The organism is Nonomuraea sp. NPDC049625, from assembly GCF_040675285.1.
Taxonomy (GTDB): domain Bacteria; phylum Actinomycetota; class Actinomycetes; order Streptosporangiales; family Streptosporangiaceae; genus Nonomuraea; species Nonomuraea angiospora_A.
In genome coordinates, this window is record NZ_JBFAOQ010000011.1 from 227,850 (window position 1) to 284,364 (window position 56,515).

Annotated in this window: 46 protein-coding genes (1 of these 46 running past the window's edge); 21 read left to right on the forward strand and 25 right to left on the reverse strand. The window is 72.4% G+C overall.

The features are described 5' to 3' along the window. The first annotated feature begins 32 nt into the window (after positions 1-32). From AB0J87_RS39840 to AB0J87_RS39855, 4 genes are read left to right on the forward strand one after another with little or no spacing between them, the layout of a single operon-like run. A complete protein-coding gene (locus AB0J87_RS39840) occupies positions 33-575 on the forward strand; it encodes a hypothetical protein (RefSeq protein WP_363974546.1) in 543 nt (180 codons plus the stop codon). A 51-nt stretch (positions 576-626) separates the two neighbouring features. Then, complete coding sequence (locus AB0J87_RS39845; protein ID WP_363974548.1) at positions 627-1,565, forward strand: ATP-binding cassette domain-containing protein; 939 nt, start codon at positions 627-629, stop codon at positions 1,563-1,565. Beyond that, positions 1,562-2,317: an ABC-2 family transporter protein gene (locus AB0J87_RS39850; protein ID WP_363974551.1), complete on the forward strand. Its 756-nt coding sequence runs from the start codon at positions 1,562-1,564 to the stop codon at positions 2,315-2,317. Before AB0J87_RS39845 ends, AB0J87_RS39850 begins: the two co-directional genes overlap by 4 nt. Then, positions 2,310-3,107: an ABC-2 family transporter protein gene (locus tag AB0J87_RS39855; protein WP_363974554.1), complete on the forward strand. Its 798-nt coding sequence runs from the start codon at positions 2,310-2,312 to the stop codon at positions 3,105-3,107. Before AB0J87_RS39850 ends, AB0J87_RS39855 begins: the two co-directional genes overlap by 8 nt. Before the next feature lie 21 nt (positions 3,108-3,128). Here AB0J87_RS39855 and AB0J87_RS39860 read toward each other — a convergent pair whose 3' ends face one another. Next, a complete protein-coding gene (locus AB0J87_RS39860; RefSeq protein WP_363974557.1) occupies positions 3,129-4,295 on the reverse strand; it encodes a globin domain-containing protein in 1,167 nt (388 codons plus the stop codon). Positions 4,296-4,339: 44 nt separating this feature from the next. Further along, positions 4,340-4,801: an Rrf2 family transcriptional regulator gene (locus tag AB0J87_RS39865; RefSeq protein WP_363974561.1), complete on the reverse strand. Its 462-nt coding sequence runs from the start codon at positions 4,799-4,801 to the stop codon at positions 4,340-4,342. 74 nt (positions 4,802-4,875) lie between these two features. Between AB0J87_RS39865 and AB0J87_RS39870 the strand changes: the two genes are divergently transcribed. Together AB0J87_RS39870 and AB0J87_RS39875 are read left to right on the forward strand one after the other, a co-directional pair. Next, positions 4,876-6,801 (forward strand): hypothetical protein, encoded by a 1,926-nt coding sequence (locus AB0J87_RS39870; RefSeq protein WP_363974564.1) that lies wholly within the window; start codon positions 4,876-4,878, stop codon positions 6,799-6,801. 152 nt (positions 6,802-6,953) lie between these two features. Continuing rightward, positions 6,954-7,820 carry an alpha/beta fold hydrolase gene (locus AB0J87_RS39875; RefSeq protein ID WP_363974567.1) on the forward strand — a complete coding sequence of 289 codons (867 nt, stop codon included), beginning with the start codon at positions 6,954-6,956 and terminating at the stop codon, positions 7,818-7,820. Positions 7,821-8,188: 368 nt separating this feature from the next. On the opposite strand, the gene AB0J87_RS39880 is transcribed toward AB0J87_RS39875, so the two are convergent. Next, a complete protein-coding gene (locus tag AB0J87_RS39880; RefSeq protein ID WP_363974570.1) occupies positions 8,189-8,767 on the reverse strand; it encodes a TetR/AcrR family transcriptional regulator in 579 nt (192 codons plus the stop codon). Between the two features lie 123 nt (positions 8,768-8,890). Here AB0J87_RS39880 and AB0J87_RS39885 point away from each other — a divergent pair, with 123 nt between their 5' ends. Continuing rightward, on the forward strand, positions 8,891-9,469 hold the full coding sequence (locus AB0J87_RS39885; protein WP_363974573.1) for a TIGR03086 family metal-binding protein: 579 nt from the start codon (positions 8,891-8,893) through the stop codon (positions 9,467-9,469). 110 nt (positions 9,470-9,579) lie between these two features. On the opposite strand, the gene AB0J87_RS39890 is transcribed toward AB0J87_RS39885, so the two are convergent. The 4 genes from AB0J87_RS39890 to AB0J87_RS39905 all read right to left on the reverse strand — a co-directional run bounded on the left by AB0J87_RS39890 (position 9,580) and on the right by AB0J87_RS39905 (position 13,759). Then, entirely contained in the window at positions 9,580-10,284 is a 705-nt protein-coding gene (locus tag AB0J87_RS39890; RefSeq protein ID WP_363974576.1) for a crotonase/enoyl-CoA hydratase family protein, read from the reverse strand. A 25-nt stretch (positions 10,285-10,309) separates the two neighbouring features. Beyond that, a complete protein-coding gene (locus AB0J87_RS39895) occupies positions 10,310-11,137 on the reverse strand; it encodes a PIG-L family deacetylase (RefSeq protein ID WP_363974579.1) in 828 nt (275 codons plus the stop codon). 71 nt (positions 11,138-11,208) lie between these two features. Beyond that, entirely contained in the window at positions 11,209-12,609 is a 1,401-nt protein-coding gene (locus AB0J87_RS39900) for a tetratricopeptide repeat protein (protein ID WP_363974582.1), read from the reverse strand. Positions 12,610-12,664: 55 nt separating this feature from the next. Further along, complete coding sequence (locus AB0J87_RS39905) at positions 12,665-13,759, reverse strand: glycerophosphodiester phosphodiesterase (protein ID WP_363974585.1); 1,095 nt, start codon at positions 13,757-13,759, stop codon at positions 12,665-12,667. Between the two features lie 122 nt (positions 13,760-13,881). Here AB0J87_RS39905 and AB0J87_RS39910 point away from each other — a divergent pair, with 122 nt between their 5' ends. Further along, on the forward strand, positions 13,882-14,610 hold the full coding sequence (locus AB0J87_RS39910; protein ID WP_355195771.1) for an SDR family NAD(P)-dependent oxidoreductase: 729 nt from the start codon (positions 13,882-13,884) through the stop codon (positions 14,608-14,610). Here AB0J87_RS39910 and AB0J87_RS39915 read toward each other — a convergent pair whose 3' ends face one another. From AB0J87_RS39915 to AB0J87_RS39930, 4 genes are read right to left on the reverse strand one after another with little or no spacing between them, the layout of a single operon-like run. Next, a complete protein-coding gene (locus tag AB0J87_RS39915; RefSeq protein ID WP_363974588.1) occupies positions 14,611-15,621 on the reverse strand; it encodes a LacI family DNA-binding transcriptional regulator in 1,011 nt (336 codons plus the stop codon). 24 nt (positions 15,622-15,645) lie between these two features. Continuing rightward, positions 15,646-16,458, reverse strand: a complete 813-nt coding sequence (locus tag AB0J87_RS39920; RefSeq protein ID WP_363974591.1) for an ATP-binding cassette domain-containing protein — start codon at positions 16,456-16,458, stop codon at positions 15,646-15,648. After that, on the reverse strand, positions 16,455-17,417 hold the full coding sequence (locus tag AB0J87_RS39925) for an ABC transporter permease (RefSeq protein ID WP_350727766.1): 963 nt from the start codon (positions 17,415-17,417) through the stop codon (positions 16,455-16,457). Before AB0J87_RS39925 ends, AB0J87_RS39920 begins: the two co-directional genes overlap by 4 nt. 10 nt (positions 17,418-17,427) lie before the next feature. Beyond that, positions 17,428-18,420 carry a sugar ABC transporter substrate-binding protein gene (locus AB0J87_RS39930; RefSeq protein WP_350727765.1) on the reverse strand — a complete coding sequence of 331 codons (993 nt, stop codon included), beginning with the start codon at positions 18,418-18,420 and terminating at the stop codon, positions 17,428-17,430. 149 nt (positions 18,421-18,569) lie between these two features. Between AB0J87_RS39930 and AB0J87_RS39935 the strand changes: the two genes are divergently transcribed. Both AB0J87_RS39935 and AB0J87_RS39940 read left to right on the forward strand, forming a co-directional pair. Beyond that, a complete protein-coding gene (locus AB0J87_RS39935) occupies positions 18,570-19,517 on the forward strand; it encodes a carbohydrate kinase (RefSeq protein WP_363974595.1) in 948 nt (315 codons plus the stop codon). A gap of 68 nt (positions 19,518-19,585) precedes the next feature. Then, positions 19,586-22,771, forward strand: coding sequence for an AAA family ATPase (locus tag AB0J87_RS39940; RefSeq protein ID WP_363974598.1), 3,186 nt, complete (start codon positions 19,586-19,588; stop codon positions 22,769-22,771). A gap of 15 nt (positions 22,772-22,786) precedes the next feature. On the opposite strand, the gene AB0J87_RS39945 is transcribed toward AB0J87_RS39940, so the two are convergent. Genes AB0J87_RS39945 through AB0J87_RS39955 form a run of 3 tightly spaced genes read right to left on the reverse strand, consistent with a single transcriptional unit; the run spans position 22,787 to position 29,666 of the window. After that, complete coding sequence (locus AB0J87_RS39945) at positions 22,787-26,863, reverse strand: TIGR02680 family protein (RefSeq protein ID WP_363974601.1); 4,077 nt, start codon at positions 26,861-26,863, stop codon at positions 22,787-22,789. Continuing rightward, positions 26,860-28,068, reverse strand: coding sequence for a TIGR02678 family protein (locus AB0J87_RS39950; RefSeq protein WP_363974604.1), 1,209 nt, complete (start codon positions 28,066-28,068; stop codon positions 26,860-26,862). The genes AB0J87_RS39945 and AB0J87_RS39950 overlap by 4 nt, the downstream gene beginning before the upstream one ends. Next, positions 28,065-29,666, reverse strand: a complete 1,602-nt coding sequence (locus tag AB0J87_RS39955) for a TIGR02677 family protein (RefSeq protein ID WP_363974607.1) — start codon at positions 29,664-29,666, stop codon at positions 28,065-28,067. The genes AB0J87_RS39950 and AB0J87_RS39955 overlap by 4 nt, the downstream gene beginning before the upstream one ends. A gap of 310 nt (positions 29,667-29,976) precedes the next feature. Between AB0J87_RS39955 and AB0J87_RS39960 the strand changes: the two genes are divergently transcribed. The 7 genes from AB0J87_RS39960 to AB0J87_RS39990 all read left to right on the forward strand — a co-directional run bounded on the left by AB0J87_RS39960 (position 29,977) and on the right by AB0J87_RS39990 (position 37,679). Beyond that, positions 29,977-31,383: an alpha/beta hydrolase gene (locus AB0J87_RS39960; protein WP_363974610.1), complete on the forward strand. Its 1,407-nt coding sequence runs from the start codon at positions 29,977-29,979 to the stop codon at positions 31,381-31,383. 137 nt (positions 31,384-31,520) lie between these two features. Continuing rightward, the gene (locus AB0J87_RS39965; protein ID WP_363974613.1) at positions 31,521-34,247 is read left to right on the forward strand and encodes a Na+/H+ antiporter subunit A; all 2,727 of its coding nucleotides are present in this window, start codon (positions 31,521-31,523) and stop codon (positions 34,245-34,247) included. Continuing rightward, positions 34,244-35,053 carry a Na(+)/H(+) antiporter subunit C gene (locus tag AB0J87_RS39970; protein WP_363974616.1) on the forward strand — a complete coding sequence of 270 codons (810 nt, stop codon included), beginning with the start codon at positions 34,244-34,246 and terminating at the stop codon, positions 35,051-35,053. The genes AB0J87_RS39965 and AB0J87_RS39970 overlap by 4 nt, the downstream gene beginning before the upstream one ends. A gap of 4 nt (positions 35,054-35,057) precedes the next feature. Next, a complete protein-coding gene (locus AB0J87_RS39975; protein ID WP_363974619.1) occupies positions 35,058-36,608 on the forward strand; it encodes a Na+/H+ antiporter subunit D in 1,551 nt (516 codons plus the stop codon). Continuing rightward, on the forward strand, positions 36,605-37,108 hold the full coding sequence (locus tag AB0J87_RS39980) for a Na+/H+ antiporter subunit E (protein WP_363974622.1): 504 nt from the start codon (positions 36,605-36,607) through the stop codon (positions 37,106-37,108). The genes AB0J87_RS39975 and AB0J87_RS39980 overlap by 4 nt, the downstream gene beginning before the upstream one ends. Further along, positions 37,105-37,365, forward strand: a complete 261-nt coding sequence (locus AB0J87_RS39985; protein WP_185074016.1) for a monovalent cation/H+ antiporter complex subunit F — start codon at positions 37,105-37,107, stop codon at positions 37,363-37,365. The genes AB0J87_RS39980 and AB0J87_RS39985 overlap by 4 nt, the downstream gene beginning before the upstream one ends. Beyond that, positions 37,362-37,679 (forward strand): monovalent cation/H(+) antiporter subunit G, encoded by a 318-nt coding sequence (locus AB0J87_RS39990; protein ID WP_350727754.1) that lies wholly within the window; start codon positions 37,362-37,364, stop codon positions 37,677-37,679. The genes AB0J87_RS39985 and AB0J87_RS39990 overlap by 4 nt, the downstream gene beginning before the upstream one ends. Here the strand turns inward: AB0J87_RS39990 and AB0J87_RS39995 are convergent. The 4 genes from AB0J87_RS39995 to AB0J87_RS40010 are packed head-to-tail and all read right to left on the reverse strand — an operon-like array spanning position 37,628 to position 41,660. Beyond that, entirely contained in the window at positions 37,628-38,128 is a 501-nt protein-coding gene (locus AB0J87_RS39995; RefSeq protein WP_350727753.1) for a DUF6328 family protein, read from the reverse strand. The two genes, AB0J87_RS39990 and AB0J87_RS39995, sit on opposite strands and share 52 nt — an antisense overlap. A gap of 51 nt (positions 38,129-38,179) precedes the next feature. After that, positions 38,180-40,210: a xanthine dehydrogenase family protein molybdopterin-binding subunit gene (locus AB0J87_RS40000; RefSeq protein WP_363974626.1), complete on the reverse strand. Its 2,031-nt coding sequence runs from the start codon at positions 40,208-40,210 to the stop codon at positions 38,180-38,182. Further along, a complete protein-coding gene (locus AB0J87_RS40005; protein ID WP_363974629.1) occupies positions 40,207-41,175 on the reverse strand; it encodes a xanthine dehydrogenase family protein subunit M in 969 nt (322 codons plus the stop codon). The genes AB0J87_RS40000 and AB0J87_RS40005 overlap by 4 nt, the downstream gene beginning before the upstream one ends. Next, complete coding sequence (locus tag AB0J87_RS40010) at positions 41,172-41,660, reverse strand: 2Fe-2S iron-sulfur cluster-binding protein (protein WP_350727750.1); 489 nt, start codon at positions 41,658-41,660, stop codon at positions 41,172-41,174. The genes AB0J87_RS40005 and AB0J87_RS40010 overlap by 4 nt, the downstream gene beginning before the upstream one ends. Before the next feature lie 96 nt (positions 41,661-41,756). Between AB0J87_RS40010 and AB0J87_RS40015 the strand changes: the two genes are divergently transcribed. Genes AB0J87_RS40015 through AB0J87_RS40025 form a run of 3 tightly spaced genes read left to right on the forward strand, consistent with a single transcriptional unit; the run spans position 41,757 to position 46,338 of the window. Beyond that, entirely contained in the window at positions 41,757-42,902 is a 1,146-nt protein-coding gene (locus tag AB0J87_RS40015; protein WP_363974631.1) for an acetate/propionate family kinase, read from the forward strand. Beyond that, positions 42,899-44,164 (forward strand): erythromycin esterase family protein, encoded by a 1,266-nt coding sequence (locus AB0J87_RS40020; protein WP_363974634.1) that lies wholly within the window; start codon positions 42,899-42,901, stop codon positions 44,162-44,164. Before AB0J87_RS40015 ends, AB0J87_RS40020 begins: the two co-directional genes overlap by 4 nt. 32 nt (positions 44,165-44,196) lie before the next feature. Beyond that, positions 44,197-46,338, forward strand: a complete 2,142-nt coding sequence (locus tag AB0J87_RS40025; protein ID WP_363974637.1) for an ATP-dependent RecD-like DNA helicase — start codon at positions 44,197-44,199, stop codon at positions 46,336-46,338. 72 nt (positions 46,339-46,410) lie between these two features. On the opposite strand, the gene AB0J87_RS40030 is transcribed toward AB0J87_RS40025, so the two are convergent. The 5 genes from AB0J87_RS40030 to AB0J87_RS40050 form a co-directional block, all read right to left on the reverse strand. Next, the gene (locus AB0J87_RS40030) at positions 46,411-46,761 is read right to left on the reverse strand and encodes a hypothetical protein (protein WP_363974640.1); all 351 of its coding nucleotides are present in this window, start codon (positions 46,759-46,761) and stop codon (positions 46,411-46,413) included. Continuing rightward, the gene (locus AB0J87_RS40035; RefSeq protein ID WP_363974643.1) at positions 46,761-50,693 is read right to left on the reverse strand and encodes a hypothetical protein; all 3,933 of its coding nucleotides are present in this window, start codon (positions 50,691-50,693) and stop codon (positions 46,761-46,763) included. Before AB0J87_RS40035 ends, AB0J87_RS40030 begins: the two co-directional genes overlap by 1 nt. Before the next feature lie 38 nt (positions 50,694-50,731). After that, entirely contained in the window at positions 50,732-51,592 is an 861-nt protein-coding gene (locus AB0J87_RS40040; RefSeq protein ID WP_363974646.1) for an FG-GAP-like repeat-containing protein, read from the reverse strand. Between the two features lie 145 nt (positions 51,593-51,737). Further along, on the reverse strand, positions 51,738-54,680 hold the full coding sequence (locus tag AB0J87_RS40045; RefSeq protein ID WP_363974649.1) for an FAD-linked oxidase C-terminal domain-containing protein: 2,943 nt from the start codon (positions 54,678-54,680) through the stop codon (positions 51,738-51,740). Between the two features lie 16 nt (positions 54,681-54,696). Continuing rightward, positions 54,697-55,236 (reverse strand): DUF892 family protein, encoded by a 540-nt coding sequence (locus tag AB0J87_RS40050; RefSeq protein WP_350727741.1) that lies wholly within the window; start codon positions 55,234-55,236, stop codon positions 54,697-54,699. 133 nt (positions 55,237-55,369) lie between these two features. On the opposite strand from AB0J87_RS40050, the gene AB0J87_RS40055 reads away from it, so the two are divergent. Further along, the gene (locus AB0J87_RS40055) at positions 55,370-55,912 is read left to right on the forward strand and encodes an RNA 2'-phosphotransferase (protein WP_363974652.1); all 543 of its coding nucleotides are present in this window, start codon (positions 55,370-55,372) and stop codon (positions 55,910-55,912) included. Here AB0J87_RS40055 and AB0J87_RS40060 read toward each other — a convergent pair. Next, a complete protein-coding gene (locus AB0J87_RS40060) occupies positions 55,891-56,475 on the reverse strand; it encodes an NADAR family protein (RefSeq protein ID WP_363974655.1) in 585 nt (194 codons plus the stop codon). The two genes, AB0J87_RS40055 and AB0J87_RS40060, sit on opposite strands and share 22 nt — an antisense overlap. An 11-nt stretch (positions 56,476-56,486) precedes the next feature. Then, positions 56,487-56,515, reverse strand: partial view of a WYL domain-containing protein gene (locus AB0J87_RS40065; protein WP_363974658.1) — the final stretch only. 934 nt of this gene lie beyond the right edge of the window; the window shows 29 of its 963 coding nt (coding positions 935-963); its start codon lies beyond the right edge, outside the window; the stop codon is at positions 56,487-56,489.

The following is a 56,515-nucleotide window of genomic DNA, read 5'->3' on the forward strand; positions in this document are numbered from 1 at the left end:
CCGTCTTGCCCGGTCCTGCCTACTTTCGAGGCATGAACAAGACATTTCGCGTGACGGCGACCGCCGCGATGATCGTGGCCGGGTCGGCCTTCGTCGCCCAGCCGGCCTCCGCGAGTTCGTGCGAGATCCAGCCGTACGGACTGATCGGCGACTACTGGCGCTCGCTCGGCGGCGAGAGCGCCATCATCGGCTGCGCCACCGACGAGGAGCGGGGCGTGCCGAACCGCAACGGCCGCAGGCAGAACTTCGACGACGGCCAGATCGCCTGGTCTCCGGACCAGGGCCCGAAGATGATCGTCGCGGCCTACTCCGCCAGGATCAACGGCAGGAACGGGCTGGTCTTCCGCTGGGGGCCGAGCACGCCCTTCAACTACGACTACTACCGGGTGACGCTCAGCGGCGGGCTGAAGGGCGAGCTGAAGCTGAAGGACCAGCCGCGTACGCGCGGCCGTCTCGTGGTCTACCCCGGTGCGGGCAAGCGGGTCAGTTTCAGCGTCATGGGCTGCGACAACAAGTTCCCCTCCGACACCTGCCGCCAGGGATGGACCATCTGGGTCTCGGCCACCTCCAGCTAGGGGCCGTGAAAACAAGTTGCAGCGTGCGCGCCCCGAAGAAAGTATTCGTGCATGATCCGGGTCGAGGGATTAACCAAGGTATTCCGCCGGCCACGCACCTTCCCCGGCCCCTTCGGGGCGTTACGCACACTGGTCACCCGGCAGTACGAGCACAAGACCGCCGTCGACGACGTCAGCTTCGCGATCGACGAGGGCGAGGTCATCGGCTACCTCGGACCGAACGGCGCGGGCAAGTCCACCACCATCAAGATCCTCACCGGCATCCTCACCCCGACGAGCGGCACCGTGCGGGTCAACGGCCTGGTGCCCTGGCGCAGCCGCTCGGCCAACGCGCGCAACGTCGGCGTGGTCTTCGGCCAGCGCAGCCAACTGTGGTGGGACCTGCCGCTGATCGAGTCGTTACGGCTGGTGGGCTCGCTCTATGACGTTCCCGCCGCGCGCTTCGAGACGTCGCTGAAGAAGGTGCGCGACCTGCTCGGGCTCGACGAGTTCCTCGACACCCCGGTGCGCCAGCTCAGCCTGGGCCAGCGGATGCGGGGCGACCTGGCCGCGGCCGTGCTGTACGAACCTCCGCTGCTCTATCTCGACGAGCCGACCGTCGGGCTGGACGTGGTGGCCAAGGAGGCCGTACGCGAGTTCATCGTGGAGACCAACCGCGCCGGCCGCACCACCGTCATCCTGACCACGCACGATCTGGCCGACGTCGAGGCGTTGTGCAAGCGGATCCTCCTCATCGACCACGGCCGGGTGCTGTTCGACGGTGCCATCGACGCGCTGGTGAACCAGCCCCGACGACTGGTGGTGCTGCTCGAGTCCGGGCCGGAGGAGGTGCGTGGCGTGCCGCGGGATGCCGAGGGTCGCTACGTCTTCGAGATCCACGACGACCTGCCGGGCATGATCGCCTCGATCTCCGCCGAACACACCATCCGCGACCTGTCGATCGAGGAACCCGACCTGGAGAGCGTGATCAAAGGGATCTACACCCGATGACGCGCGTCGGCTTCCTCCTTGCCCTCGCCTACCGCAGCAACATCATCATGACCTGCGTGACGATGGTCGCCCAGGTGTTCCTGCTGCGCATGATCTGGACCGCCGTGTACGGCTCGCGCCCCGTGGCCGCCGGGCTCACGCTGGAGGCGCTGCTGGCCTACCTCACCTTGGTCAACCTGCAGGCCTTCGCCACCCAGACGCTCGTCTCCCGCACCGTCCACCACCGCATCCGTACCGGGACGGTCTTCTTCGACCTGGCCCGCCCGGCCGGCTACCTCCGGCAGATGGCCGCCTTCCAGGTCGGGAACACCGCCGGCGGGCTGCTGCTGCTCGCCCCGGTCGTCCCCGTGGTCCTGCTGGTCGGCTCGATCACCGTGCCGGTCAACGGCCCGGGCTATGTGATCACGCTGGTGCTCGGGTACGTGATCGCCGTGCAGATGGCGCTGCTGATCAGCCTGATCGGCTTCTGGACCATGGAGACCGGGGCCATCTCGCTGCTCTACCGGCTGGTCAGCCAGTTCTTCGCCGGGACGATGGTGCCGCTCGCCTTCTTCCCCGGCTTCCTGGGCGATCTGGCCGAGGTCCTGCCCTTCAAGTACATGGGCTACGTGCCCGCCGCGATCTACATCGGCCACATTTCCGATATTTCAGGACCTGTGGTGGTTGAGGTCGCCTGGATCGCCGGACTGTGGGGCCTGCTCGAACTGACCTGGTCCAGGGCCCACCGAAGGGTGGTGATCCAGGGTGGCTGAGCTCCTCCGCGGCCTGCGGCTGTACGTCCTGCTCCAGCGCGCCTCCGCCCGCGGCGCCCTGCAGTACCGCATGAACACCGTGATCGGCATCCTCAGCGGCGCGATCTGGCAGGGCACCGGGTTCGCCTTCGTCTGGGTGGTGATGCACACCTTCCCATCGCTGGCGGGCTGGGGCCTGGCGGAGATCGCCTTCCTGTACGGCTTGCGCCTGACCGCCCACGCCCTGGCCATGATCCCCCTGATGAGCGTGAACGACATCCAGGGGCTCGTCCTCAACGGAGAGTTCGACCGCTTCCTGCTGCGCCCCCTCAACCCCCTCGTCCAGCTCATGGGCAACCGAATGGGCATCGCCCAGTTCGGCGACCTGCTCGTGGGCCTGACGCTGTTCGCCGTGGCCGGCCAGAACGCGCAGGTCCGGTGGAACGCCTGGCTGATCGCCTTCTGCCTGATGGCGATCGTCGGCGGCGCCCTCATCGAGGCCGCCTTCTTCCTCGCGCTCTGCTCCCTGTCGCTGCGCATGATCGACACCTTCGCGCTGCGGGTCTTCGTGGACGACGTCTTCAGCAAGTTCGGCTCGTACCCGATGAGGATCTTCGGCGGCGTGGTGGAGTGGCTGCTCACGTTCGTGCTGCCGGTCGCGTTCGTGGCGTACGTGCCGGCGAGCGTCGTACTGGGCAAGCTCGGCAACCCCTGGGCGCTGGCCGCCCCGCTGGTGGGAGCGATCCTGATCGTGCTGGCCTACCTCATGTGGCGGCGCCAGCTCGACCACTACCAGAGCGTCGGCCATTGAGCTCCGCCCCGAGAGCCGCTTTCAGGCCGCGCCGAGCCACAGGTCCGGGCCGAACACCTCGTAGTGGATGTCGCGCGGGGCGACCCCGGCCGTGATGAGCTCGCCGCGTGCCGTCCGCATGAACGGCACAGGCCCGCACATGTAGACGACCGCGCCCGCCGGGATGTCCACCTCGTCCAGGGACATCCTCCCGGTACGGGGGTGGCCTTCCTCGTACCAGAAGATCCGCTCCCCGCCGGGCAGGGCGTCGGCCAGGCGTTCCATGTCCGAGCGCAGGGCATGGGCGGCCGGGGAGCGGTCGGCGTGCAGCACCAGGACCCGGCGGGTGTCGCCGGTGAGCGCCAGGTGCTCCAGCATCGCGGTGATCGGGGTGCAGCCGATGCCCGCCGAGACGAGCACGAGCGGGGCTTGGCCGCCGTCGAGCGCCACGTCGCCGAACGGCGCGGACAGGGTCAGTTCGTCCCCCTCCTTGGCGGTGGCGTGCAGGAGGCTCGACACCTCGCCGTCGCCGACCCGCTTGACCGTGATGCGGCGCAGGCCGTCCGCGCCGTTCCCCGAGAGCGTGTACTGGCGGAGCTGGCGGACGCCGTCAGGCATCCGTACCCGTACGCTGACGTACTGGCCGGGCCGGGCGGGCGGGGCCGGTGCGTCGCCGGCCGGCCGCAGCACCAGCGACATGGCGTCCGCGGTCTCCTCGCGCCGCTCGACCACCTGCCACTGCCGCCAGGTGTCACCGTGCCGGGCACCCGCGTCGGCGTACAGGCGGGCCTCGATGGCGATGAGCGCGCCGGCCATCAGCCAGTACACCTCGTCCCAGGCCGCCGCGACCGCGGGCGTGACGGCGTCGCCGAGCACCTCGGCGATCGCGCCGAACAGGTACTTCTGGACGATCACGTACTGGTCGTCGGTCACCCCCACCGCCGCGTGCTTGTGCGCGATGCGCGCCAGCAGCGCGTCGGGGCGCTCGTCCGGGTTCGCGACCAGCGCGGCCGCGAACGCCGCGAAGGCGCCCGCCAGGGCCTGCCGCTGCTCGCCGTTGCGCTGGTTGCCGCGGTTGAACAGCCCGTCGAGCAGTTCGGGGCGGTCGGCGAACATGGACTCGTAGAACCTGGCCGTGATCGTCTCGAGCCGCGCCTTCACGACGGGCAGGGTTTCGCCGACGATCGCCGCGCTCTCAGCGGACAGCATGAGACCTCCCAGAAAGGACCATAAATTGGTATCTGGGATTCATATTATGCAACGGCGGGGTCGGTCCCCTTTCCGGGGGGCGTCAACGACAGCAAAAGCGGCCCGGTCGGCGCGTCCACCAGGGACGCGACGGTGATCGTGTCGAGCGAGGCGTAGAAGGCCTCCTGGGCCTGGCGCAGCGCGGACCGCAGCCGGCAGGCCGCCCGCAACGGGCACGGCGGGTCGTCCTCGCACCCCACCACGTCACCCGCGGATTCGAGGGCGCGAACCAGGCCCCCGACCGTCGCCTCGCGCCCGGCCGCGGTGAGCTGCAACCCGCCGCCCCGCCCGCGCCTGGCCTCCACCACACCCAGCTCGCTCAGCCTCGCGACGGCCTTGGCGGCGTGGGTGTAAGGGACGGCGAGCAGGTCGGCGGCGGCCCGCGTGGTCAGCAGGTCGTCCCGATCCGCCACGGCCAGCCGCATCACGATGCGCAGGGAGATGTCGGTGAAGGCGGTCAGGCGCATGCACCCACGGTAGGCGCTGTCCCGCAGTGGTACGGCAGCCTGCTCGGCTTCGACTTCGTCTATCCTCGCCAGCTATGGATCTTCGAGGCAGAACCGCCGTCGTGGCGGGCAGCTTCCGTACCGAGTCCGTCGCGAAGCTGAAGGCGCGGCTCGAGGCGGCCGGGGCCAACGTCGTGGACGAGGTGTCGCGTTCGGTGGACGTCGTGTTCGACGGGTACGACGGCGGTTACCCGAACGAGCACGTCCGTGCGGCGGAGCGGCTGGGCGTGCCGGTGTTGCCGGTGACGGAACTGCTGGCGCCGGCCCCGCGTACGGGGTCCGGGGAGTTCCCCGACCTGGAAGCGGTGCGGGACGATCCCGCGGCCCTGCTCGAACTGCTGGAGGAGGCCGACTGGTCGGCGTTCGAGCCGGAGCGGGACCTGCTCCCGCTGCGTGACCTGCTGGCCGGGATGGAAGAGCGGCACAGCGTCACCGGCGCGCATCTGCTGGCCACCGAGCGCCTGCGCGAGCGGGGGGCGCGGCTGCGGCACCCGTACACCATGTTCGGGGGCGGCTTTCAGGACTACGCGCTCAGCCCGTGCGGCCGCCACCTCGCCACGGGCCGGGGCCTGACGAAGGACAACTACGACGGCACCGGTCCGCTGCAGGTGTGGGAGATGGCCACGGGGCGCCTCGTCAACACCATCGACATCATGTACGGCGTCGGCTGGCCCGGCCGCCGCGACACCGTGCAGTGGTCGGCGGACGGCACCCGGGTCGCGCTGGCGTTCTGCACGAACAACGTCGGAGTGTGGGACCCGTTCGGCGCGCGTACCAATCCGTACGGGAGCGCGGACGTGACGGACGGGTACGACGCCGCGGCGATCTTCACCCTGGCCCCCGACGGCCGCCGCGCCTACGTCTCGATGAGCAGCGAGCACGAGATGATGGGCTGCGTCGCGGCGCTGGACGAGGGCAAGGTCTTCTACAACGACTACCGCCACCACAACACGGGCCCCGAGCCGGCCATGCTGACCGAACCGCTGCCGGAGGAGGCGAAGGAGCGGCTCAAGGACGACTACTTCTCCTTCCGCCGGGTGCGCTGGTCCCGCGACGGCGGGCGGCTGCTCGGGGACAACGACACGTGGGCCGCCGTGGTCGATCTCCCGGGCGGGCGGATGCGCTGGCTGGCGCTGACCGCCGGCCCGGTCGCGTGGAGCCCGGACGACCGGTACGCCGCCGCGCTGACGCCGGGCCGCCCGCGCCGGCTGACCGTCTTCGACGCCGACACCGGGCGGCCGGTGGGCGACCCCGTGGCCCAGGCCGAAGGGTCGCTGCACTGGGGCATGCGCGGGGCCGAGGCCCGGCTGGCGGTCGTGGTGGAGGATAGCGGCGGTGTCGACGTTCACGACGCGCACGGCCGCCACCAGTACCACCTGCCCATCGCCACCACGAGGCGCGTCGGCCGGTACTTCTACGACGGTCAGGAGCGCCCCTGGGCCTGGGAGAGCGCCGGGGACTTCGGCGCCTGCCTGACCGCGGACGGGCGGGTGGAGGTGTGGTCGCTGGGCGACGAACCGACCCGGGTCGGGTCGATCGAGGCGCCGGACGGGACGGAGGCGGTGCTGTGGGGCGCGGACGGGGTGCTCGCGCTGATCGGCGCGCAGACGCTCCGCTTCGTCGGCGCCTTCACGGGTGCCGTGCTGGGCGACTTCGTGTTCGGCCGTTACTTCGACAGCGAACGGAGTCCGCTCGACGACGATTACGCGACCTTGCACGGGATGTTCCGGTCGGACGCCTTTCCCCTGGCGGACTCCTCGTGGTGCGCCATCGCCGACCCCGCCGTCGGCCCTGCCGCGGCCCTGGTGATCGCCGACGAGGACCGCCTGAACTCCCCGGGCGACCTCGACGCCGTCCTGGCCTGGACCGTCGACCGCCGCTTCTCCTGGCCGGCCCGCTGGGGCCGGCTCGACGTCGTCGCGAGCGTCGAGGCGGCGTCCGCGCTCCTTCGCCGGGCCTGAAGAACGGCAGGCAGGCCCCGTGAGCCGGCCGCGCCCACCGCTACGTGCCCTGGTGCGGTTCGCGCGCGGACGCCTGCCCGGCGGGGGCCCGCCGATGCCGGACCGGTGAAGTCGCGGATGCGAGCCGGCGGCGTCCCGGGCAGGATTGCCCGATGCGGCATGACGAGATGGTGTGCACGGTGTCCGGTTCGCTCGTCCGGGCCTACAGAGCGGGCGACGGCCCCGAACTGGTGCTCCTGCACGGCGGCGGGCTGGACAGCGCCCGCCTCACCTGGGAGCCGGTCTGGACGGCGCTCGCCGCGCACGCCCGGGTGACCGCACCCGACCTGCCCGGTTTCGGCGGCACCCCGCTGGGGACGACCGAGCCCACCCTGATCGGGTACGCGGCCTGGCTCCGGGAGTTCCTCGACACGTGCACCACCGGCCCGGTCGCCATCGCCGGGCTGTCCCTCGGCGGGGGGATCGCCCTGCGGGTGGCGCTCGACCAGCCGGACCGGGTCGCCAAGCTGGCGCTCTGCGCGCCGTACGGGGTGAGCCCGTCCGTGGCCGGCGGCCGGGCCGGCTACCTCGCCGTGCACGCCCCGTACGCGCCGGCCGCGTCCAACGCGCTCATGCGACGCAGCGACCGGCTCCTCCGCGCCGGCCTCCGGGCGGTGCTCCACCGCCGGGACGCGGTGACGGCCGACCTTCTGGCCGAGGTACGAGCGGCGTTGTCCGGTCCGGACGCCGGTGTCGCGTGGTCGGCGTTCCAGCGGGACGAGGTGCGCTGGAACGGCCCGCGTACCTGCTTCGGCGACGAGCTGACCCACCTGGCCTGCCCGGCGCTGCTGCTGTGCGGGGAGAAGGACACGCTGGTCCCGCCCGATGACGTACGCGCGGCGGCGGCCCTCATCCCGGACGCCCGCTTCGCCCTGGTCCCCGATGCCGGCCACTGGCTGCCCCGCGACGCGCCGGAGCGGGTCGCGAAGGAGCTGGTGTCCTTCCTGACCTCAACCCCACCGACGCCTCCCACCCCGTGAACCGGATGCGGCAGCTGGTGCACCGCTGCATACGGGAGCTCCGCCTCCGACTCCACCCCGCCGCCCCGCAACACCCGCAGGTCGGACGCCTGCGCGGCGGCGAAGTCGAGCAGTGCCGACTTGCCGATCCCCCCTCACCGCGAATGACCGGCGCCCCGCTGCGGCGCGCCCGCGCGTCGTCCAGCAGCCGCGCGACGAGCCCGCACTCCCGTTCCCGGCCATGCGGCATGAGCCGATCGTACGACCCGGCTCCGGAGCGGGATCCGGGTCAGTGTGCCCGGCGGCGTCCCTCAGGTGCTCCCGCCAGGCGCGCAGCGATCCGGCCGGCCCGGCGCTCATGCCCTCGGCGTCGGCGCATCCGACCGTGGTCACTTGTGGGACAGGAGGCGGTCGACCAGCGTGCCGGCGTAGTCGGGGGTGAGCGGGCCCGCTCCGAACAGGATCCGGATGTACATCGGGGCCAGGATGTGGTCGAGGACGTCCAGGACGTCCGGCGGGTGCTCGCCCCGGTCGCGGGCCCGGTCGAGCATGACCTGGAGTTGGCGGGAACGTTCGGCGAGGAACGCGTCGCGCGCCCGCAGGCCGTCCTGTCCCGCCGTGGACAGGGCGATGACCAGGCGCAGCACCGCCGGCCCGTCGGGGCCGGTGACGTCGCGGGCCACGTTGGCGGCGTAGGCGCGCAGGTCGCCCGCCAGGCTGCCGGTGTCGGGGATCGGCGACTGCGTGGTCAGCCAGGTGATCGCCACGTCCATGAGCAGGGCCTCGAGGTTGCCCCAGCGGCGGTAGACGCTGGTGTCGGCCACGCTGGCGCGGGCCGCGACCTCGCCGACCGTGAAGTTCCCGTAGCCGCGTTCGGCGATGAGGTCGGTGACGGCCTGGTGCACCGCTGCCCGGACGCGGGCGCTGCGACCACCGGGCCGGCGGGCCGCCTGTCGCTCTTCCTCCATGCCGCCACCTTAACGCAGTTACGACTTGCGTTTGCGGCTTCTGCGGCTCTAGATTGCGCTTTAACGCAGTCGCAGCCTGCTTTAGAGCGCGACGGTACGTCCCCGCATCCCCTGGAGAACGACATGAGCAGCGTCATCGAGCAGATCGACCGGGCCATCGACATGACGGCCGCCATCGTCAGGGGAATCGGGCCCGATCGGCTCGGAGCCGTGACGCCGTGCCCGGAGTGGGACGTACGCACCGAGCTCAACCACCTGGTGGGCGGCATGCGGATCTTCGCCGCCGAGCTCACCGGGACCGAGGCTGGGGCCGATCACGAGTCCGACTGGCTGGGCACCGATCCGCAGGGCGCCTTCGCCGTCGCGGCCGACCTCGACCGCGCGGCCTGGCACCGGCCCGGGGTCCTGGAGACGAGCGTGCGCCTGGGGTTCGGCACCGTACCCGGGCCGATGGCGGCGCTCATCCACCTCACCGAGGTGCTCGTCCACGGCGTCGACCTGGCACTCGCCACCCGCCAGGAGCACCTCGTCGACCAGCGCTCCTGCGAGGAACTGCTGGCGGTCATGCGGGGCATGGACTTCGACGCCTTCCGCCGGCCCGGCATGTTCGGCCCCGAACTGCCCGCCCCGGCCGACGCCACCGCCCACCAGCGGCTCCTCGCCTTCCTCGGCCGCGCCGTCACGTCCGAGGCCGCGCGCTGATCACCCCACTGGCCCACCCGCGCCGACAAAGGGCCCGCAGACCGGAGCGCCCCGCTCCAGGCAAAGGATCACGCATGGGCGGGAGGGTCCCCCCGGCCACAGGCGTCCCGTTACGCCGGCGGCCAGCTCGCCCCCGGGCCCAGTTCCTCGGCGATCCCGGCCCGCATCGCCTCCAGCGTCCGCCGCCGCGCCCGCGCCTTCGTAGCCGCGTGCGCCCTCATGTTCAGGCCGGTCAGCGCCTCGGCCGTCTCGCGGGCCACGTCGGACACCCGGGCCGGCTCCACCACCCGGTCCAGGAACCCGGCCGCCACGCCGTCGTCGGGCGAGAACGTCTCGGCCAGCAGCACCGCCCGCGTGAAGCACGCGGGCGTGAGCCGCTGCCGGAGGATCTCGACCGCCGCGTACGGCATCGTGATGCCCAGCGCCACCTCGTTGGCCGCCAGCCGGTACGGCCCGGCCGCGCCCACCCGGTAGTCGGCCGACAGCAGCAGGAACGCACCCATCGCCACCGCGTGCCCCGTGCAGGCGGCCACCACCGGCGTCGGGAACGACAGCAGCCGCTCCGCCAGCTCGAACCCGCCCCGCACCATCGCCAGCGCCCCGTCGCCGCCCGCCGCGAGCACCTTCAGGTCGAAGCCGGCCGAGAAGACCCCCTCCCGGCCCTCCAGCAGCACGACCGCCGAGTCGGCGGCCGCCCGGTCGAGGGCGGCGCCGAGCTCGGTCAGCATCTGGACCGAGACCGCGTTCACTTTGCCGTCGTCCATGGTGATGGTGGCGACGGAGTCCTTGAGTTGATAGCTGACGAGGGTGCCCATAAGGATCAGAATAATGTTCTGGAGGCTAGCCGTCACGCAGTCCTGCGAACAGGTCCTCCTCGTGATCGGGCGCGTCCACCTTGCACAGCTTCCGCTCGAACGCCTCGTGCGAGAACGCCTGCTGCTGCACCTCCTCGGGCATGCGGAGCAGGAAGATGTTCTCGCCCTGGCTCTCGTGCGCCCTGAGCGCCTTGAGCTTGCGCTCGACGAACGGCGCGATGTCGACGACGCTGGTGACCCGCTCGTCGGGGGTGCCGAAGTCGTCGGACGGCCGGAAGTCGCCGAGATCGACCCCGTTGGCCCGCATCATCTCGAACATCTGCTTGATGCCGGACCGAGGCATGGCCGTGTAGTAGAACTTGTCGGGAATGCCGGTCTGCTCGACGGCCGCCACCGTGACGCGGTGGGCCTGGACGTGGTCGGGATGGCCGTAGCCGCCACCGCCGGTCTCGTCATAGGTCACCACTACCTGGGGCCGGTAGTGCTCCATCAACGCGGCCAGCTTGGCGGCGGCCGTCTCGACCGGCACGTTGGCGAACGCGTCGGGGTGGGCGTTGGCGTCCCAGCCCTCCATGCCGGAGTCACGGTAGCCGAGCAGCTCCAGGTGGTCGATGCCCAGGTGGGACACCGACTCGCGCAGCTCGGCCAGCCGCTGCTCGGCCACCGCCGCGTCGTCGTGGCCGTCCTCGCCCGGCTTCACGCCGCCCTGGCCGTCACCCTGCTCACCGTTGGTGCAGGTGACCAGGACCGTGCGGATGCCCTCGTCGGAGTAGCGTGCCAAGATGCCGCCGGTGCTGAGGCACTCGTCGTCGGGGTGTGCGTGTACGACCATCAGGGTGAGTTGGCGTTCCATGGCGGCAAACACTACCCGCCGGCTCCGACAGTTCCCCGGCCAGGAGCCGGCCGCCGTGGCCGGCTCCCCGGCTAGGACCGGCCGCCGTTGCGGGCCAGCTCGCCGGCGCGCAGGCGGGCTGCCGCGGCGGCGCCCCGTTCGCCCAGTTCATCGGCGAGGGCGGCCTGCTTGAGCCAGTTGTACGGGCTGCACGGCCGGACGTTGACGCGCTCGCTCACCAGCACCCGCGCGACATCCCGCCGCCCCGCCCGCAGGGCCGCCTCCAGCAGGGTCTTCTGCACGGCGTCCCGCTGCGCGTGGCTGCCGCCGAACTCGTTCACCCGGTGCCTGATCGGATGGAGCAGGTCCACGACCGCGTCGTAGTCGCCCCGTCCGAAGGCCACCAGCGAGCGGCACACCGGCAGGCCCACCCTGAGCGTCATGTCCCGGTTGGTGACGCCCGGACGCGGCTCCAGCACGTACGCCTCGCGCGTCGCGATCAGCTTCTCCGCCTCCCCGATCCGCCCGGCGCCCACGTACGACATGACCGCGTGCATGTCGTTGAAGGCGTAGAACGGCTCGGCCACCCTGACCGGCCACGCGTCGGCCAGAGCGCGCCAGCGCTCGTGCTGCTCGGAGCCCTCCAGGTGGAGCCGCCAGAGCAGGGCGGCGGCGTCCAGCAGCTCCATGCAGGTCTCCCCGCCCGCGAGCACCGAGTCGTAGATCGCCAGCGCCCGCGCCTCGTCACCGGACTCCAGCGCGAAAAGGCAGTAGTGCCACCAGTTGTGGATGTTGAAGAACGTTCCGGTGGACCAGTCCGGGACCCGCGCGTCGAAGTAACGCAGCCCCTCCCCGAACCGCCCCTGCATCTCGTACGTGTGCACGACCGCGTGAATGCCCCACACGTCGCGCGCGTTCAGCTCGACCGCCCGCAGCCCGGCCTCCTCCGACCGGTCGTAGTGCCCCGCCTCCTCCAGGCCGAAGGCGTACATCCCCAGCACGTGGCCGAAGTGCGGGTCGTCCTCCCGCCAGGCGTTCAGGGCCCCGCCGATCCGGTCGCGCAGCGAGCGCGCGTCGCCGGTGAAGAAGTCGACCTGGTGCCCGGCCGCCAGCGCCAGGGCGTCGCGCGGGTGCTCCACGGTGATCTCGCCGAGCAGCCGCCCGCACGTCAGCCAGTCGCCGTCGAGCAGCGCCTGCACGGCCGCCACGTGGGCGCGCTCGCGGGGCAGCAGCGACGACTCGTCGATCCTGTCCCGGAACGCCCCGAACCGCGCCCGCGCCTTCCGCGCGTCATCGACCTCGGTGGTGAGCAGCCCGAGGTACGCGCTCAGGACGTTGCCCATCGGGAAGCCGGGCGACTCGGCCAGCGCCGCCTTGGTCTCGGTGGCGACCTCCACCCGCAGGTGTAGCAGTTCGTCGATCGCGCGGTCGTAGTGCCGCGCCGCGGCGGCGCCGGCCCCGGTCATCGCCAGGCCGTGCTGGTCGTTCCTCACCGGACCAATGTACCCACTGATCCGGTGGGGAATAGGGCCGACGCCCCACGAGTCCCTACGCCTGCCGTCCGCTCACCACGGCCCTGCCCATGGCGGGGTCGTCGCAGAAGGCGCCGTCGATGCCCAGGTCGATCAGCTTCGACAGCCACCCCATCACGTTCCCGGTGGCCCGGGGGTAGACGGGGCTGGCCGGGTTGCCGAGCCGGTAGTCGGCGGGCAGCTGCGAGTTCTCGTTCCGTACCGTCCAGACGTGCACGTCCAGCCGGCGCCGGTGCGCGTCGGCGACCAGCGTGGTCGGTTCGAGGGTCTTGCCGGAGGCGTCCTGGGGCACCACGCGCCGGGTGTCCACCCCGATCCCGCTCGCGTACGAGGCCACCTCGCGCAGCCCGTCCGGCTTGACCATGTCGTCGTACGTGCGGGTGCTCCCGGAGGCGACCCAGTCGTACGGCGCGCCCCCGAACGTGATCAGCTGGATCAGCGGCAGGCGGGTCTTGCCGCGCAGCTCGCGCAGGTTCGCGGTCTCGAAGGACTGGATGTACGCCTTGCGCACGCGATACCGGTTGAGCACGTCCAGCAGCGGCTCTTCCAGCGACAGGCCGATGGAGTCGAAGTACGTCGGGTGCTTGGTCTCGGGGTAGACGCCGACGCCGTGCTCCTGCGCCAGCTTCACGACCTCCTCGAACGTCGGGATCTCCGGCAGCCCGTCGAACGCGGTGTTGTCCGGCCGCAGGTCGGGGACGCGCTCCTTGGCGCGCAGCGTCTTCAGCTCGGCCAGCGTGAAGTCCTCGGTGAACCAGCCGGTGATCGGCCGGCCGTCCACGGTCTTGGTGGTGCGCCGGTCGGCGAACTCCGGGTGCGCGGACACGTCGGTCGTCCCGGAGATCTCGTTCTCGTGCCTGGCGACCAGCACGTGATCCTTGGTCGAGACGAGGTCGGGCTCGATGTAGTCGGCGCCCATGGCGATGGCGGTCTCGTACGACAGGAGCGTGTGCTCGGGCCGGTGGGCGCTCGCGCCCCGGTGGCCGATCACGATGGGTGCCTGGCCGCGGCGCTCGGCCGTGGCGGGAGTCGTCTGGGTCAGCACGACCGCGACGGTACCGCCCGCGACGACTCCGGCCAGCACACTCGCGAGTAACCTGCGCATTCTCATGCGCGCACCGTAGACCGCCCAGGTGGACCGCGAGTTACGCGTGAGCACACAGTGGAAGACGTACGGAAACGCCCCATTCCAACGTGCCGTCAACGCCTCAGTCACGGGGAAGATTGGGTGACATGACCCAACTCACTGGCCGCGTGGCCCTGCTGACCGGCGCGTCGGGCGGCATCGGGCAGGCGATCGGGCGCCGTCTCATCGCCGCGGGAGTCAGAACCGCCTTCACGTACGGCACCCGCTCCGAGCACGCCGACGACCTGGTGGCGCGGGCGCGGGCCGCCGGCGTGGACGCGATCGCGCTCCCGGGCGACCTGGCCGACCCGCAGGTCCCGGTCGCCCTGCTGCGCGCCACGGCCGACGCGCTCGGCCCCGTCGACCTGCTGATCTCCAACGCGGGCTATGCCATCCAGCAGGAGTACACGGCGGTGGACGCGGTGACGTGGGACCGCACGATGGCGGTCAACCTGCGCGCGCCGTTCCTGCTGGCGCAGCAGTCGCTGCCGGGGATGGCGGCGCGGGGGTTCGGGCGGGTGCTGTTCATGTCGTCGATCGCGGCCTTCACCGGCGGCATCGTCGGCCCGCACTACGCCGCGTCCAAGGCGGCCCTGCACGGCATGCTCCACTTCCTGGCCGCCCGCGTGGCCTCGCACGGCGTGACGGTCAACGCCCTGGCGCCCGCCCTGATCGAGGACACCGCGATGCTCCCGGCCACGGCGAGCCCGAGCCACCTCCCGGTCGGCCGCTTCGGGCGTCCTGAGGAGGTCGCCGACCTGGCCCTGGCCGTCCTCCGCAACGGCTATCTGACCAGCCAGGTCCTCAGCCTGGACGGCGGCGCCTACCCCCGCTAGCTACTTGGGGGCGGGCAGTTCGCCCGAGCCCCGGACGACCAGCCGGGTGGGCACCAGCGTCCTGCGGGCCTTGGAGCGGTCGCCGTCCAGCCGCGCCAGCACCTGCTCGGCCGCCGCGGCCCCCATCCGCGCCGGGTCCTGGGCCACGACCGTCAGCGGCGGGTCCAGGCACTCGGCCAGGGGCAGGTCGTCGAAGCCCACCAGCGCCACGTCCCTGCGGCGGGCTCGTGACAGCGCCACCACCGCGCCCGTGGAGGCGAGGTTGTTGCCCGCGAACAGGGCGGTCGGCGGATCGCCGAGGGCTAACAGCCGCATCGTGGCCCGGGCCGCGGCCTCCTGGTCGTGACCCGTCTCCACCAGGCCCCGGTCGAACGGCAGCCCCGCGCCTTCGAGCGCGTCGCGGTAGCCCTGGAAGCGTTCGCGGCGCGTGTAGAGGGCGGCGGGCACGTCGCCGACGAAGCCGATCCTGCGGTGGCCGTGGGCGATCAGGTGGGCGACGCCGGCCCTGGCGCCCTCCCGGTTGGCGCTGACCACGCTGTCGGCGGTCAGGCCGACCGCCGGCCGGTCGAGGAAGACGATGGGCAGGCCGGCCACGCGTTCGTTGCGCAGGTGGCGGTGGTCGCTGGTGGCCGAGGGGACCACCATGAGCGCGCTCACCCTGCGGGCCAGGAACGTCGCGATCAGCGACTGCTCCAGGTCGGCGGTCTCGCTGGAGTTGCCGACGATGAGGGTGAGGCCGCGGGCGCGGACGGCGCTCTCGATGCCGCCCGCGACCGTGCCGAAGAACGGGTTGCCCATCTCGGGGATGACCAGGCCGATCGCGGCGTCGCGCGCGCCGACCCGCATGTTGCGGGCCATCAGGTTGGGCTGGTAGCCCAGCTTCCTGACGGCCTCCATGACGCGCTCGCGGGTCTCGACGGCGACCGGGCCGTCGTCGTTGAGCACCCGCGAGACCGTCTTCGCCGTGACGCCGACCTCACGCGCCACATCTGTCATCGTCGGACGCCGCATTGCGCCCATGTTAGTGGCCGCTCATCAGGACAACCCGATAGCCTCCGCCGCGCCCTGGTCCGCCACCACCGCCTTGCCTTCCGAGACCTGAAGGGCGCCGGTCATGATGGCCACCACCTCGGCCATGCTGTGGTCGCCCGGCTTGATCTGGGCGACCCGGCGGCCGAGGCGCTGGACGTGGATGCGGTCGGCGATCTCGAACACGTGCGGCATGTTGTGGCTGATCAGCACGACCGGCGTGCCCCCGTCGCGGACCCGTTTGATCATGTCGAGCACCTGGCCGGACTCCTTGACGCCGAGCGCGGCCGTGGGCTCGTCCATGACCACGACGTGCGTGGCCCACGCCACCGCCCTGGCCACGGCCACACCCTGCCGCTGGCCGCCGGACAGCGACTCGACCGGCTGGGTGAGCGAGCGCAGCCCGATCTTGAGCTCGGCCATGTGCCGGGCGGACTCCTCGCGCATGCGCTTCTTGTCGAGCATGCGGAAGACGCTGCCGAGGATGCCGGGCTTGCGGATCTCGCGGCCGAGGAACATGTTCGTGGCGATGTCGAGCGAGGCCGCCACCGCGAGGTCCTGGTAGACGGTCTCGATGCCCTGCCGGCGCGCCTCCAGCGGGTCGCGGAAGCGCACCGGCTTGCCGTCGAGCAGGATCTCGCCGGTGTCGGGCTGGAGCGCGCCCGTGAGCGCCTTGATGAGGCTGGTCTTGCCGGCGCCGTTGTCGCCGATGACGGCGAGCACCTCGCCGGGCATCAGCTCGAAGTCGGCGCCGTCGAGCGCGGTCACGTGGCCGTAGCGCTTCACCAGGCCGCGGGCCTGGAGCACGGGGGTCGTCATCGGTTCCTCCTGCGGGAGAGCTGGTCGACCGCGACGGCGAGGATCACCAGGATGCCGGTGATGAGCGTCTGATAGATCGACGGTACGCCCATCAGCTGCAGCCCGTTGCGGAACACCCCTACGATGAGCGCTCCGACCAGCGTGCCGATCACCAGTCCACGGCCGCCGAACAGGCTCGTCCCGCCCAGGACGACCGCGGTGATGCTGTCCAGGTTGTCGGTCTGGCCGGCCTGCGGGTCGCCCACTCCGGTACGCGAGACCAGCAGCAGGGCGGCGATGCCGTACACGAAGCCGGCCAGCGTGTAGACGCCGATGGTCAGCCGGCTCGTCCTGATGCCGGTCAGGCGGGCCACCTCGGGGCTGTTGCCGAGCGCGTACACGTGGCGGCCCCATGCCGTGGAGCCGAGCAGATACGCGAACAGCAGGAACAGCAGGATCGTCAGCAGCGAGCCGTAGGTGACGTTCGTCTGCCCGACCTGGAACGTCTGGCCGAGGAACGTCAGCACCGGCGGCAGGTCCGTGACCGTCTGCTCGTTGGAGTAGATGTGGGTCAGGGCGAAGACCACGTTCAGCATGCCGAGCGTCACGATGAACGGCGGCAACGAGATCCGTGTCACCAGCAACCCGTTGACCAGCCCGAACAGCGAGCAGACGGCGAGCCCGGCGGCGACCGCGAGGACCGGCGGCAGGCCGCTGTCCACGGCCAGCTTGGTCATCACGATGCCGCCGAACGCCATGATCGCGCCGTTGGACAGGTCGATGCCCGCGGTCAGGATGATCAGTGTCTGGCCGATGGCCAGCGTGCCGACCACCATGACCTGCTGGATGATCAGCGAGAAGTTCGGGCCGGTGAAGAACTGGTCGGTCCTGAGCGCGAAGAACACGCAGGCCAGGACGAGCGCGGCCAGCGGGCCCGCGACGGGTGTGGAGATCAGGCGGCGCGGCAGCGTCGCTTCCATGACGGCCATGTCAGCCCCAGCAGTTGGCCAGGCCGAAGGCCGTGTCCTTGGCCTCGACGCCGGAGACGGACTTGTCGGTGATCAGGGTGACGCCGGTGTCGGTGTAGCCGGAGGCCTTCTTGCCGGTCTTGGCGAACTCCGACACCGCCTTGACGCCGTCCTCCGCCATCTTCAGCGGGTACTGCTGGCTCGTGGCGGCGATCTCGCCCGACTTCACGGCCTTGGTGCCGGTGCAGCCGCCGTCCACGGAGACGATCAGCACGTCCTTCTCCCGGCCCTTGGCCTTCAGCGCCGTGTACGCGCCCAGCGCCGCGGGCTCGTTGATCGTGTAGACGAGGTTGATGTCGGGGGCCTTCTGCAGGCAGTTCTCCATGGCGGTCTGGCCCTTGGCCTGGTCGCCCCTGGTGTCCTGCGAGCAGACGATGGACGGGTCGCCCTCCGCGATCCCGTACCCCTTCAGGAAGCCGTCGTGCCTGAGCTGGCCGACGGTGATGCCGGGGGCCAGGTCGAGGGTGGCGATCTTGGCGGGCTTGCCGGCCATGGCGGCCTTGGCGTACTGGCCGATCAGCTCGCCGGCCTTGAGGTTGTCGGTGGCGAACAGCGCGTCCGTGGCGTCCTGCGGGTCCGTCGGCGTGTCCAGCGCGATGACGAGCACGCCCGCGTCGCGGGCCTTCTTGACGGCGGGCACGATGGCCTTGGTGTCGCTCGGCGTGATGAGGATGCCCTTCACACCGGCGGCGACCATGTTCTCGATGGCCGTGATCTGGGAGGCGTTGTCGCCGTCGAACTTGCCGGCGGCGGTCATCAGCTCCATGCCGTTGGCCTGGGCCGACTTCTGGGCGCCCTCCTTCATCTTCACGAAGAACGGGTTCGTCTCGGTCTTGGTGATGAGGCCGACCTTGGGCGTCGCGGAGGAGCTCTGCCCGGCGCCCCCGCCCCCGCCGCCACATCCGGTGACGAGAAGGGCGGTGACCAGGAGTCCGGCCGAAATCTTTGCATTCATGGGCGGTTCCTATCAGGGGGGGACCCGATGTCATCGTTGACATATGTCAACGTTGACATCCGCTGTGCTGCGATGATGGACTCCCATCCGAGAAACGTCAATGCCCCCATGCCGTAACAAATCGGCAACGTGCCTGAAAGGCAGGCTCGATGATCGCTGTCCTGGGCGAGTGTGTCGCCGACGGCTTCACCACCCGCTCCCCCGGCGACCACCCCCCGGCCGAGCACGGCGGGGAGGCGATGGAGCTGGGGTTGCGGGTGCTGCCGGGCGGCGGGCCCGCGAACACGGCGGTGGCGCTGGCCCGGCTCGGGACCCCCACGCGCTTCCTCGGCCGCGTCTCCGGCGACGTGTTCGGCGAGCTGTTCCGCCGCCACCTCGCCTCCTCTGGCGTGGACCTCTCGGCCTCCGTCGACGCCAAGGAGCCCAGCACGCTCGCCGTCGCCGCCCTCGACGCCGGTGGTCAGGCCGAGTACACCTTCTACGCCGACGGCACCGCCGACTGGCAGTGGACCCCGTACGAGCTGGACCTGGACCGCCTCGGCCCGGTCGCCTGCCTGCACACCGGATCGCTCGCCCTGGCCAGGGAGCCGGGCCGGACGGCGGTGGAGGCCTTCGCGCGGGAGGCCGCCGGGCGCGCCACGATCTCGATCGACCCGAACGTCCGCCCCAGCCTCGCCTCCCTGGCCGACTACCCGGTGTCGCGCTGGTGCGAGTGGACCGACATCCTCAAGCTCAGCGCGGACGACCTCGACTTCCTGCTGCCCGGCGTGCCGGTGGAGCGTGCCTGCGACACCTGGCACGCCGCCGGCGCCCGGCTGATCGTCGTCACGAGGGGCGCGGCGGGCGCGCTGGTGTCCCTGGACGGCGAGCGCGCGTCGGTGCCGGCGCCGGAGGTGAACGTGGTGGACACGGTCGGCGCGGGCGACTCCTTCACGGCGGGCCTCCTGCACAGCCTCGCCGCCAAGGACCTCCTGGGGGGCCGCCTGGACGGCCTGGATCTGGGGACGGCGGTGGAGGCGGCCGAGTTCGCGGTAAGGGTGGCGGCACTGACGTGCTCGGTCGCGGGCGCCAACCCGCCCTGGGCCGATGCTCTCTGACCCGACCGAGAGGCGAGACAGGCGGAGACCGGCCACACTTGGCACATGCACGCAGCAGTGGAGGTGTCATGCGCCGCGACCCGGACCTGACCTATCGCGGCGCGCTGGCGATCCTCGGCCATCATGACCGCCCCCGGATAGACCGACTGAACAAGCTCCTGGGCGGCGCCATCCTGGCCGCCGGAGCCGTGGCTCTCGGCGGGGCGGCGCTGCCGCCGCTGGCGGCGTTCGCGGCGGTCTGGGGCTGGGTGGACCAGAAGAACGAGGCGGTCTCGCTGCTTCGCGCGGCCCTGGACAGCGCCGCCGACCGGCTGCTGAGGCTCTCCGGCTACGAACGGCATCGGCTGATCTGCGCCGCCCACACCACGATCGTCGCGGCGGCGGTCTTCGAGGCGTGGCGCGAGCACCTGAGGGCGCCGCTCGCCACGCGGCCCCGCCTCACGGACGCCGAAAAGCTCCAGCTCATCACGCCTACCGCCCGCGACGCCCACGAGCACCTGATCGACGCCCTTTATGACATCGAGGTGCCCGCGCCCTCTCCCGCCCGGGGATTCGAGGAGAACATCCCAGCACTGCGGGATTGGATGATCGCGCCTCACCTGCGCTTCCTGGGGCTCCTCACCGCGCAGGCCGGCACCTCGCTGCCGGTGAACCTGGAGACGGTCCTCGATGCCGCGATCGAGCGTTACCGGTCCCACTACCTGTCGCTCTGCGCGACCGTGCCGGAGTTCCTCATCTGGGCAAGTCTGGGCGAGCACGCCGCCACGAGGGCCGCGGTCGCCGGGGTCCGCGAGGACGTCAGTACCGCGTTCGACAGCCACTCCGCCGCCCTCTCCCGTCTGGAGCAGGTGCTGGAGTCGATGGCCGGCGACCGCCGGGAGGAGCCCGACCTGTGCGCCATCGTGAGCCGGGCCAACCGGGGCGCGTTACGTGAGCACATCGTCGCGGAGGACGCGGTGCTGGCCACCCCCGAGCTCACCTTCCCCGCGCTCGAGGAGTCCTTCGTCGATCCCCGCTACCGGATCAGTCTGAGCGGCAAGGACCAGAAGCTGGCCGACGAGAACTGGTGGCGTGAGCAGCCGGTGTTCGGTGACCTCGACCTCCGCTTCGCGGCGCACCTCACCTCGCCCCAGGCCACCCGAGCGCCGATGCTGCTGCTCGGGCACCCAGGAGCGGGCAAGAGCTCCCTGACCAAGATGCTCGCCGGACGGCTGCCCGCCTCCGCCTTCACCGCGGTGCGGGTTCCGCTGCGCCGGGTCGGCGCCGGGGCACCGGTGCACGACCAGATCCAGGAAGCGCTCGACCTGGCCACCCATCGCCGGGTCAACTGGTGGGAGCTGGCCGACCAGAGCCGCGCCACCATCCGCGTCGTCCTCCTGGACGGCCTCGACGAGCTGCTCCAGGCGGCCGGTCACCGGGGCGGCTACCTGCAGGAGGTCATGGCGTTCCAGCGTCAGGAGGCCGATCAGGAACGCCCGGTCGTGGTGATCGTGACCTCCCGGACGGTGGTCGCCGACCGGATCACCGTTCCGGAGGGGACGGTGGCCGTCAAGCTTGAGGAGTTCGACGAGGACCAGATCGCGGCCTGGTTGCGGGTGTGGAACTTCGCCAACAGGGGCGGCGCCTCGCGTGCGCTGACCCCCGGGGCGGCCATGCGGCATCCCGAGCTGGCCGGACAGCCGCTCCTGCTGCTCATGCTCGCTCTGTACTGCGCCGATCCCGGGGCGCCCGCGCTCGACGACGGGCTCTCGACCGCCGACCTCTACAGAAGGCTGCTGGACACCTTCGCCCGCCGGGAGATCGAACGCACCAACAAGAAGCTCTCCGGCCATCGGCGTGAGGAGCTCGTCCGCGAACAGCTGTGGAGACTGGCCGTGGCGGCGTTCGCGATGTTCAACCGTGGCAGGCAGAACGTGACGGACGCCGAGCTGGGGGCGGACCTCCTGGCGATGGACGAGCAGGCCTCCTCGTCGAGTCGCACCGACGAGGTCGGCAGCCGGCTGATCGGACAGTTCTTCTTCGTCCACACCGCCGAGGCCCGCGCGCCCGGTGCCGACCCGCGGCAGAGCTACGAGTTCATGCACGCCACCTTCGGCGAGTACCTGATGGCCGCACAGACCATCGAGCTGCTCGGCGAGCTGGCAGCCGAATCCCCGGTCCGGCGCGGAGCCCGCGACCTGAACGACAACCTCCTCTTCGCGCTGCTGTCGCACCAGCCGCTGTCGAACCGGCGGACCATCCTGACGTTCGTGGAGGAGTTGGCCGACGAGTTGCCGGCGGAGCAGCGGGGGCGGATCGCCGGCGCTCTCACGGCGCTCATCGCGGGCCATCGCAGAAGGTTCGGCTCGGAGCGGTACGCCGACTACCGGCCGACCCCGACGGACCGGGTGCGGCAGCTGGCGGCCTACTCGGCCAACCTGGTCACGCTGCTCGTCCTGCTGCGGAATTTCGTGTTGCTCGACGATCTCTGGCCGGAAGGAGAGAACGAGCGGGCCCGGTGGCGATCCATGGTGATGCTGTGGATGTCGGGCCTCGACACGGCCGGAAGGCAGTCGATCCTCAGCACGTTGAGGTTCGACGGCGGCTCGGTCGAGATTTCGGCACAGCCGAATGCGCAGCTGGTAGCCGATGCCCCGGATGTCATGTACGCACGCCTCGTCGGGGATACCGCCCTGGAGAGGCGGCTTCGGTTCGGCCACAGCTCGGTCGGGGGCCTTCAGTACTCCAGTCCCGGCGACTCGTGGGCCGACATCGTCAAGAGCTCCATCAGCGCGCTGCTCACCAGCCCCGGCCGGCAGGGACACCTGGTTCTGGTCGACCCGGGCGACGATGTCGGCGACGAAGAGCTGGAGAAGGTGCTGGATCAGCTGGCGACGCTGCTCAAACAGTGCAGCCGCCTGCTGACGACCGCGTCGGCGGCGGACGTCGTCCGGTGGACGGACCGGGTCGGCCGCGGCAGGAGACCGGACCCGTACGCGATGGCGGCCGTGCTGTGCGCGCATCCGGCGCTTGCCGACGAGATCCCCTGGCTCACCGAATCCGAGACCTATGCGGACGCGCCCGGCGTCGCCTTGCTGTTCAGGCTGGCAGGGCCGGAATCTCCGGCCCTGGCCTCGCTCGGCGCACAGCTCGATCCCGGGGTCGCGGGCGCCGACGACGCGCTCCGGCAGTTGCTCGCGGCCTACCGGTTGGACGGCACGCTCGACGGCTGCGAACTCGGGCAGACCCAGAGCGTGATCATTCAGAACGATTAGCACCGTCGGGAACAGTCATTCCGTCGGGACCGTACGGTAGCCGTTCCAGACGAAGCGGGCGGTCGTCACCGCGTCGTCCCCGTCGCCGGTGATGAGCTGGTGGACGGCGATCCCGTCGAGCTCGCGGTACTCGCACCACTCGTGGTCGGACGTGAGCACCAGGTCCAGCCCCAGGTTCACCAGCAGGTCGAACACCTGCCCCCGGTTCGTCCTGTCCACCCCCACGAACACCTCGTCCAGCAGGATGAACCGGGGACAGCCCGGGTCGCTCTGGTAGTGCGCGGCCACGGCGGCGAACAGCGGCAGGTGCAGCGCGATCGCCTTCTCCCCTCCGGACAGCGCCCCGTGCAGCTTCCTGGTGAGGTCCTGCCAGCCCTGCCCGTCGCCGCGGTCCAGCCTGACCACGAACCGGTGCCAGGCCGTGTAGTCGAGCACCTTCATGAGCTGGTCCTCCCAGCTCGCCGACGAGTTGTCGGCCCGCGCCTCCTCCACCCGGTCCCTGAAGAAGACGTACAGGGCCTCCCTGTCGGCCTCGTCCAGCCCGGCCGGGTCGCGCAGCAGCAGGTCGCGGGCGGCCCGGGTGCCGGGCGACTGCGTGGGGTCGACCTGCCACACCAGGCGGACGGCCACCCGAGAGGCGGTGCGGACGCGTTCGAGGCGCTGGTTCATGCCCTCCACCAGCGCGGTCGCCTGCCGGATCCGGTCGGCGAGGTGCCGCCGCGTGTCGCCGGCCAGCGTCCGGTCGAACAGGTCCCGCTCCGCCTCCGTGATGTCCGAGCGCCGCTCGTCGCGCTCCTTGCGCAGCGCCTCGCTGAGGGCGGCGGCCCCCGCCCGGACGCCGGCGACGGTGGCGGTCAGCAGCTGGACGTCCCCGTCGGGCGTCAGCTCCAGGTCCGCGCGGTCGGCGAGGATCTCCCTGGCGTGGTGGAAGGCGTCCAGCAGCCGCGCCTCCGCCTCCTTGACGTTCTTCTGCTCGTACGGCACCGCCGCGAGCTGCTCGGCGACGTCCCTGGCCGAGACCAGCACGGCCCGCACCCCGGCGTCGCGCGCCAGCTCGACCGTCGCCCGCGCGTCCGCCGCCAGGTGCCCGGCCGTCAGGCCGCGGAAGCGTTCGGACACCTCGTCCCGCACCCGCCCCGCCTCGGCGTGCTTCTCCTCGGCCGTGCCCAGCTCGCCCCTGAGCTCGCCGAGCCGGGCGTGCATGCGGGCCAGGTCGTCGTTGACCGAGCGGATGAGGCGGCGGCAGGTCTGGTACGCGGCCTGCGTCTCCTGGAGCCGCTCCAGCACGCGCAGGTGCTCGGCGCCGACCGTGGACTCGACGGCCGCGAGCTTCTCCGCCAGCGTGACGGCGCCCGCCGCGGCGTCCTCGGCGCGTTCGACGGCCCTGACGGCCAGGTCCTGGTATTCGCCGGCGGTCTCGGCGGCGTGCTGGGCGCGCTCCGCGGCGGCGCGGGCGTCGGCGCGCCGGTCGTGCCAGGCGGTGCCGGTCGTCTCGGCGGTGCGCAGGGCCTCTTCGAGGTTGTCGAGCGCGGGCGGCGCGGTGGGCAGGGCGTGGCCGGCCGCCAGCTCGGTGAGCCGCCGCAGCGTCCTGCCGACCTCCTTCTCCCGGTCGTGCAGGCGCTGCTCGTAGGCCCTGAGCTGGTCCTCGAGCAGCGCGACCTTCTTCACCGCCCCGTCGAGCGCGTCGAGCGCGTCCGCGTACGGCCGCCGGGCGGGCCGGCGCCGCAGTTCGGCGGCCAGCGTGTCGCGGTCGGCGTCGACCACGGCGAGCAGGTGGTCGCACTCGGCGACCGTGCCCGCGAGCTCGCCGAGCCGGTCGTCCAGCTCGGCGACGCGGCGGCGCCTGGCACGCTCGCGGGCGGTGGCGCCGATGTAGGAGGGTTCGGGCTTGACCCAGCGGCCCGCGGCGGGCCCGAGCCGCCAGGTGCCGTCGGCGCCGACGACCGCGGGGTGGTCGACGCCGATCGCGCTGGGCGCGAACGCGATGCCGGCCAGCACCGTGTCGGCCTTGACCGGGGAGTCCGCCTCCGTGAGCAGCACGTGGGCCAGGCTGTAGCCGGGCGCGGGCTTGGCCAGCGCGGCCACCGCGAACGCGTCGTGCTCCCCCGCGTCGAACCCGCCGTCCGGGCGCAGCCACAGGTCCAGCAGGCCCGCCGCCTCCAGCGCCGCCTCCACGCCCGCCTGGGCGACGGGGTCGAGGCCCGACCTGAACGCCACCGCCCGCCACAGCGGGGCCCCCGGGCGTCCCTTCCTGGCGGCCATGTCGCGGGCGTGCGTGGCGCGCGGGTCGAGAACGGTCCGGTCGTTGAGGCGTTCGCGTTCGCGGATCAGCTCGCCGCGCTCGGCCAGCAGCTTGTCGCGCAGGCCGGTCAGGTGCTGCTCCCGGGCGGCCAGCTTCACGGCCGCCGCCGTACGGGCGGCGCCCACCAGCTCGTCGGCCTGCTCGAACCGCTCCGCCAGACCCGCCAGCTCGTCCGCGTCGAGCTTGAGCTGCGCGCAGCCGGCCGCCCATTCGGACAGGGCGGCGGCCAGGTTGGCGGCCCGCTCGTCGCGCAGGCTCTCGGCCGCGTCGTGGGCGGCCTGAGCGGCGGCGAGGTCGTCGCGGGCGCGGTCGCGGTCCTGCTCGGCCGCGGTGCGGCGGTTGATGGCCTCCTGGTGCTCGACGGCTCCGGCGCGTACCTCCCGGATCTGGGCGGCGCGGCTGGTGACGGCGGCCCGCAGCAGCTCCCGGGCCCGGTGCACGGCGCCGGCCCCGTCGGCGGCGCGGACGGCCTGATCACCGTCGTCCGGCTCCGGGCCGGATCCGGCCCGGTCGGACTCCTCGTGGGCGGCCAGCAGCCCGGCGCGTTCGGCCGCGTGGCGGGCCTCCGTCCTGGAACGTTCCGACAGCGCGGCGGCGGTGCGGGCGGCGGCCTCGGCCAGCGCCGACAGCTCCTGCTTGGCGGCGGCCGAGCGGGCCGCCGCACCCGCCTGGTCGCGGAGCAGGGCGGCCGTCTCGTGGGCGGCCTGCGCCTCCATGCGGAGCCGGTGCAGCTCGGAGCCCGCCCGGTACGCCTCGCTCTCCTTGAGCCCGTCGACCTGCGCCGCCAGTGCCAGCTCCTGCGCCTCCTCCTCCCCGAGCCGCACGGTCGTGGCGTTCAGCTCGCCCTCGACCTCCTTGAGCGCCTCGCGCTTGGCCTTGGCCTCGGCCGCCAGCGAGTCGAGGGTGTGGCCTGCGGACGTCACCGCGGCCGCGGCGGCGCGCAGGACCCGCTGCGCGTAACCGCGCTGGCGGCCGGCCAGCCGGTCGGCCTCCTCCACGTCGCGGTCGAGCAGGCGCAGCTCCTCGCGCTGCCGGTCGAGCCGCTCGAACCCCTCGGCGATCTCGTGGATCTCCCCCTCGCCGAGCGGCGGCAGGGCGCTCGACAGCAGGTCGGACAGCAGGCCCGGGTCGAGGCGTTCGGAGAGCTTGGGGGTGCGCAGCTGGCGCAGGGCGGTGAGGAGCGAGTCGTAGCGCTGCTCGTTGAGCGCCCGGTAGAGCGTCTGGCGCACGACGGCGCGGTAGGCGTCGGCGGACTCGTGGACCTGGCCCGACGTGCCGAGCTCCTCGGCGAGCTGGGCCTTGGTCAGGGGCTGACCGCCTTCGCCGGTGAGCCGGATGCCGTCGGGGGCGTCGACGCGGGCCTCGGTCGTGAAGTACGCGGCGGTGACGTTCTTGGTGTGGACGGTGGCCTGGAGCCGGGCGCCGCACGTGAACCAGCGCCCGTCGGCGTGCCGGAACTCCAGCCACACGTAGCCGACCCGGGTGGTGCCGGTGGCGCCGTCGCCCATGAGGTTCCAGTGCATGGTGCGCTCGGTGCCGCCGAACGTGGACAGCCTGCTCGGCTTGAGGCTGGCGTCGAGCACGTACGGGAGCAGCAGCTCCAGCACCTTGGACTTGCCGCTGCCGTTGGGCCCGCGCAGCAGCAGCCTGCCCCGGTGGAACTCGAACACCTCGTCGTAGTAGCGCCACACGTTCAGGATCCCCGCGCGTACGGGCACCCAGCGGGCGTCCATGCCCTGCGCGGCACGCGTGCCGGCGGTGAGTGCGGCGGTGAGCTCCGTGACTGTCATGAATCCTCCTGGACGGCCGTGCCGCGATCGACCCGGTAGCGGGCCGCGGCAGGCAGGGCGGCGACCCGGTCACCCGTACGGCGGGCCAGCCCGAACAGTTCGAGCACCTCCAGCGCGTCGGCGGCCAGCCGCGGCCCGCCGCCGTCGGACTGGTACGCCTTGGCCCACTGCGGGAAGCGGCGCAGCAGCTCCGTGGCCTCGGCGTCGACCCGGGCGGCCCGGACGGGACCGGCGGAGACGAGCAGGTCGAGCAGGAGCAGGGCGGCCACCTTGGCGTGGCTTCCGTCATCGGGGAACTTGGTGTCCGTGGCGGTGGCGTCGGCGTCGATGAGCAGGAAGCCCTCGGCCCGTTCCTCCAGCACGAACCCGGCCTCCTCCGCGGCGCGGCGGATGATCCGGCGGCCGGTGAGCGAGGCGGCGTAGGCCGACTGCTCGGGGGTCAGCTCGTCGCGGTAGACGACGGGCTCGTCGAGGAGGCGGCGCATGAGGGAGTGCCTGGCCCACAGGTTGCGCTGGGTCTCGGTCGGCTCGTCGCCGCCGTAGCGGGGCTCGGTGGTGAGCGTGCCGAGCACCCGGCCCATCGGGTCGTCGCCCTCGGCGGCGATGCGGGACGGGGGCACCGGGGCGGCGAGGAGCCTGATCACGCGGGTGGTGTCGACGCGGTAGAGCACCTTGGCGTCCTCGTCGTCGAGGTAGGAGTCGGTCGCGCCGTCCATGGCCGTGATCGCGCCGTAGTGCTCCAGCTGTTTGAGCGCGTCCACGAACGCGGCCCGCTCCTCGCTCCTGACCGGGTCGAACGCGGGCACCCCCGCCTCCACGGCGGCGGCCTGGACCACGCGCTGGGCGAGCATGCCGATCGTGGTGACCGGCGAGGTGAGCAGCTCGGCGGCGCAGAGGCAGAGCAGCGTGTAGCGGCGGCGGTCGAACGGGGCCCTGGTGGTGCGGCGGCGCCGGGCGGGCCGGGTGGCGCTCGCCTCGGATCTGACCTTGACGAGGCGGGCGTACCCCCGGCGCGGCTCCACCACGAGCCGCCAGCCGCAGAAGTAGTCGAACCACTGGATCAGCGGCTGCCGCCGTTTCCTGATCAGGTCGAAGGCGGCGGCGTCGTCGTGCAGGGACACGAGCGGCCGGCCGAGCAGGGTCCTGATCGCCCGCGCGATCTCCTCCTTCTCGGCTCTGACGAGCTGGTTGGCCAGGCTGCTCATGCGCCCGCCGCCTGCTCGTGGTAGGCGGGGGAGCCGCCCACGCGGGCGAGCCCCAGGGAGCGCACGTCGATGAGGTAGTCAGGGCCGCGGAACCAGCCGTCCGACGTACGCAGCACCGCCACCGCGCCGTCCTCCGGGGCCCGCAGCACGATCTCCACCCGCCCGTCCGAGGTCACGGCCCGCCGGAACCCGGTCGAGTCGGGCCGCTCGGCCAGAGCCCTGCCGAGCAGGTCGAGCAGGCGTCCGAAGGTGTCATGGTCGAGCTCCCCCAGCTGCGACAGCCGGGTCGCCCCGGTGGTGGCCAGCGCCGACCAGGCGGCCTCCAGTTCGGCCCGCTCCTTGCCTGCCAGTTCCTGGCGCTCGGCCCGCAGGGCGATGACGTCGCGCACCTTGCCCGTGCGGCCCATCCGCTCGGTGCGCCCGCGCGAGCGCAGCAGAGCCGACACCTCCACGGGCTCGGCCTCCCGCCACGGCACCCCGGCCGGGATCAGCTCCGCGTCAGCGTGCCCCAGGTGCGCGTGCCGGGCGGGACCCAGCCCGAACGCCGCGTCCCACAGCCGGTGGGCGTCGTCCTCGCTCGGGGCGCCGGCGAACCAGCGGGCCAGCGTACGGAAGTCGGCGGCGGCGCTGGAGGAGCGGCGGCGGGAGTCGGTGATCCGGTCGAGCACCTGGAGCAGCGACACGATGGCCTGCCGCGCCACGTCATGGAGCCGGCGGATCCGCGGCTCCCCCCAGTCGTCCGGCCCGCCGTCCGATCCGTCGGTCGGCCGGTCCTCGGGCGCGAACCACCGGCACAGGCCCTCCCACCTGGCCGCCCGCTCCGCCAGCCACGGCGTGGCGTGATCCGTGCCCGGCGCCTCCGGCAGGTCGGCCCCGTCGAGCGCGCGGGCGTGCAGCACGGCGACCCCGTGCCCGGCCACCCCGCGCAGGGCGGCGGCGATGGTGTCGGCGCGCTGCTCCAGATTGCTCACGAACTCCTGCAGGTAGGCCACGGTGGCCCCCTTGACCTCGTGGAACGTGGTGAGGTCGGTCCCCTCGACGCGCAGCAGCCGCTGCAGCTCGCCGTTGAACTGCCTGGTGTTGTCGCGCAGCCCGTCGAGGTGGCCTTCGAGCTCCCGCAGGCTCGCGAAGATCCGCCGGTTGCGCCCGGGGTCCGGATCGCGCAGCAGCGACTCCAGCTCCCCCAGCCGGTCGGCGATGGCGTCGAGCACCGCGGTCTGCAGCGCGCCGGCGGAGGCCAGCACCGCCATCGCGTGCCGTACGCCGGCGAAGGCCGCCTCGCCGCGCCTGGTCAGCGAGTACTGCAGGTTCTTGCGCTCGTACTCCTCGGCGGTGGCGAAGCTCCCGGCGTGGTTGAAGATGACGTCGAGCAGCCCCCACCCCGCGAGCTGCTTGAGCGTCGCGGTCAGCTCCTGCTCGCCGACCGGCGCGTACCAGCCCACCGCCCGCAGCCGCTCCCGCGCCGCCTCCACGGTGAGCGCCGTCTCCAGCCGCTCGCCGGCCTCGCCGAAGGCGTAGAGGACCGCGGTGTTCAGGTCTGCCCGGTCGGTGGTGGCGAACCGGAACATCTCCGGCGGCACCCGTGGCGGCTCAGCCATCGCCCCGCTCCCCTCGCCGCACGATTTCCACGCGCGCAACCGTAGCGGGAAGCCCTCATGACCCGACCCCGGTTTGCGCGAGGATCACCGAGGGCACGGCGCGCGCATGGGAACGGGGGCCGGGATGGCGGGGTTCGGTACGACACGTCCCCGCGCCTGACGCGGAATCGGCGCGATTCGGCGCCCGAGCACTACCATCCGATTACCTTGTCGAGGGCGGCGCATGGGCGAGCCCCGAATTCGCGCTTGCAGACGATCTATTCCAGCGCCCTTAAAGGCCGCCGCAAGCTTTCACATTCACGTTCTATTCATGCGACGTCTAATCACCATCATTTCGCCCGCCATCGCAGGCTTGATCGCCGCCGCCGGTCTCGCCGGGCCGGCGCGGGCGACCGGGCCCGGCGGGCTCGACGCTTATTACGGTCAGCGGGTGGCCTGGTCCTCCTGTGGCAACGGATATGAATGCGGGAAATTGCGGGTCCCGCTCGACTATTCGAAGCCCGGCGGCAGGCAGATCAAGATCAGCCTGGTCCGGTTGCGCGCCACCGGAAAGAAGATCGGGTCGATCGTGCTCAACTTCGGCGGCCCGGGCATCTCCGGCGTCGATTCGTTGAAGGCCGCCAAAACCATGGTGTCCCCTTCTCTCAGGCAGCGGTTCGACGTGGTCAGCTTCGACCCGCGCGGCGTGGGCGCCTCGGCTCCCGTGCGCTGCCTCGGCACGCTGGGCCTCGACGCGCTCTTCGCCACCGACCCGACGCCCGACAACCGCACCGAGGTCAAGCAGGCCAAGCAGTGGGCCAAGGCGTTCGCCGGCGCCTGCGCGAAGAACGCGGGCAAGCAGCTCCTCGCACACGTCGGCACCGGCGAGGCCGCCAGGGACATGGACGTGATGCGGGCCGCGCTGGGCGAGCGGCGGCTGACGTACCTCGGCTGGTCGTACGGCACCTACCTCGGCGCCAGGTACGCCGACCTGTTCCCCACGAGGATCCGCGCCATGGTGCTCGACGGGGCCGAGAACCCGAACCAGACCGGCATCGAGTTCGCCCGGTCGCAGGCCAAGGGCTTCCAGGTGGCGACCGAGTCGTTCATGCGCGACTGCTTCAGGGCCAAGGACTGCCCGTTCAAGAAGCACTCCGTCAGCGCGGCCTGGAAGCGGCTGGACGCGCTGTACAAGCGGGCCGACCAGGCGCCGCTGCGCAACACCTACGACGGCCGGCAGGTCAGCGAGGCCGTCGCGCGGACCGGCGTCATGAACGCCCTCTACGCGGTGGCCTACTGGCCGACGCTGCGGGTCGCGCTGGCGGACGCGTTCAAGGGCGACGGCACGAAGCTGCTGCTGCTCGCCGACGACTACAACGGCCGGCGGGCCGACGGCAGCTACGACAACCGGTACGAGGCGCTCATGGCGATCAACTGCCTCGACCACCCCGAGTCGCGCTGCCCGTACTGGCCGGTCAAGGGCACCAGGTTCGCCAAGAAGGTGCGGGCCCAGGGCTCGCCGTCGATCGTGGTGGTGGGCACGACCCGCGACCCGGCCACGCCGTACGGCCTGGCGAAGGCGCTGGCGTCCCAGCTGTCGAAGGGCGTGCTGCTGACCAACGACGCCGACGGGCACACCGCGTACAGCGGCGGTTCGAGCTGTGTGGAGAAGCAGATCGACCGCTACCTGATCACGGTCGTCCCGCCGCGGCCCGGAGCCTGCTCCGCCAAGGTGTGAGTCGCGGTTTTCCCAGTCCCACACCACGGTGTGGGACTGGTGTCGTTCGGGTCAACCACGGTCGCGCCTGCGGAGCGCGCGTGCCGTGCCGGGAGAGATTGGCGGACGTAGCCGGAAAAGTCCCTCCCGAGGAGCCCATGGAGTCGCTGCTGGTCCTGCACGCGGTGGCGGCGGTGTGCGCTCCCTGGCTGGTCAGGCGCACGTCCCTGGCCGTGCTCGCCCTTCCCCCGGGCATCGCCTTCCTCGCCGTGCTGCTGTGGCTGCCCCCTCAGGAGAGCGCGGCCTGGGCGCCCGTGCTGGGGCTGGAGCTGTCCTTCCGCGCCGACGCATTGGCCGTGCTGATGATGTCGCTGGTCACCGGCGTGGGCGCACTGGTCATGATCTACAGCTCCCGCTACTTCAGCCGGGACGACAAGGGGCTCGGGCGCTACGGCTGCTTCATGACGGGCTTCGCCGGGTCGATGCTGGGGCTGGTGGCGGCCGACGACCTGCTCCTGCTGTACGTCTTCTGGGAGCTGACCACCGTCTTCTCCTACCTGCTCATCGGGTACGACCCCGAGAGCAGGCTGAGCAGGCAGGCCGCCATGAAGGCGCTGATGGTCACCACGTCCGGCGGCCTGGCCATGCTGGCGGGGTTCGTCCTGCTCGGGCAGGCCGCGGGCACGTACCGCGTCTCGGACATCGTCGCGCACCCGCCCCACGCGGGCCCCGTCGCCGTCGTGCTCATCCTGGCCGGCGCGCTGTCGAAGTCGGCGATCTTCCCGTTCAGCATGTGGCTGCCGGCCGCCATGGCCGCCCCCACCCCCGTCTCGGCCTACCTGCACGCGGCCGCCATGGTGAAGGCCGGCGTGTACCTGCTGGCCAGGCTCGGCCCCGCGCTCGGGGACCTAGCGGTCTGGCGGGCGGTGGCGGTGCCGCTCGGCCTGGTCACGATGGTGCTGGGCGGGTGGCGGGCGCTGCGCGAGACGGATCTCAAGCGGCTGCTCGCCTACGGCACGGTCGGCCAGCTCGGCTTCCTCACGGTGCTGTTCGGCTCGGGCGACGGCGGCGCGGCGCTGGCCGGCGCGGGCATGCTGCTGGCGCACGCGCTGTTCAAGGCCGCGCTGTTCCTGGTGGTGGGCATCGTCGATCACGCGGCGGGCACCCGCGACCTGCGCGAGCTGAGCGGGGTCGGCCGGTCGATGCCGTGGGTGTGCGGGGTCGCGGTGCTGGCGGGGGCGTCGATGGCGGGGCTGCCGCCGCTGGCGGGGTTCGCGGGCAAGGAGGCCGCGCTGGAGGCGCTCATGGGCGCTCCGGTCGTGCTGGCGGGCGTGGTGGCCGGGTCGGCGTTGACGGCGGCGTACACGCTGCGGTTCCTGTGGGGCGCGTTCTGCGACAAGCCGGGGGTGGCGGCGCGGCAGACGCATCGCATGCCCGCGGCCATGACGGGACCTGCCGCGGTGCTGTCGCTGCTCGGGCTGGTCCTGACGCCGTTCGCCGGGTGGTTCGCCTCCGCCTTTTCTGGATATATCGTGACATTTCGCGTTAAGGGGCATGACGTCCATCTGGCGGCGTGGGGCGGCTTCACCCTGCCGCTCCTGCTGTCGGCGGTGTCGGTGGCGGCCGGGGTGGCGCTGTTCCTGGCCAGGGAGCCCGTGGCCAGGGCGGGGGCGGCGCTGCACGTGGTCGATTCCGGGCAGGTCTTCTGGGCGCTCGTGCAGCGGCTCGACCGCTTCGCCATCCAGCTCACCGGCTTCATCCAGCGCGGGTCCGTACCCGACTACCTGACGCTCACCCTGCTGGCCGCGGTCGGCGTCGGCGTGTTCTCCCTCGCCTCCGGCGGCCCGCCCCACCTCGGCGTGCCCGTCGTCCTCTGGCAGCGCCCCGAGCAGCCCGTCGTCGCCGTCCTGACGGTGGCGGCGGCCGTGCTGGCGCTCTTCGCCCGCGCGTTCATCCTGCTGGCCCTGGTCGTCGGCCTCACCGGGTACGGCACGGCGCTGCTGTTCCTGGCGCACGGCTCGCCCGACCTGGCGCTCACCCAGTTCCTGGCCGAGACGGTGAGCCTGGTCATGTTCGCGCTGGTGCTGCGGCGGCTGCCGCTCGGCCCGGTCAGGGGGCGGCTGCCGTTCCCGTTCAGGATGGCGCTCGGGCTGGCCGTGGGGGTGGTGGTCACGGGCGCGGGCATGCTGGCGATGGGCGCGCGGACCGCCGAGCCGGTCGGCGCGCACCTGGAGGCGGCCGCCGGGCAGGCCGGCGCCAGGAACATCGTCAGCGCCCTCATCGTCGACCTGCGCGCCTGGGACACCATGGGCGAGAGCACGGTGCTCGTCGTGCTGACCCTGGGCGTGACGAGCCTGGTGTTCCTGCGGCGCAGGTCGTACCACATCGAGCCGGTCGCGGGGCCGCCCGCCGAGCGGACCCGCTGGCTGTCGGCCACGCTGCCGCGCGGGCAGCGGGCGCTGGCGTTCGAGGTGGTGGCCCGGCTGACGTTCCACACGGTCCTGGTGCTCTCGGTGTTCCTGCTGTTCATCGGGCACAGCGAGGTCGGCGGCGGGTTCGCCGGCGGCATCGTGGCCGGGCTGGCGATCACCGTGCGCTACCTGGCGGGCGGGCGGAACGAGCTGGCCGCCGCTCTCCCGGTGCACGCCGGGGTGCTCATGGGCGCCGGGCTCACGCTGTCGGCGGGCACGGCGCTGATCGGGCTGGTGTTCGGGCGGGCGGCGCTCGACCTGCTGACCGTGGACGTGAGCGTGCCCCTGGCCGGGCACCTGCACGTGTCCACGGGGCTGCTGTTCGACCTCGGCGTGTACGTGTCCGTCGTCGGCATGGTCCAGGACATCCTGCGCTCCCTCGGTGCCGAGCTGGACCGGCAGGAGAGCATGTGACCGTCACCCTGCTGCCCTTCCTGGCCTGCTTCGCGATGGTCGCCACCGGGGTCACGCTCCTGCTGGAGCGGAGCCTGGTACGGGTGCTGGCCGGCGTCGTCCTCCTGGGCAACGGCGTCAACCTGCTGATCGTCACCGCGGGCGGCGACCCGGGCGGCCCGCCCTTCGTGGACGTCCGCGGGCGGGCCGACCCGCTGCCGCAGGCCATGGTGCTCACCGCGATCGTGATCACCCTGGGGGTGACGGCGTTCCTGCTGGCCCTGGCGCACCGGTCGTGGCAGCTGTCCGGGAGCGACGAGGTCCAGGACGACACCGAGGACCGCCGCGTACGGCTGCGCGCCCGGCGCGGCGAGCTGAGCGACGCCGTGCGCGCCCGGCGGGACGCCTACCGGCGGCTGGTCGCCGAGCAGCGCGCCGAGCTGGCCAAGCTCGCGGCCGAGCAGGCCGAGCGCGAGCGGCTGCAGGAGGCCGACCTGGAGCAGCGCATCTCCAGGGTGCACGACGAGCTCGAACGGTGGATGCACGAGCGGCGGCAGGAGGGGCTGACCGAGGAGGAGGTGCACCTGCGCTTCGAGGAGGCGGGGCGGCGCGAGGACGCGGCCGCCCTGGACAACGCCGAGCGCATCGAGCAGCTGCGCGAGCAGCACACGCGGGGGCGGGAGGAGCAGGCGGCCAGGGAGCGGGCGATGCGGAGAAAGCTCAAGGCACGGCAGCGGGAGGCGCGCAGGCAGATGCGGGCGGCCATCAGGGAGGAGCGGGAGCGCCAGGCCCTCGCGCAGGATCCCGAGCTGGAAGGCGAGGACTGACCCCGTGGAGAGGCTGATCTGCGTGCCCGTGCTGCTGCCGCTCCTGGCCGCCGGCGTGAAGCTGGCGATCGGCGGGCGGCTGCGCCGGCTGCAGTCGCTCATCAGCCTGGTCACGCTCGCCATCTCGGTCGTCGTCTCGGCGCTGCTGTTGGTCGCCGCCGACACCCGCGGCCCGCTGGTCACCGAGCTGGGCGGCTGGCCGGCGCCCGTCGGCATCTGCCTGGTGGCCGACCGCCTGTCCACGCTGGTGCTGCTGGTGTCGTCGGCGGTGACGTTCTGCGTCATGGTGTACTCGGTCGCCAACGCCTACGCCGCGCAGGAGCACGACGCCCCCATGGCGATCTTCCATCCGGCGTTCCTGGTCATGGTGGCCGGGGTGGCGGACGCGTTCCTGTCGGGTGACCTGTTCAACCTGTACGTGGCGTTCGAGCTGCTGCTGAGCGGCTCCTACGTGCTGCTCACCTTCGGCGGCACCGAGTCCAGGATCCGGGCGGGCGCCACGTACACGCTGATGGCCCTGGCCTCGTCGATGTTGTTCCTGATCGCGCTGGGAGTCACGTACGCGGCCACCGGGACGCTGTCGATGGCGCAGCTCGCCGAGCGGTTCGCCACGTTGCCCGTGCAGGTGGCGCTGCTGGTGGAGCTGACGCTGCTGCTGGCGTTCGGCATCAAGGCGGCGATCTTCCCCATGTCGGCCTGGCTGCCGGACTCCTATCCCACCGCGCCCGCCCCGGCCACGGCTGTGTTCGCCGGCCTGCTGACCAAGGTCGGCGTCTACTCGATCATCCGTCTGGAGGCGCTGCTGTTCCCGGGCGGGCCGGTGTCGACGCTGCTCATGTGGGTGGCGCTGGCCACGATGCTGACGGGCGTGCTGGGCGCGGTCGCGCAGACCGACCTCAAGCGCATGCTCTCGTTCACGCTGGTCAGCCACATCGGCTACATGGTGTTCGGCGTCGGCCTGTCCACGGCGGCCGGGCTGGCCGGAGCGATCTTCTACGTGGTGCACCACATCACCGTGCAGACGACCCTGTTCCTGGTGACCGGGCTGGTGGAGCGGCGCACCGGCACCACCTCGGTGAACGGGCTCGGCGGCCTGATGACGACCGCGCCGCTGCTGGCCGTGCTGTTCTTCGTGCCCGCCATGAACCTGTCGGGCATCCCGCCCATGTCCGGCTTCCTCGGCAAGCTGATGCTGGTGCAGGCGGGCCTGGCCGACGGCCGCCCGCTGCCCGTCGCCCTCGTGGCCGGGGGCCTGGTGACGAGCCTGCTCACCCTGTACGCCGTGGCCCAGACGTGGAGCAAGGCGTTCTGGCGGGGCCCGCGGGCCGTGCGGGCGGGCACGGTCGTGGAGAGCGAGGAGTACACCGGCGAGGACCCGACCGTCACGACGACGGCCGTCCCGGGGACGCTGACGGCGGCGGTGGCGGCGCTGGTCGCGATGGGGCTGTCGTTCACGGTGCTGGCCGGGCCGCTGTCGGCGTTCACGCACCGGGCCGCCGCCGAGCTGATGGCCCGCGAGCCGTACGTCACGGCCGTGCTCGGAGGGCGGCCGTGAAGCCGCGGCTGGCGCTGATCGCCTGGCTGGCGGTGGTGTGGGTGACGTTGTGGGGCGAGCTTTCGGCCGGCAACGTGCTGGGCGGGCTGGCGGTCGCGCTGGTGGTGACGTGGCTGCTGCCGCTGCCCGTTCTCGACCCGGGCATCAGGGTCCATCCGGTGGCGCTGGTGGACTTCCTGCTCTGGTTCGGCCGGGACCTGGTGGTCTCGACCGTGCGGGTGGTGGTCTGGGTGGTGCGGCCCGGCGTGCCGCCCACCCAGATCGTCCGGGTACGGCTGCGCACGTCGTCGGAGTCCATGACCGTGATGATCATGGTGGCGCTGTCGACCGTGCCCGGCAGCCTCGTCGTGGAGGCCTACCCCGAGGAGCGCGAGCTGGACCTGCACGTGCTGGGGCGTCCGGGAGACATCGCCGAGGCGGTGCGGGCGGACGTGGCCGGGCTGGAGTCGCGCATCGTGGCGGCGTTCGGCACCCGGCGGGACCGGGAGGAGCTGCCGTGACCGTGGTGTACCTCGTGACGCTGGGGCTGCTCGGATGCGCGGCGGCGGCCACGCTCTACCGGGTGGCGCGCGGTCCCACGATGCTGGACCGGGCGGTCGCGGTCGACGTGATGACGTCGCTGTGCATGTGCGGCGTCGGGGCGTTCGCCGTGGTCAGGGACGACTATTCGGACCTGCCGATCCTGCTGGTGCTGTCGTTGCTGGGGTTCGTCGGGTCCGTGTCGCTGGCCCGCTTCTTCTCGGGGAGGTCCCGATGAGCTGGCTCGACATTGCGGCGGCGGCCTGCCTGCTGCTGGGCGCGACGCTGGCGCTGTCGGCCGGGGCCGGGCTCGTCCGGTTCCGCACCACGCTGGACCGCATGCACGCGGGCACCAAACCGCAGGTGCTCGGCGTGCTGCTGGTGCTGCTGGCCATGTGGCTGCACCGGCCCACCTGGGCGAACGCCGGGCCGCTGCTGCTGGCGGGCATCTCCCAGGTGATCACCGTGTCGGTCGCGGCGTACATGGTGGGGCGAGGCGCCTACTCGCGCGAGCGCGCGGACGACGACACCGAGCTCCCATCGGAGGACTGATCGTCCGAGCGGTTGAGCGCCGCCTGGCCGAACCAGGTCCACAGGGCCAGCGCGGCCAGGATCCCTCCGGTGGTCCAGCCCAGCGCGGGGCCGAACAGGTAGTCGATCACGAGCATGGTGGCCGTCGCCATGGACACGGCCAGCGCGAGCGCGCCGACGATGCCGTAGAGGTTGGAGCGCCGTACCAGGGTCTCCTTGCGCCCCTGCCGGAACAGCACGCGGTGCTGGGCGGTCGGCGCGATGTAGCAGATGGACGCGACCGCCGCGCTGACCAGCGCCAGGTAGAACAGCCACCGGTCGGGCTGGTCCAGCTTGCCGAAACCGGCCGAGAAGGGCACGGTGAGCAGGAACGCGAACAGCACCTGCACTCCGGTCACCGCCACGCGCGCGCCCTGTAAGAGCTCCACGAAGTTCCGGTCCGCGCGCTCCTGATCCGACTCGTTCTTCACGCCGCCTCCCGACTCCCGAACGAGAGACTTCTCCTTCCTCGGCGGGGCGCGCTAAAACCTCGCCCGCAGGATCTTGGCCGGGGTGATGGGCAGATCGCGCACGCGGTGGCCGATGGCGTGGTGCACGGCGTTGCCGACGGCGGCGGCCGTGCCGACGATGCCGATCTCGCCGATGCCCTTGCTGCCCATGGGGTTGAGGTCGTCGTCCTCCTCGTCCAGCCAGACCGCCTCGATCCGCTCCACGTCGGCGCAGGCGGGCACGTGGTACTGGGCCAGGTCGCGCCGGAGGAAACCGCCGAACTCCTCGTCGGTGTACGTCTCCTCCATCAACGCCATCCCCATGCCCATCGTCATGCCCCCGATGAACTGCGACCTGGCCAGCTCCGCGTCCAGGATGTGCCCGGCGGCGAAGACGCCGAGCAGGCGCGACACCCGTACCTCGCCCGTCACGGCGTTGACCCGCACCTCGGCGAACTGGGCGCCGAACGCGTGCCTGGCCAGCTCCGCGTCCCGCGCGACCTCCTCGGTGGTGTCGGCGCGGCCCACCGTGCCGTTCACCTTGAGGTGCTCGCAGGCGCGCACGACCGCCGAGCCCCACGAGGCCGTGCCCATGGAGCCGCCCGCGAGCGGGGCGTCCGGCAGGTCGCTGTCGCCCAGCTCGACGTGCACCCGGTCGGGCGCGACGCCCAGCGCGCCGGCCGCGATCCCGGTCAGCGCGGTACGCGCGCCCGTGCCGATGTCGGCGGCGGCCACCTGGACGAGGAAGTCGCCCTCCCGCATGGTGACGACGGCCTTCGACGGGCTGCGCCTGGCCGGATAGGTGGAGGCGGCCACGCCGGTGCCGACCAGCCACTCGCCCTCCCGGTGGCGTTCCGGCTCGGGGTCGCGCCGGTCCCAGCCGAAGCGGCGGGCGCCCTCGCGCAGGCAGGCGACCAGGTTGCGGGAGCTGAACGGCAGGCCGCTGTCCGGCTCCGTCTCCGGCTCGTTGCGGACGCGCAGCTCGATCGGGTCGATGCCGGCGGCGCAGGCCAGCTCGTCCATGGCGGACTCCAGCGCGTACATGCCGGGGCACTCGCCGGGGGCGCGCATCCACGACGGGGTGGCGACGTCCAGCCGGACCAGCCGGTGCGCCGTGCGCAGCGCGGGCGTGGCGTACATGACGCGGGCCGGGGTCGTGGTCTGCTCGGCGAACTCCACCAGCGTCGAGCTCTGCTCGTAGGCCACGTGCTCCAGCGCCGTGAGCCGGCCGTCGGCGTCCGCGCCGAGCCGCAGCCGCTGGATCGTGGGCGTGCGGTAGCCGGTGACGTCGAACATCTGCTGCCTGGTCAGCACGATCTTGACGGGCCGGCCGACGGCCCTGGCGGCCAGGGCGGCCAGCACGGCCTGGGGCCTGGAGGTGCCTTTCGAGCCGAAGCCGCCACCGACGTGCCGGGACACCACCCGCACCTGCTCACTGGACACGCCGAGGGTCCGGGCGAGGAGGTCGCGGCTCGCGGACGCGCCCTGCGTGGTGTCGTACACCAGCAGCCTGCCCTCGCCGTCCCACAGCGCCAGGGCGGCGTGCGGCTCCATCGGGTTGTTGTGCAGGACGGGGGTCGTGTAGGTCACGTCGATGACGGTCTCGGCCGCGTTGAGCCCGGCTTCGACGTCGCCCTTCACGGTGTCGGACGGGAAGCCGGGGTTGACGGTCTCCGGCTGGTACAGGTTGGGGTGGTCGGCGCGCAGGGCCACGTCGTGGATGTCCTGCTCGTACTCGACGACGATCGCGTCGGCGGCGGCGCGGGCGTTCTCGTAGGTGTCGGCCACGGCGGCGGCCACGAACTGGCCGCGGTAGGCGACCTCCCGGCTCTGGAACAGCGCCAGCTCGCCCTCGGCGGCCGGGCCCAGCCGGGGCGGGTCCTCGCTGGACAGCACGGCCAGCACGCCGGGCATGGCGAGCGCGTCGCGGACGTCGATGCGCCGGATGCGGCCCTTGGCGATCCGCGACTGCACGGGATAGGCGTAGGTGACGCCCTCGACCGGGTATTCGGCGGCGTACGTGGCCAGCCCGGCGACTTTGACGCGGCCCTCGACGCGGTTCACGGCGTCAGCTCCTCAAGCGTGCGGACGATCAGATTGCGGGTCAGCGGCACCTTGAAGTCGTTGCGCGGGAGCGGACGGGCCTGTTCCAGCTCGGCCTCGGCGGCGGTGCGGAACGCCTCACCGGTCGCCGGGCCGCCGACGAGGACCTGCTCGGCGCGTTCGGCCCGCCACGGCGCGTGGGCCACGCCGCCGAGCGCGATGCGGCAGCCGGTGACGGTGCCGTCGCGGACGTCGAGCACGGCGGCGATGGACACGAGGGCGAAGGCGAACGACGCCCGCTCGCGTACCTTGCGGTAGAGCGAGGCGCCCGGCGGCGGCGCGGGCAGCTCCACGGCGGTGATCAGGTCACCCGGCTCCAGCACGGTGTCCCGCTCGGGCGCATCGCCCGGCAGCCGGTGCAGCCCCGGCATCGGGACGACCTTGTCACCGCCCTGGCCGGTGACGTGCACCTCGGCCTCCAGCGCGGCCAGCGCGACCGCCATGTCCGACGGATGGGTGGCCACGCAGGCGTGCGAGGTGCCGAGGATCGCCAGGTTCGTGTGGTCGCCCTCGATGGCCGGGCAACCGGAGCCGGGCTGGCGCTTGTTGCACGGCCGGGTCACATCCTGGAAGTACGGGCAGCGGGTGCGCTGCAGCAGGTTGCCGGCCACCGTGGCCATGTTGCGCACCTGGCCGGAGGCGCCGGACAGCACCGCCCGGGCCAGCATCGGGTAGCGGGAGCGCACCAGAGGGTGGAGCGCCAGATCGCTGTTGCGCACGGCGGCGCCGACCCGGAGCCGGTCGCCGGTCTGCTCGATGGCGTCGAGCGGCAGCTTGCCGACGTCCACCAGGCGGTCCGGCTCGGCCACGCCCAGCCGCATGAGGTCCACCAGGTTGGTGCCACCGCCCAGGTACATGGCGCCCGGCCCGAACCTGCGCACCGCGTCCGCCGCGCTGCCCGCCCTGGTGTATTCGAAGAGTTTCACGGCGCGACCTCGGCGATGGCGCTGACGATGTTGACGTAGGCGCCGCAGCGGCACAGGTTGCCGCTCATGCGCTCCCTGATCTCCTCCGGCGTCAGGCCGGGGTCCTCGCGGAGATCGCCGGTGATCGCGCTCGGGCCCTGCTCGCCCAGCATCCCCACCGCCGAGCAGAGCTGCCCCGGCGTGCAGTAGCCGCACTGGAAGGCGTCGTGCTCGATGAACGCGGCCTGCAGCGGATGCAGCTCGTCACCCTCCATCAGCCCCTCGACGGTGACGATCTCCGAGCCGTCCATCGCCACCGCCAGCGCCAGGCAGGAGTTGGCCCGCCGCCCGTCGATCAGCACCGTGCAGGCCCCGCACTGGCCGTGGTCGCAGCCCTTCTTGGCGCCGATCAGCCCCAGCCGTTCCCGGAGCAGGTCGAGCAGCGACATCCGAGGGTCTACGTGCACAGAATGTGACGATCCGTTCACCTTCAGGGTGATGTCCATGGCGCACGACTACCCGACCTCCAGACGAGGCAATCTCTGAGGGCGGTAAAGCGCGGTGTCCGTTTTGCGCCTGGGATGAGGGGTAGCCGAGCGGGCATGGGCGTGTCGATCGACGAGCAGGTGACGGAGTCGGCGGCGATACTCACTGTCAACGCCGGGTCGTCGAGCCTCCGCCTGGATCTGGTGGAGGGCGGTTGCGTGCTGGACAGCGTGCGCACCGAGCGCGCCGTCGACCCCGGCTCGGCCAGGAGCGAGCTGTCGTCGTTCCTCGGCGGGCACTTCGGGCGCGACATCCGCGCCGTGGCGCACCGCCTCGTGCACGGCGGCGATCTCGTCCGCACCCCGACCGTGGCCGACGACGAGACGGCCGAGGGGCTGCGGGGCCTGACGAGCCTGGCGCCGCTGCACCTGCCGCCGGCGCTGGCCCTGCTGGACGCGGCCCGCGCGGAGCTGCCTGCCCTGCCGCACGTGCTCTGCCCGGACACCGCCTTCCACGCCGGCCTGCCGGAGGAGGCCGCGGTCTACGCGCTGCCGCTGTCCTGGCGGGAGAAGTACGGGCTGCGCCGCTACGGCTTCCACGGCCTGTCGTACGCGTGGGCGGCCGACCGGGCGGCCGAGCTGCTCGGCCGGCCGCCGGCGGAGCTGGACCTCGTGCTGACGCACCTGGGCGGCGGCTGCTCGGTGTGCGCGGTGTCGGGCGGGCGCAGCCTGGACACCTCGATGGGCTTCACCCCGCTGGAGGGGCTGCCGATGTCCCGGCGCTCGGGCAGCGTGGATCCCGGGATGCTGATGTGGCTGCTGGGGCCGGGCCATCTCACGGTGGATGAGCTGAGCGAGGGGCTGGAGCGCCGCTCCGGCCTGCTGGGGCTGTCGGGCGGCTTCTCGGGGGACACGCGCGAGCTGGTGGCGGCCGCGCGGGAGGGCGACTCGGCCGCGGAGCTGGCGCTGGAGGTGTTCAGCCACCGGGTGGCCAGGGAGATCGCCGCCGCGGCCACCTCGCTGCGGCGGATCGACGCGCTGGTGTTCACCGGGGAGATCGGCTGGGACCAGCCCGAGGTGCGCGAGGCCGTCTGCGCCCGCCTCGGGCTGCTCGGCATCGAGCCTCCCTCGCTCGGCAACCGCCACGACGACGGGCCGGTCAGCGCGTACGACGCGGCCGTCCCCGTCATGGTGGTGCAGGTGCGCGAGGAGCTCCAGCTGGCCCGCGAATGCCTGCACGTGCTCGCGGAGGAGGACGAATGACGGTTCTCGACGAGGTACGCCGCTCGGCACTGCCGCTGACCGGCCCGGGGGATCTCGACCCGCTGATGGAACGCGTGGGGGAGGCGAGGTTCGTGCTGATCGGCGAGGCCAGCCACGGGACGCATGACTTCTACGCCTGGCGGGCGGAGCTGACCCGCCGGCTGATCGCCGAGAAGGGATTCGGTTTCGTCGGGGTCGAGGGCGACTGGCCCGACTGCGAACGGGTGCATCGGGCCGTGACCGGCGACACCGATCCCTTCGAGGCCCTCTACGCGTTCGAGCGCTGGCCGACGTTCATGTGGGCCAACGAGGAGGTCGTGCAGTTCTGCCGGTGGCTGCGGCGCTACAACGCCGCGCTGCCGCGCGAGGAGCGCTGCGGCTTCCACGGCCTGGACGTCTACAGCCTGTGGGACTCGCTGCGCGCCGTACGCCGCTACGCCGCCGCCCGGCTGCCGCACGAGATGGAGCCGGTCATCGACGCGTTGTACTGCTTCGAGTCCTACGGCCACGACCCGCAGCAGTACGGCCTGGCCACCCGGCTGGTCCCGGAGGGCTGCGAGGACGAGGTCGTGCAGCTGCTCCAGGCCGTGGTCCGCGCGGCGCCCGGCGACGAGCAGGGCTTCAGCGCGCGCCAGAACGCCGAGGTCGTGGCCGGGGCCGAGCGCTACTACCGCTCCATGATGCGCGGCGGCCCCGAGTCCTGGAACGTCAGGGACGTCCACATGGCCGACACCATGGCCCGGCTCGCGGACTTCTCCGACGCCAAGGGCGTGGTGTGGGCGCACAACACCCACGTGGGCGACGCCCGCGCCACGGACATGGCCGCCGCGGGCATGACCAACCTCGGGCAGCTGGCCCGGGAGCGGTACGGTGACGACGCGGTGCTGGTGGGGTTCGGCACCCACCGCGGGTCCGTGGTGGCCGCGACTGCCTGGGGCTCGCAGCACCACGTCATGCGGGTGCCGCCGGCGCGGCCCGCGTCGCTGGAGGCGCTGCTGCACGAGGCCGTCGTCGAGCCCGAGGTGCTGTTCGTGGTCCCACCCAAGTGGTCGAGACCCGCCTGGTACGACGAGCCGATGGGGCACCGGGCGGTCGGCGTCGTGTACCACCCCGAGCGGGAGCTCAGGGGCAACTACGTGCCCACGGTGGTGGGCGGCCGCTACGACGCGTTCATCTGGCTGGACGAGACCAGGGCGCTGCACCCGCTGCACGGCGAGCCGTGGGGCGACGCCGAACCGGCGACATATCCGACCGCCATGTGACCTTGTCGGTGCCAGGTGGTTGGATCTGCGGTGTGGAGGCGTCGGTCGAGCAGCTCGTCTACGTCCGGGAGGACGAATACACCGTCGCGCGCATGAGCGCCGACGGCGAGCCCGACTTCGTGGCCACCGGGCGGGCGCTGGCGGGGGCGCAGCCCGGCGAGACGCTGCGGATCTTCGGGGAGTGGGGCCGCCATCCCCGCTACGGGCGGCGCTTCGCGGTCAGCGGGTGCGAGCGCATCGTGCCCTCGTCGGTCCGGGCCATCCGGATCTACCTGGGGTCGGGGCTGATCAGGGGCATCGGGCCGCGCCTGGCGTACGCGATCGTCGACCACTTCGGCGAGGCCACGCTCAAGGTGATCGACAGCGAGCCCGAGCGGCTCACCGAGGTCGTCAACATCGGGCCGCTGCGCCAGGGGCAGATCGTCCAGGCGTGGCAGGAGCAGAAGGCGATCGCCGCGCTGATGGTGACGCTGCAGGGGCTCGGAGTCAGCCCGCTGCTGGCGGCCAAGATCTACCAGGTGTTCGGGCAGGACGCCGACGAGGTGCTGGCCACGGACCCCTACCGGCTGATCGGGCGGGTGCGGGGGATCGCGTTCCGGATCGCCGACAAGATCGCGCTGCAGTCGGGGGTGCCCGAGCGCAGCCCGCAGCGGGTCAAGGCGGCGCTGCTCGACCGGCTGGAGGCGGCGGGCAGCCGCGACGGCCACTGCTTCGTGCCGGTGCCCGCGCTGGTGCGGGAGACGGCGGAGCTGATCGAGCAGGACCAGGAGCTGGTGCGCCCGATGATCGACGCGCTCGTGGCCGACCGCCGGGTGGTCGTGGAGGCCGCGCCGGGCCGGCCGGGCCAGGCGGGCCAGGCGGTGGCGTACGCCAAGCACGTGCACGGCCGGGAGGCGGCGCTGACCGAGCAGATCGCCCGGCTCATGCGGGCCCGCTCGACGCTCCCCCTGCGCGCCTTCCCCGACGACCCCGGGCTCCACGAGGACCAGCAGGCCGCCGTCAACATGGCTCTGACCAGCACCGTCTCCATCATCACGGGCGGTCCTGGGTGCGGCAAGAGCCACACGGTGAAGGCCATCGCGACCACGGTCAGGGCGGCGGGCGGCACGGTCACGCTCACCGCGCCCACGGGCAAGGCGGCCAAGCGCCTGTCGGAGCTGACCGGGCTGCCGGCGATGACCATCCACCGGATGCTCGCCCGCCGGCCCGATCCCGACCCGGAGACGCTGTTCGACGAGACGCCGTCGCAGGCCGACCTGATCGTGGTGGACGAGGCGTCCATGCTCGACCTCCACCTGGCCACCCGGCTGGCCGCCGCGGTGCCGTCCGGGAGCCATCTGCTGCTCATCGGCGACGGCGACCAGCTGCCCAGCATCGGGCCCGGCGACGTGCTCGCCGACCTGCTGCGCGTGGAGGCGGTCCCGCGGGTCCAGCTCACCCACGTCTTCCGGCAGGCGGGCGGCAGCGGCATCATCGACGCCGCCCACCGCATCCGCGCCGGCCGGCTCCCGGTCAGGACGGCCGGCGGCGGGTTCTGGTTCGAGGAGCTCGACGACCCCGCCCAGGTGGCGCGGCGGGTGGCCCATCTGGCGATGGTGGCGATCCCGCGCAAGCAGAACGTCGAGCCCGACCAGGTGCAGGTGCTGTGCCCGATGCGCAAGGGCGAGACGGGCGCCACCGCGCTCGGCCGCCTGATCCAGGACCAGCTCAACCCGGCCGCCGACGACAAGCCGGAGCACTGGTCGGGCGCGTCGGTGTTCCGGGTGGGCGACCGGGTCATGCCGATCCGCAACAACTACGACAAGGGCGTCTTCAACGGGGAGACCGCCACGGTGACGGCGGTCGTGCAGGAGGAGCGCACGATCGAGATCCTGACCGACGACGGTGAGCGGGTGCGCTACGGCTTCGACGAGCTCGACGACCTGACCCACGCCTACGCGATCAGCGTGCACCGGTCGCAGGGCAGCGAATACCCGTTCGTGGTGGCGCCCGTCGTGGCCGAGTCGGGCGGGATCATGCTGCGCCGCAAGCTCCTCTACACGCTGGTGACCAGGGCGAAGGCGTGGGTGGTGCTGGTGGGCCAGCGGGAGGCGCTGGAGCTGGCCGTCCACCGGATCGGCCACCGGCGCAACACCGGCCTGGCCCGCCGCCTGGCCCTCGCCCTGGAAAGCTAGCCCGGCCCCTCACCGTGGACGCCGGCCCGGTGGCCGCCCTCGTCCGGGACGAGGACGGCCGCCGGTCTCAGCTCAGGTGGCTCCCTTTCCGCCGGCGGAGCCGGCCACGTCCTCGGCCATGAGGGCCAGGACTTTGACGTGGCCGATGGTGAAACGCCGAGCACCTTCGGGCTGGGTGAGCGCGAGGCCCGACTCGGCCGCCGGCACCAGCGGCCCGCGCAGGGCTCGCAGGATCTGTGCGCGCCCGGCGTCCGGCAGCCCTCTCAGGTCGACGCTTCCGAGACCGGCGCTGAGGACCAGCGAGAGGTGTTCTCTGGTGGCCGCGTCCTCGATGGTTTCCAGCAGGAATTCGACCACCCACTCGAACACCCCGAACGACGCGGTCCACGCGTACTCGTCGGAGACGAAGATGTCGTTCGCCATCAGCCACCCACGATGAAGACGTTGCGTCCCAGCGGTTCGATGAACGCCCTCACCGTCGCGATCTGGGCGGACGAGAGCAGAGAGACGTCGACCGGCACGAACTGCGCCTTCCCCAGATGCGACTGAATCTGACTCTGCAGGCTCGGCCAGCTCCGCTCGAAGAACTCCGCGCTGAGACCGCTGCCCACCGCGTCGTAGGACCGCCCGTACTGGTCGAACCAGTCCTCGCTCGTGCCGTTGGACCGGCTGAGCCGCACCCCGCGCTCGGACTCGATGCGGAGTGCGGTTTCCATCTCGGCTCTCCTGAATCCCTTCTGCGCCGCGTCCCAACCTAGCGCCCTGCGGCGTACCAACTCCACGAACTCGGCTCTGAGGCTGCCGAGCGAGACCTTGGCGCCCTCGAGCGCCTCGAGCTCGCGCACCGCCTGCGCTTCGAGCCCGAGCACGGTCGCCTGGTCGAGGCCGGCCTCGGCCTCCAGGCCCGCCACGGCCTCCTCGGCGCCGACTCCCGTGCGGATGGAGTTCCGGAAGGCGAACACGCTCTTCGCGATCTTGCCGATGACCACCGGGCCCAGGATCTCGCCGGCCACCCAGGCGCAGCCCGAGGCCTTGAAGTTGGCGCAGTCGATGAAGTCGCCGAGCACGGCGTGCACCAGGTTGTTGAACGACTCCTGGATCACCTTCCGCACGTCCATGTGCAGCGTGCGGTGCTCGATGAAGTCGACGTCCTTGACGAGCAGGTTGTAGCGGGTGCACTCCGCTTCGGTCGCGCTCGTCATCTGGCACGTCGCGAGGTTGTAGTACACCGTCCCGTGGATGTGCAGCGGGATGTCGATGTCGCAGGTCCCGTCGCCGCCCCAGCCGGTGGTGCACGACCCGTTCCAGGAGTCCACGGTCAGGTCGGTCGCCACCTCCGTCAGCGCGAAGCCGCCGTCCCAGGTGGCGATGCGCTGGGTGTCCCGAGTCTGCTGGCGGGCCTGCGCCTCGGCCCTGATCGCCGCGGCCTGCGCCTCCTCGGCGCTCTGCCGCGCGTTCTTGGCGGCTTCCTCCGCGGCGGTCGCGTCCGCTTCCGCCTTGGAGGCGACGTCGCGGGCGGTGGCGGCGTCCTGTTCCGCGGCGCTGGCGGCGTCGCGGGCCGAGGCGGCGTCCCGTTCGGCCTCGTCGGCCGAGTCGCGGGCGTCGCCGGCGTAGCCTTCGGCGGCGGTGGCGGCCTTGTCGGCGGCCGCGGCGTCGGCGGTGGCGCGGCGGTCGTACTCGACGGTGTTGGCCTCGGCCTTCACCGCCGCCTTGGCCGCCGCTGCCGCCTCGTCCGCTGAGGCCCGCGCCTGGGCGAGGGAGACGACGGCCTTGGCCGCGGAATCCGCCGCGTCGGCCGCCGCGATGGCGGCCGCCTTGGCGTCGGCGTCGGCCTGGGCCGCCAGCGCCGCGGCCTCTGCGGCGGCCTTCTTCGCCTGGGTGGCCTTGGCCTGGGCGACGGCGGCCTGCTGGGCGGCCAGCGTCTTGGACGCCTGCGCGGTCAGCACGGCCAGGCCCGCCGAGGCGTCGGTCTCCTTGTACGGGGAGCCGAGCTCGATGGCGTCGTTGGCCGGCTTGATGACCTGGGCGGAGGAGTCGCGGGCGGCCAGCGCCGCCTGGGCGGTGGCGTAGGCGAACCCGGAGGTCTTGACCGCGCTGACGTGCGCGGCGTCGGCCTCCTTGCGGGCGACGACGGCGTCCATCTTGGCCCGCACCGCGTTGGCCATGGCGGTCTTCGCGTACTGCTCGGCGTCACGGACGTTGATGGACGCGTCCCACGACGCCTTGATGGCGTCGGCCGCCGCGGCGTGGGCCTTCTTGACCGCCGCGTTGGTGATCGTCACGTCGCGCTGGGCCGCGTCGGAGGCGGACCTGGCGCGGGCCGCGGAGGCCTCGGCCCGCGTGGCCGCCTCGCGGGCGGCGGACGCGGCCGCGGTGGCCTGGTCGGCGGCGGCGCGGGCGTTGGTCGCGGCGGTGGTCGCCCGGTCGGCCGCGGAACGCGCCTGGGTGGCGGCGGTCCTGGCCCCCTCGGCGGCATCGGTGCCTTCGGCGGCCGCGGCGTACGCCTCGCGGGCAGAGGCCTTGGCCTGCAGGGTGTCCCGGGTGCTCTCGGCCTCCAGGGCGGTGGTACGGGCCGCGGCCGCCTTACGCTCGGCCTCCAGCGCCGCTTCCTTCTTGTCGGCCGCGGTGGCGCCGGCGCCCTGGGCGGCGCTCAGCGCGTTGGCGGCCGTCTGCCGTTCGGACTGGGCCCGCTGTTCCGCGGCGGCGGCGTTGGCGCGCTGCTCGGCGGCGATGTTCTTCTGCCGTTCCGCGTTGTCGCGCTCGGACTCGGCGATCTCCCGCTTGGCGCGGGCGTCGTCGGCCGCCGCCTTCGCCGTCTGCTCGGCGGCCTCGGCCCTGGCCTGGGCGTTCTTGGCCTTGGTCGCGTTCTCGGCCGCGAGAGCCGCCTGCGCCGCGGCGCCGTCGGCGGCGGCCTTGGCCTGCGCGGCGGCCTCCTCGGCGGCCATCCGCCGGAACTCCGCCCGTGAGGCGTGCGCCTGCGTCTCGGCCAGCGCCATCAGCGTCTTGCTGTCGGCGGCCGAGGCGCGGGTGGCGTTGCCCGCGGTCTCGGTGGCCTTGGAAACGGCCTGCGTGGCGGCGGCCGAGGCGCGGGCTACCTGGACGGCCTGCTGTCCGTAGAGCAGGCCGCGGCCCCGTGGCAGCCCGGCGGCGTCGGCGATCGCGTACGCGGCCTGCTGGGCCGTGACGGCGGCGGTGGCGTGCCGCTGGGCCGACTGCGCGGCCCGCGAGGCGACGAACACCCGGCCCAGAGCCATCGCCTGGGCCTTGACGATGTCGTTCTTGACCTTGGCGAACTCCGCCGCGCTCGGGTAGGACAGGTCGTCCGGCGACTGCTTGAGCCAGTACGCCTGCCATTCGGTCAGCCGGCTCGCGATGATGGACTGTCCCAGCGCCTCGCCCAATGCCTGGGAGGCGACCTGGAGGTCGGCGGCGGCCCCGGCCTCCTCGTTGAGGATGGTGTCACGCTGGGCGCGCTGGCCGTCGAGCTCCTGCTGCCACTCCTGCGAGGCGGCGGCGAACTCGGCCTTCAGCACCTCGTGCGGGTCCGGCGGGTTGGCGGTGGTGCAGGAGGCGTAGCGGGCCTTGAGGTTCTCGACGTCGACCCGGAACTCCATGCTGTCCGGATCGGGCGCGCCGGTCGGGAAGCCGCCGCGCTCCAGGAAGGCCCGCGCGTCGTCGGCGTACATGGGGTGGTCGGCGGTCAGGTCCTTCCACGCCTGCCGCCCCTCCTCGTCCTCGCCGCCGGCGGGGTAACGCTCCTCGGCGATCTTGTTGACCGCGTCCACGGACTCCTTGGCGGCCCGCGGGGTCTGATCGGCGTAGAAGTCGTCCTCGTGCTGCCAGTACTGGTTGGAGATCCAGGTGGACAGGCCCACTTTGGTGAACGGGTTGTCCTTCTGGTCGATCCGCTGGAACTGGACGTCCGTGTAACCCTTCGGGGGCGGGACGGCGAGCGACCCCTCCCAGACGTAGTGCCGGTCGTTGAGCTCGTTCAGCTTGACCCCGGTCCGCTCCTCGTCCTTGTCGAAGGCGGCGTGCAGCGGGGTCGGCGGGTCGGCCCAGTAGTCGTCGGCGGCGTTGCGCAGCAGGACGTCGTCGGTGCCGCCCAGCCCGGCGCGGGCGACGGCTTTGAGGTCCTGGCCGCCCCTGCGTTGCGCGGTGGTGAGCAGGCACTGGGCCGCGCGGACCGACGCGGCGTGCGCGAGGTCGTACTCGGCGGCGTCGGCGAAGGCGGCCACCGGGCGGGCGCCGGGCAGGGGCACGACCTGCGCGGAGAGGACGGTGATGGAGGCGAGGGTCGCGGCGGCAGCGCGAAGCCATCCCGATAAAGGGCGCCGTGATGTGGTGGTGAACATGGTCAGCTTTCAGCCGTTGGTTACGGGGACGGGTGCGCTCAGAAGAAGGCGTTGAAGGCGTTCCAGCCCGCGTTGCCGATCTTCTCCTTGGCGGCGAAGGGGGCCGAGGAGACGCCCGTTCCCTTGAAGAGCCAGAGCGCGCCGGCGGAGTCGCGGGCGATCAGGTCGGCCTTGCCGTCCCCGTTGTTGTCGCCGGTCGAGACCAGCGCGGTGTAGGCGTCCCAGCCGGTGCCCGCGCTGACGCGGGCGCCCAGGATCTGGTTCTCGGTGACGCCGCCCGTTCCCGGATAGAGGTAGAGGGTGCCGGCGGTGGTCCTGGCGAGCAGGTCGTTCTTGCCGTCGCCGGTGTAGTCGCCGTATCCGGCCAGGGCGTCCATGCCGTTCCAGCCGGCGGTCCCGGCCTGGACCCGGGCCGCGAGACCGCCGTCGGAGCGGCCGGGGTAGAGCCACAGAGCGCCGGCGGTGTCCCGCGCGATGATCTCGGGCGAGGCGCTGCTGCCCATGTTGCCCGGGGTCATGATCAGGTTGTACTGGTCCATGGTCGAGGCGACCGGCATGGTCGAGGTGCCGCGTTCGGCGGTGTAGTAGAGCTCGCCGCCCAGACGGAAGAACAGGTCGTTGCCGGTGCCGTTCTCCGAGGTGGTGGCGCGCAGGATCGCGGTCGCCGCGGAGAAGCCGCCGCCGAGGTCGACGGGGCTCTGGAGGCCGCCGGTGCCCTTGGGCTCGTAGGCGAGCAGGTGGCCGTCGCTCGCCCTGCGGACGAACAGGGGCAGCATCGGCGCGCCCGCCGCGGTGGCGGACGCGGCGGGCGCGGTGAGCAGCGAGCCCAGGACGGTGAGCAGAGCCAGCGCCGCCAGCGTTCTGGTACGGACTGGCGCCCAGCGTAAGAATGTGGACATTCGACGTGACCTCGTATGAGGAAGAGGTGAAAGGATCTTTCAGGACGGACCCGACCGTTGCGCAAAGCGCTACCGGATCGCTTCCGTTGTGCTTCCCGCGGGCGGCGTACTCGCTCTGCCCGCAGGAAGCACCACGGAGGGTGGCTCAGCCGGGTTCCGGGCGGGACAGCGACGTGGCCAGGAGCTCGGCCAGGTGGCGGGCCTGGCGGCCGGTGCGGGCGGCGGAGATCTGGGTGCGGCAGGAGAAGCCGTCCGCGAGGATCGCCTGGTCAGGCCCCGCCGCCCGGACGGCGGGCCAGACGGACTCCTCCGCGCAGGCCACCGACACGTCGTAGTGCGAGCGTTCGAACCCGAAGTTCCCGGCCAGGCCGCAGCAGCCCGCGTCCAGGACCTCCGTGCGGATGCCGAAGCGGTCGAGAACGGCGCGGTCGGCGTCGTACCCCATGATGGCGCTCTGGTGGCAGTGCACCTGCGCCACCGCCTCCCCGCCCGGGGAGGCCGGGCGCCAGTCGGGCGCCCGCGACTCCAGCAGCTCGGCGAGCGTCAGCGTGCGCTCCGACAGCAGCCGCGTGTCCGGCGTGTTCAGCAGCTCCGGCCCGTCGGCGCGGAACACGGCGGTGCAGCTCGGCTCCAGCCCCACCACCGGGATCCCGGACTCCGCCCACGGCCGCAGCGCGCGCACGCTGCGGGCCAGCACCCGCCGCGCGACCCCGAGCTGTCCCGTGGAGATCCAGGTCAGCCCGCAGCACAGCGCCACCGGCGGCACGTGCACCTCGAACCCGGCCGCCTCCAGCACGCTCACCGCCGCCTGCCCGATGTGCGGGTCGAAGTTGTTCGTGAACGTGTCCGCCCACAGCACGACCTTGCCCCGCGTGCCGGGCCGCGCCGGGCCCCGCCGCTTGAACCAGTCGATGAAGCGCTCGTTCGCGAAACGGGGAAGCTCCCGCTCGGCCGCGACCCCCGCGACGGCCTTGAGCAGCCGCGACAGGCCCGGCGTGTGCGCCAGGGCGTTGAGCGGGCCGGGCATGGCGGAGGCGAGCGCCGCCCACATCGGCAGCCAGCCCATGGAGTAGTGCTCGCGGGGCCGGATCCGGCGCCGGTAGTGGTGGGACAGGAACTCGGCCTTGTACGTGGCCATGTCGACGTTCACCGGGCACTCGGACCGGCAGCCCTTGCAGGCCAGGCACAGGTCGAGCGCGTCGCGCACGGCGGCCGAGCGCCAGCCGTCCGTGATCAGCTCGCCGCGCACCATCTCCCCCAGCAGCCGGGCCCGTCCCCGCGTGGAGTGCTCCTCCTCGCGCGTCACCCGGTAGCTGGGGCACATCACCCCGCCCTCGAAGGTGTCCTGGCGGCACTTGCCGATCCCGACGCACCGGGTGGCGGCGTGCCCGAACCGGCCGTGGTCGCCCTGGTAGTCGAAGGACTTCTGCCGGGGCTCCAGCGGGTAGAAGTGCCGCTGGGCGAGGTCCTGGTCGAGGCGGTTGGGGTGGACGACCTTGCCGGGGTTCATCCGGTTGCGCGGGTCGAAGACGGCCTTGAACCGGCCGAACGCCTCCACCACCTCGTCGCCGTACATGCGCGGCAGCAGCTCGGCCAGCGCCTGCCCGTCGCCGTGCTCCCCCGACAGCGAGCCGCCGAAGGCGGCCACCAGATCGGCCGCCTCCTCCGCGAACGCCCGGAATCGGGCGATCCCGTCGTCGGTGTGCAGGTCGAGCGGGAGCCTCCCGTGCACGCATCCCTGTCCGAAGTGCCCGTACAGGGCCGAGTCCGCGTAGCCGTGGCGGCGCAGCAGCTGCTCGTAGTCGCGCAGGTACGTGCCCAGCCGCTCGGGCGGCACGGCCGCGTCCGACCAGCCCTCGTACGTCTCCCGCCCCTCCGGCGGGTACGCCTCCACGCCCAGGCTGGCCTCGCGCCAGCGCCACAGCTCGTCCTCCTTGGCCGGGTCGCCGAGGAAGGTGTGGGTCGCGTGCCGCCCCACGTCGCGCATCAGCCCCTGCGCCCGTTCGAGCGCCTCCTCGGCGGTGTCGCCGCCGAACTGCACCAGCAGCCACCCCCGCCCCTCCGGCAGGTCGCGGAGTGCGGGATCGTCGGGCCGCTCCTGGCGGGCGAGCCGGCACATCCGGTCGTCCATGGCCTCCAGCGCCAGCGGCTGGTGCCCGGCCACGGCGGGGACGGCGTCGGCCGCCGCGAAGATGTCCTCGAAGCCGAGCACCGCCAGCGACCGCGCGGCCGGCCTCGGCACCACGGCCAGCTCGGCGCGCAGCACGGTCACCAGCGTGCCCTCGCTCCCGACGAGGGCGCGGGCCAGGTTGAAGCCGTTCTCGGGCAGGAGCTGGTCGAGGTTGTAGCCGGAGATGCGCCGCTCCAGCTTGGGGAAGCGGGTGCGCACCAGCTCCATGGTGTCGTCGCGCAGCTCGCGCAGCTGCCGGTAGAGCTGGGCCGGCCGCCCGCCCACGGCCTGGATCCTGGCGTACTCGTCGTCGTCGGTCGGGCCGACCCACATGCGCACGCCGTCGTAGGTGAGGATCTCCAGCCGCAGCACCGACTCCGACATCTTCCCGTACGCCTGCGCGGACGCCCCGCACGAGTTGTTGCCGATCATGCCGCCGATGGTGCAGGTCGGATGGCTGGACGGCCGGGGCCCGACCATCAGGCCCTCCGGCTCCAGCACGTGGTTGACCCCGTCCAGCACGGCGCCGGCCTGCACCGTGATCCGCCTGCCCGCGACGTCCACGGACTCGACCGCGCCGCAGTGCTTGGACCAGTCGATCACCACGGCCACGTTGCAGCACTGCCCGGCCAGGCTGGTGCCACCGCCCCGGGACAGCACCGGCACGTCGCGGGAGCGGCACGCGGCCACCGCCGCCACCCCGGCGTCGAGCGTGTAGGGCACCACGACGCCGATGGGCACCTGCCGGTAGTTGGAGGCGTCCCGCGCGTAGGCGGCGCGGCTGCCGGTGTCGAACCGGATCTCGCCGTCGACCGTCTCCTCCAGCCGCCGCTGGAGCGGCTCCACGTCGATCTCGAGCGGCCGGCGCGGGCGCGCGGCCGGTGTTCTGATCAGGCTGTCCATAGCTTCGCCCGCCATCGTCCGCCGCCCGGCCCTAGACGCCGAGCAGATCGGTGAGGTCGTCGGCGTGCTCTTCTTCCTCTTCGAGGATCGACTCCATGAGCCGCCGCGTCGTCGGATCGCCCTCGCCCAGCCAGCGGATGATCTCCTGGTAGGTGGAGATGACGATGCGCTCGGCCCAGAGGTTCGCCTCCAGCAGGCCGCGCAGGTCGGTGTCGGCGGGGACCTGGTAGTCGGTGTGGGAGCGCTGCACGAGGCTGGCGGGGTCGAAGTCGGGCTCCCCGCCGAGCTGGCTCACGCGTTCGGCGGCGCGCAGCGCGTGCTGCAGCTCCTCCTGGGCGTGCTCGGTGAACTCCGCCGACACCTGCGCCCGGTCGATCCCCTTGGCCGAGATGGCGTGCCTGGTGTACCTGAGCCAGCACACCACCTCGGTCGCGATGACATCGTTGAGGATGTTGATGACCTTCTGCGGGTCGTGCCCGAAGGTGCCCGTGATCGGACCTTCGTTCATCTTCTGCCGCACTTGGTCACGGATTCTGGTGACGTCCAGCACGAAGTCGTCGGTGTGGCTCATGTCTGTCCTGTCCTTCCCCCGGCAAGGAGTTCCCCCAGGTCAAAGGTAACTTTGCGGGACGTCGCAGGCGGGCTGCGACACCCGGGGACAGTCACGTCGAAACCCGGTTGACGGGCGCGGGATCATGGCGGTGATGGACGAACGGCGCTTGATACGCGTTTCCAAATATCTGGCCAGGCACCTGCGGCATGACCCGGGGCGCATCGGCCTCACGCTGGACCCGAACGGGTGGGTGCCGGTGGACACCCTGCTGCGGGCGGCGGCCGAGCACGGGTTCCCGATCACCGCCGCGGAGCTGTGGAAGGTCGTCGAGGCCAACGACAAGCGGCGCTACGCGATCGAGGACGGCCGGATCCGGGCGAGCCAGGGGCACTCGGTGCCGGTGGATCTCGACCTGCCCGCCGTGCGGCCGCCCGAGGTGCTCTACCACGGCACCGTTGGCCGGTTCCTGGCGGCGATCAAGGAGGAGGGGCTGCGGCCCATGAACCGGCACCACGTGCACCTGTCGCCCGACCGGGAGACGGCGACGCGGGTGGGGGTCCGGCGGGGCGTGCCCGTGGTGCTGGTGGTCGCGGCCGGGGCGATGCACGCCGGCGGGCACGAGTTCCGGGTCAGCGCCAACGGGGTGTGGTTGGCCGACCACGTGCCACCCGGCTACCTGCGGTTCCCCTCCTGACGGCGGGCGCGCAGGGTGTCGCGGGCGGCCATCAGCGCGAAGCCGAGCAGGTTGGCACCCTGCCACGCGGCCGGTGACGCGGCCCGCTCGTCCGAGGCCGCCAGCCCGATGCCCCACACCCGGTCCAGCGGGCTCGCCTCCACCAGGACCCGGCTCGACGTGCCGAGCAGGAACTCCGCCAGGTCGTCGTGCGCCCCGAACTTGGCGACGTTGCCGCGCACCACGATGCCGAAGCGGTGGGCGTCCCACGTGGGCTCGTCGAAGCCCCGTACGGTCCGGCCCAGCGCCTTGGCCTCGCCCGGGTGGCCGGCCTCGAGGATCTTGTCCGCGCTCTCCCCGTCGCCGAACAGCCACGCCTTGTGCGCCATCATGTAGTGCTCGGCCGAGGCGTACGTGTGGCCGTCCTCCGTGAAGGTGACCGGCCACCACTGGCTGAGGCAGCCCGGTCCGACGCCGCCGTCGCGGGCGGGCTGGTGGCCCCAGAAGTACAGATATTTGACGTGCCGGCCGGACCGCTCGGCGGCGATGGCCTCGTCCACGGTCATGGGAAGTTCGTCGGACATGTCCCCGTACCTTACGCTCGCGAGCCCGCTCTCATGAGGC

What these genes read in the sequence shown, in the direction of transcription:
- AB0J87_RS39885 (WP_363974573.1), top strand. Translation starts at nt 8,891, where the DNA reads ATGAGCAGCGTCATCGAGCAGATCGACCGGGCCATCGACATGACGGCC.
- AB0J87_RS39915 (WP_363974588.1), bottom strand. Translation starts at nt 15,621, where the DNA reads ATGCGGCGTCCGACGATGACAGATGTGGCGCGTGAGGTCGGCGTCACG.
- AB0J87_RS39935 (WP_363974595.1), top strand. Translation starts at nt 18,570, where the DNA reads ATGATCGCTGTCCTGGGCGAGTGTGTCGCCGACGGCTTCACCACCCGC.
- AB0J87_RS39965 (WP_363974613.1), top strand. Translation starts at nt 31,521, where the DNA reads ATGGAGTCGCTGCTGGTCCTGCACGCGGTGGCGGCGGTGTGCGCTCCC.
- AB0J87_RS39865 (WP_363974561.1), bottom strand. Translation starts at nt 4,801, where the DNA reads ATGCGCCTGACCGCCTTCACCGACATCTCCCTGCGCATCGTGATGCGG.
- AB0J87_RS40060 (WP_363974655.1), bottom strand. Translation starts at nt 56,475, where the DNA reads ATGTCCGACGAACTTCCCATGACCGTGGACGAGGCCATCGCCGCCGAG.
- AB0J87_RS39860 (WP_363974557.1), bottom strand. Translation starts at nt 4,295, where the DNA reads ATGCTGTCCGCTGAGAGCGCGGCGATCGTCGGCGAAACCCTGCCCGTC.
- AB0J87_RS39895 (WP_363974579.1), bottom strand. Translation starts at nt 11,137, where the DNA reads ATGGAACGCCAACTCACCCTGATGGTCGTACACGCACACCCCGACGAC.
- AB0J87_RS39880 (WP_363974570.1), bottom strand. Translation starts at nt 8,767, where the DNA reads ATGGAGGAAGAGCGACAGGCGGCCCGCCGGCCCGGTGGTCGCAGCGCC.
- AB0J87_RS39945 (WP_363974601.1), bottom strand. Translation starts at nt 26,863, where the DNA reads ATGACAGTCACGGAGCTCACCGCCGCACTCACCGCCGGCACGCGTGCC.
- AB0J87_RS39905 (WP_363974585.1), bottom strand. Translation starts at nt 13,759, where the DNA reads ATGAGAATGCGCAGGTTACTCGCGAGTGTGCTGGCCGGAGTCGTCGCG.
- AB0J87_RS40055 (WP_363974652.1), top strand. Translation starts at nt 55,370, where the DNA reads ATGGACGAACGGCGCTTGATACGCGTTTCCAAATATCTGGCCAGGCAC.
- AB0J87_RS40040 (WP_363974646.1), bottom strand. Translation starts at nt 51,592, where the DNA reads ATGTCCACATTCTTACGCTGGGCGCCAGTCCGTACCAGAACGCTGGCG.
- AB0J87_RS39950 (WP_363974604.1), bottom strand. Translation starts at nt 28,068, where the DNA reads ATGAGCAGCCTGGCCAACCAGCTCGTCAGAGCCGAGAAGGAGGAGATC.
- AB0J87_RS39850 (WP_363974551.1), top strand. Translation starts at nt 1,562, where the DNA reads ATGACGCGCGTCGGCTTCCTCCTTGCCCTCGCCTACCGCAGCAACATC.
- AB0J87_RS39840 (WP_363974546.1), top strand. Translation starts at nt 33, where the DNA reads ATGAACAAGACATTTCGCGTGACGGCGACCGCCGCGATGATCGTGGCC.
- AB0J87_RS39990 (WP_350727754.1), top strand. Translation starts at nt 37,362, where the DNA reads ATGAGCTGGCTCGACATTGCGGCGGCGGCCTGCCTGCTGCTGGGCGCG.
- AB0J87_RS39940 (WP_363974598.1), top strand. Translation starts at nt 19,586, where the DNA reads ATGCGCCGCGACCCGGACCTGACCTATCGCGGCGCGCTGGCGATCCTC.
- AB0J87_RS39930 (WP_350727765.1), bottom strand. Translation starts at nt 18,420, where the DNA reads ATGAATGCAAAGATTTCGGCCGGACTCCTGGTCACCGCCCTTCTCGTC.
- AB0J87_RS39960 (WP_363974610.1), top strand. Translation starts at nt 29,977, where the DNA reads ATGCGACGTCTAATCACCATCATTTCGCCCGCCATCGCAGGCTTGATC.
- AB0J87_RS40020 (WP_363974634.1), top strand. Translation starts at nt 42,899, where the DNA reads ATGACGGTTCTCGACGAGGTACGCCGCTCGGCACTGCCGCTGACCGGC.
- AB0J87_RS40035 (WP_363974643.1), bottom strand. Translation starts at nt 50,693, where the DNA reads ATGTTCACCACCACATCACGGCGCCCTTTATCGGGATGGCTTCGCGCT.
- AB0J87_RS39845 (WP_363974548.1), top strand. Translation starts at nt 627, where the DNA reads ATGATCCGGGTCGAGGGATTAACCAAGGTATTCCGCCGGCCACGCACC.
- AB0J87_RS40050 (WP_350727741.1), bottom strand. Translation starts at nt 55,236, where the DNA reads ATGAGCCACACCGACGACTTCGTGCTGGACGTCACCAGAATCCGTGAC.
- AB0J87_RS39910 (WP_355195771.1), top strand. Translation starts at nt 13,882, where the DNA reads ATGACCCAACTCACTGGCCGCGTGGCCCTGCTGACCGGCGCGTCGGGC.
- AB0J87_RS39890 (WP_363974576.1), bottom strand. Translation starts at nt 10,284, where the DNA reads ATGGGCACCCTCGTCAGCTATCAACTCAAGGACTCCGTCGCCACCATC.
- AB0J87_RS40045 (WP_363974649.1), bottom strand. Translation starts at nt 54,680, where the DNA reads ATGGCGGGCGAAGCTATGGACAGCCTGATCAGAACACCGGCCGCGCGC.
- AB0J87_RS39955 (WP_363974607.1), bottom strand. Translation starts at nt 29,666, where the DNA reads ATGGCTGAGCCGCCACGGGTGCCGCCGGAGATGTTCCGGTTCGCCACC.
- AB0J87_RS39870 (WP_363974564.1), top strand. Translation starts at nt 4,876, where the DNA reads ATGGATCTTCGAGGCAGAACCGCCGTCGTGGCGGGCAGCTTCCGTACC.
- AB0J87_RS40030 (WP_363974640.1), bottom strand. Translation starts at nt 46,761, where the DNA reads ATGGCGAACGACATCTTCGTCTCCGACGAGTACGCGTGGACCGCGTCG.
- AB0J87_RS39920 (WP_363974591.1), bottom strand. Translation starts at nt 16,458, where the DNA reads ATGACGACCCCCGTGCTCCAGGCCCGCGGCCTGGTGAAGCGCTACGGC.
- AB0J87_RS40010 (WP_350727750.1), bottom strand. Translation starts at nt 41,660, where the DNA reads ATGGACATCACCCTGAAGGTGAACGGATCGTCACATTCTGTGCACGTA.
- AB0J87_RS40015 (WP_363974631.1), top strand. Translation starts at nt 41,757, where the DNA reads ATGGGCGTGTCGATCGACGAGCAGGTGACGGAGTCGGCGGCGATACTC.
- AB0J87_RS39925 (WP_350727766.1), bottom strand. Translation starts at nt 17,417, where the DNA reads ATGGAAGCGACGCTGCCGCGCCGCCTGATCTCCACACCCGTCGCGGGC.
- AB0J87_RS39875 (WP_363974567.1), top strand. Translation starts at nt 6,954, where the DNA reads ATGCGGCATGACGAGATGGTGTGCACGGTGTCCGGTTCGCTCGTCCGG.